The organism is Gemmatimonadaceae bacterium, from assembly GCA_019752115.1.
Classification (GTDB): Bacteria; Gemmatimonadota; Gemmatimonadetes; order Gemmatimonadales; family Gemmatimonadaceae; genus Gemmatimonas.
The window spans coordinates 1-57671 of sequence record JAIEMN010000020.1 but is presented as its reverse complement, the minus strand read 5'-3'; the positions used below and the strand labels follow the sequence as shown (position 1 = coordinate 57671).

Below are 57671 nucleotides of genomic sequence, written 5' to 3'. Positions count from 1 at the left end.
CAAGGTGGTGCTGCGCGCGGCCGGCGTGCAGACCGCCGACTGGATCATGGCCACGCCCGGCGTCGATCCCGATGCCGAGGCCGTGGGGGCCCAGCTCGGCTGGCCGCTCATCGTGAAGCCGTCCAAGCAGGGGAGCACGGTGGGGCTGTCGATCGTGCGCGCCCCCGCCGAGCTGGCGCCGGCGGTGCGCGAGGCGTTCCGCTACGACGACGAAGTGATGCTCGAGCGGTTCGTGCCGGGGCAGGAATTGACCGTCGGCATTCTGGGCGACGCCGTGCTGCCGACGATCGAGATCCAGCCGGTGAAGGAGCTCTACGATTACGAGTGCAAGTACACGCCGGGGATGGCCAAGGAGTTCGTGGCAACGCTCGATTCGCGAGTGCAAGCAAAGCTGAACGACCAGGCCCGGCGGGCGTTCGACGCCCTCAAGCTGGGCGGTTATGCGCGCATCGACTTCCGGCTGGATCCTCAGGGGGAGCCGTGGTGTCTGGAGGCCAACACGTTGCCGGGGATGACGCCTACCAGTCTTATCCCACAGGCGGCGGCGGCGGCCGGCGTCTTGTTTCCCGACCTGTGCGAGCGCATCGTGCACTTGGCGCTCGCGGCGCGAAAGCGCTGACGCGTTGCCTTCCTTCTTCGTACGTCTGCCTGCCTCGCTCGCATGTCCTACGTGACCTACGACGATTTTGACCCACCGCGCAGTCCGTCGGCTGTGTACTGGCTGATCGGCCTGTGCGTGGGTGTGTACTTCGTGCAGGAGACGCTCGTCGGCGCGGCGAACATGACGAACTGGCTCGGCTACGCGTCGGGCGATCTTGCGTCGCGTTCGCTGTGGACGGTGGTGACGTACATGTTCGCGCACGGCAGCCTGATGCATCTGCCGCTGAACATGTGGACGCTCTGGCTCTTCGGGCCGCGCGTCGAGCGCGCGTGGGGGGCGAGCACGTTCACCTGGTACTACCTCTGGTGTGGCGTGGGTGGCTGGGCCTTCCACTACATGTTCCAGCGCGGCGGCGGCACGCTGATTGGCGCGAGTGCGGCCATTCTCGGTGTGGCGGTGGCATACGCGAGCCGCTGGCCCGACGATGAAGTGCTCTTCTTCGGTGTGGTGCCGATGAAGGTGCGGTGGCTCGTGGTGTTCATGGCGCTGATCAACATCACGATGGCGGTGGTCGATGCCGGCTCGCTGGGTGGCACCGCGTACGCGGCGCACATCGGCGGTATGGTAGCCGGCTGGGTGTATCTGCGCGTGCCGGGCGCGGGGAGTCTCGATCGCTTCCGTCGCCGCATTGCGCCGGCGCCGGATTACGGCGATGAGCCGCCGCGCGCCGTGCCCAAGACGAGCCGTCCGCGGCCCGAGCGCGAGATCGACGATATCGTGGCGCAGAGCAAGGCGGCGGTGGCGCGGGTGCGCCCGCCGGCCCCCCGTCCGGCACCGGCGCAGCCGGCACCCGTGTCGCCGACGCAGCCCAGCACGGCGCTCGATGCGGTGCTCGACAAGATCAACGCCGAGGGGCTCGCGAGCCTCACCCCGGCGGAGAAGCTGCTGCTGGACGAGTGGAGCAGGAAGCTGCGGTCACTGAGCTGACCGCGCGCGCACCACGGGCCGCCTGATGGGCGGCCCGTTTACATTTCGGCCATGCCCAAGCCAGAACTGCTCGAGACGTTCCCGAATCCCTATGCGGATCGGGCTTACGAGATCTACATGGAGACGGACGAGTTCACGTCACTCTGTCCGCTTGGCGGCGTCGAAACCGACGCCGTGGAACTGAAGCTGCTCGAAGGCGGCGCGCCGGACTTCGCGACGATCAAGGTCACGTACACGCCGGCCGAGAAGTGTCTCGAGCTCAAGAGCCTCAAGCTCTACTTCTGGAGCTTCCGGAACGACGGGATTTTTTACGAGCGCGCCGTGAACCGCATTCTCGATGATCTCGTGGCGGCGTGTCAGCCGCGCGCGCTGACGGTCGTCGGCGATTTTGCGGTGCGTGGTGGGCTCAAGAGCATCATCACGGCGAGCTACACCGCCTAACTCTGGCTGAGGATCGGACGATGCGCGTCCTGCTTCTGTTGGCGTTGGCTGCCGCGCCGCTTGCTGCGCAGCAGCCGCAACACCTGACCGGCGGCAACGAAGGCAAGCGACCGATCGGGTGGCAGGTGCGTACGGATGCCGCGGGTGGTATGCATGACATGCACGGCGGTGGCGCCGACACGGTGGCGTTCACGCAGATGACGCCGGGCTTCCACGTGACGATGGGGCCGGCTGCAATTCTGTATCACCCCGACAGCACGGCGAAGGGCACGTTTGCCGTGGAAACGGGCATCTTCCTGTTCCCCACCAAGGGCCGCGATCAGGAGGGATATGGCCTGTTTGTCGGTGGCGCCGACCTGGCCGGGGCGGGGCAGCGCTACACCTACTTCCTGCTCCGGAACGACGGGAAGTTCCTCATCAAGCAGCGAGTGGGCGAGCAGACCACGACGCTGGTGGACTGGGCGCCGCTGGCCGCGATCAAGCCGCAGGCGGGCGCTGACGCGATGCGGAACGACCTCCGGATCGAGGCCGGGCCGGATTCGGTGCGGTTCCTGGTGAACGGCACGCCGGCGGCCAGCCTGCCGCGCGCGCGGGTGCGGCCGGACGGGGTGTTCGGCCTGCGCCTGAACCACGCGGTGAATGCGCACGTGGTGCACGTGAAGCGAAGCAACTAGGCGCGATGGCCGGCCCCCGGTTCCTTTCGGACGGGGGCTGGCTATATTGCAAGGCTCTGGTCGGCGGACGCGCTGGCTGGGGTATGGCTAGGTAGCTCAGTTGGTAGAGCAGCGGACTGAAAATCCGCGTGTCGGCGGTTCGATTCCGTCCCTAGCCACTGGACACACACGAAGCGGCGCCCTGACTCGGTCGGGGCGCCGTTTTGCGTTCGGGAGGATGTGAGCGCGCCACCGGCCGCCGCATTGCCGGGCACAGGGGGTCCGCAGACCGCGCCAATCGTTCGACGCGTGGCGTGCACTAGGCCATCGTCCGGGCACGCAGCGCGCGGTAGATGTCGGTCTCCCCCTCCCACGTCGTACGCGCGACCATGCGCACGACTTCGCGCCGATGTGGCCCACTTCATCCGGGACTTCGGCTCCGTGGATGTTCTAGAGTGCGGCGAGGGCCGGCGGTAGCATATGCCGGGTGGGCTTCACTCTCATGACAACTGGCAATGCTTGCGACACTACTTCCACTCCTCAGCGATGGCCTCCTCATCAGCCGAGCTGACGGCTATATCGAGCACGCCAACCCCGCGGCATGCGAACTACTCGGTCGTCCCGAGTCCGCTCTCCAGGGCGTGCACGAATCCGAGGTGTGGCGTCCGCGCGAGGACCACGATGTACTCGGGGAGCGACGCGTCGGTGCGGTCATCCACGGTCGGGCCACGATCACGCGGCCCGACGGCGCCGAGGGTGTCATCGAGTATCTCTCGACGGTGGTGGCGAAGGGGGAGTCGCAGCAGGCGTGCACGCTCCTGCGCCCCATTCGAGACCCGGCCCACCTCTCCGAGGAACTCGACCGTCAGGCGCGCCGGTTCCGCACGATGTTCAATGGACTGCGCGAGGCGGTGTGCTTCCTCACACCGATTCGCGGGGCCGACGGGGCGATCGTTTCCTTCGCCTTTCCTGAAGCGAACGACGCGATGCAGCGACAGATGGGCGTCGGCCCGCTCTCAGGTCGCTCAATGGAAGAGGTGCTGGGATCGTCGGTGTTCCATGCGCGCGTGGCGGACCGTGTCCAGCGGTACTCCGCCGTACTGCGCACCGGAGAGGCGTGGGAATACGAGGTCCGTACGAACGGGCGCGTCAACTCGATACGGGTGTTTCGCCACTCTGACGACACGATCGGCGTCACGTCGATCGACTTGACGGAACAACTGGAGACCGTGCGCGCGCTCACGATTGCCGAGCAGCGGGGCGATGACACGGCCGAGGAATTGCGCGCCGTCCTTGACGCGGTGCCAGCCGCGGTCTGGATTGCGCGCGACGTGCAGGCTAACCACATCGATTCGAACGCGTACGGTCAACGTCTGCTCCGCACGGCTGCGGGAGCCAACGTCTCCATCACGGCGCCGGTCGACGAGCGCCCGCGCCACTTCACGCAATGCGGGATGGCCGGCCCATCGCCGAAGACGATCTCCCGCTCCAGCAGTCCGCTCGCCTCGGCCGCTCTGTTCGCGATGCCGAACTCGATCTGCTCTTCGATGACGGCGAGGTCCGACATCTGCTCGGTGGCAGTGAGCCGCTGCGTGATGGCACCGGACGGGTTCGCGGGTCGGTGGGCGCCTTCATCGACATCACCGCGCGACGCCGGAACGAGCGAGCGCTGGCCGATGCGCTGGCGCGCTTCGACGCGTTCATGCAGGCGCTCCCGGCGATCGCCTTTGTGAAGGATGCCGAGGGGCGCATGATTTATCTGAACCCCTTCGCGGAGCAGGCGCTTGGCTGGACCCGCGACGCTTGGTGGAATCGCACGGCGCTCGACCTCTTCCCACCGGAGATGGCGGACAGCGTCGAGCAGGATGACGCGCGGGCACTGGCCTCAGACGCGCCGGTCGTCACGTTGCGCCGGACGGGAGACGAAGCCAGCGGGACGCTCCGCTGGTGGAACACCATCCGGTTCGCGATCCGGGAATCCACGGGGCGGCCGCTCTTGGCTGGCATCTCGATTGATGTGACCGAACAGCAGCGGGCGCAGGAGGCCCTAAGAGCCAGCGAGGCGCGCGCCCGTCAGGCGCAACAGGAGCTGGAGCAGGCGATCGAGGTGTCGCGTCGCACGGAGGAGAAGTTTCGGCAGTCGCAAAAGATGGAGGCGGTGGGCCGACTGGCCGGCGGCATCGCGCACGACTTCAACAATCTGCTCACGGTCATTCTCGGCAACGGCGAACTGCTCGCGGAGAAACTGCGCAGCGATCCGCTGAAGGTCGAGACGGAAGAGATTCTGGGAGCCGGTCGGCGCGCCAGTGACCTGACCCGACAGCTCCTCGCGTTCTCCCGGAAGCAGGCGCTGGAGCCTCGGGTGCTCAATCTGAACACCGTGATCTCCGGGATGGAGCCGCTGTTACGTCGCCTGCTCGGCGAGGACATCGAGCTGGCGTTCCTACTCTCGCAGCGGCTGTACCTTACCCGCGTCGATCCGAGCCAGATCGAACAGGTCCTGCTGAATCTGGTGGTGAATGCACGAGACGCGATGCCCACTGGCGGACGTCTGACCATCGAGACTTCCAATGTCACGCTCGACGACGAGTATGTGCGTACCCATCCGGAAGCGATAGCCGGACCGCACGCGATGCTCTCCGTTAGCGACACCGGTTCTGGCATGTCCCAGGAGGTGCAATCGCATCTCTTTGAACCGTTCTTCACCACCAAAGAGCAGGGAAAAGGCACCGGCCTTGGCCTTTCAACCGTCTACGGCATTGTCCGGCAGAGTGGTGGTGTGCTTTGGGTGTACAGTGAGCCCGGGCAAGGGTCGATCTTCAAAGTGTACATTCCTCAAGCGGGCGAGGTGGAGGACCCCGTACCGCCTCCCCGTCCGGACACGGCTACCCTCCGCGGCACGGAGACGATCCTGCTGGTCGAAGACGACGCCAAGGTCCGCCTGGTGCTCTCGGCCATACTGAAACGTGCGGGATATCACGTGATCGAGGCGGCCAACGGCGGCGAGGCGCTGCTGATTTGCGAGCAGCATGGTGGCACGATTCCGCTCATGCTGACCGACATCGTGATGCCCAAGATGAACGGGCGCCAGCTGGCGGAGCGGCTGCGGCGCATTCGCCCTGACCTGCGCGTGGTGTTCATGTCGGGGTATACGGAGAACGTGGTCGTCCACCACGGTGTGGTGGATTCAGGGATCGACTTCCTGCAGAAGCCGCTGACGGCGGAGGTGCTGCTGCCCAAGATTCGTGAGGTGCTGGACCGCCGAGTGTGACCAATCTGACACCAGTCTGGCGACCACGCGGGGCGTTCTCGCCCGAGGCGATGGTGCAAGTGATTGCTATTAAAGCGTTTGACGACAATCGCCCAGCGTCGGTGCGCGATTGATCTGGGCTTGATCGGTCGATTCTAGGATGCCTGCTCCCGCAATGGGTCGATTGCAGGATACGCCCGAGGCATCCTCTGAAACGCTCGCTCCTTCTCGCCGCCGCACTGGTCGCCGGTCCCGCGCTGCACGCACAGGACCCGTCCTGGTCGTCCACGCTTACGATCCAGGCGTATCCCAGCCCGTATCTGTCGGACTGGGAGCGCGTGCCATCGACGGCGGTGCTCAACGTGACGTACAGTGGCCAAGCGGCCACCGACTTCGTGGTCCGGGTGTCGGTAACCAGCGCCGAACGGGGCGCCGTGGGATCGGTGGAGAGTCCGGTCACGGCGGTGCCGGGCGGACCGGTCACGCTGCTCTTCAACGCGCGCGATGCGGCGCTCGATTGGACGACGACCTCGAAGAACGCCGCCTTCACCGATCAGGTGAGCCGGACCGGTCAGATCCCCGAAGGCCGGTACCGCGCCTGCGCAACGGTGCTGCGTGGCGCGACCCGCACCGTGGTGAGCGAGTCCTGTGCGGACTTCACGATCCTGCTCCCGGATCCGCCACAGCTCATCACGCCGGTGCGCGACGACATCGTGCGCACCCAGCAGCCGTTCTTTTCGTGGACCCCCGTGAATGCGCCCCCTGAGGTCGGGGTAGGCTATCGTCTCAAAGTCGTCGAAGTGATCGGCACGCAGGTCCCGGCGGTGGCGCTCTCGGCGAACATCCCGGTTGTGGATCAGGTGGTGACCGGCACGCCGTTCCTGCTCTATCCGCTCGAGGGGTTGCCGCTCGAGCCGAACAAGACCTACGCCTGGCAGGTGATCGCGACCGCCGCGGATGGGCAGCTGCTGTTCCGCGACAAGGTCGCGAGCGAGATCCACGTCTTCACCATGGCGAGCGATCTGTTGGGCCCCCTGGGCCCGACGGGCACGCTCGGCGATGAGGCCATCGTGCAGCCGGGCGTCGCGGTGCTGCGCGGATTGCGCGCGGCGCGCGTCCGCGCCGACCTCGCGTCGGGGGCGTATCTGGTCGATGGCCCGCTCTCGCTCGTGCTGCTTGGGCTGCCCACCCAGCCGGCGCTGCCGGTGCAGGCGAGTGGCCTGCGCGTGGGATTGCGTGGCGGTGACGCGTGGCTGGTGGGCGGTCAACTGCGCGTGTCGGCGCCGCGCGGGCTCCTGCCCGCGAGCGTGTCGGCGCTGGCGTCCATCCGGGAGCTGCTCGTCTCGGCGGCGACCGGGGTGACCGCCACCGTGCAGGTGGGAGCGCCGGGGCAGGGCGCCGTACCTCTCGACGGTGCGTATCAGCTCACCGCGCTCGGGTGGTACGGACGGCGTGAGGGGAGTAGCACGGCGAGCGATGGGTTTGCGCGCGTGGGTCGCGCGCAGCTGCAGCTTGCGTTGCGGCGCGCCCGGCTCGATTTGCCGTCGGGTGCGCTCGACGTGGGCGCCTCGGTGCGTTTGCTTGGTTCGGCGACCGGTGGCTGTGACGACGTGTGGGCGCGCGCCGACAACGGGGTGCTGCGCGCCGCGGTGAACTGCCGCGGGGCTGGCGCGGTGTCGCTGGCCAGTGGGGCGCCGACGGACTTTCTGGTGGAGACGATGAGTGGCGCCGTCACCGCCGATATCCTGGCCGATACCGTGGGGTATGGCGTCGCGGTCTCGGGGCACGTGCGTCTCTTCGGGGGCAACGGGGCGGCGTGCCATGTGGAGACGGTGCTGCGTCTCGCGCCCGATTCGGTGGAGCGGGTGGCGCAGGTTTCCCGCTGCGATCGCGCCACGGCGGTGCAGGAGGTCGCGCCGTGGCTTCGTCTGCGCTACGAGTTCCTGCGCCTCGACTCGGTGCGCGTGGCAACCGACGGCCAGCTTCGGTGGCGGCTGGGCTTTCAGGCCAGCCCGGAGCTCGTCGCCAATCCAGCGTTCCCGATGCCCGCGTTCGTGAACGCGTACGCGACGAACGACAGCATCGTCTTTCCGACGCTGCCGGACCTGTTGAGTCCTGATGCCCCGGGCGTGCTCGATCAGTTCCGCGTGATCTGGCGGCGCGGCGCGCATGCGGAGATTGCGCGCGCCTGGACGAGCTGGAAGGCCACCGATGCCACGCCCTATGCGTGGGAGCTCGAGGGCGATGCCTTCTTCGAGCCTGGTGTGACCGGCATCGTGCCCTGTCTCAGTCAGCGATTCCGCCTGTCACCGACCGGCCGCTTTCGCATTCGCGATGGGCAGGTGTCCTGGATCGCGGCCGAGGCGAAATGGAATGACGGCTGCGTCGTTCCGGTTGCGCCCGGGTTCAATTTTGCCGTATACCGGCTCGGTGGGCCCATTGCCATTGCGCTTGGCGCGACGGCGAAGGCGACGACGTTGCCGAGCGCGCGGGGCGTGCTCAGTGGTCCGACGTGGCCGCCGCCAGGGGCGACCACCTCGAGCAGCGGCGGCGGATCGCTGGCGGCGCTGGCCCCGGGCCTCATGCAGACGGTCGATGATGCGGCGGCCTGGTTGAAGCAGGCGGCGCTCACCATCCAGGGCGAGCACATCAACGGCGTGCTCGATGGTCTCGGTGTCTGCAACCTGGTGAAGAGCATCCCGATTGATGCACGCGGACAGTTGATGGGCTCGGCCTCGCTCGACAAGGCGTGTGACGTCACGCTGGGACTCGGCAAGCTGACGCCGTACACGGGTCGCTTCCTCTTTGGTCCTCCCGCCGGCGGCAGCACGGGTCAATCGGTGCGATGGATCGGCGGCGCGCGCATCAGCTTTGATTCCACACTCGCGGATCACGACGGGTACGGCAAATCGGTCTCGGCGACCCCGGTGATGACCGCGGCCGACAGTGCGAGGAAGGTGCGGTTGGCGCAGCAGGACGCGGCCAAAGACTCGGCGCAGAAGATCTTCCTGGCCACCGACTCGGCCACCCTCAAGGCGGCCGCGATCAACGCGTCGCGCGATTCGATCTCCACCATCGTGTCGTCGCTGAGTGAGCAAGCGGACTCGCTCAACGCGAAGGGGACCAGCGCCGACTCTGCCGCCGCTGCCCGACTCGATGCGCGTCGCACGGTATTGGAGGCCCAACTGGAATCGTCGAGTGCCGCGCACGACTCCGCCGATGCGGCGGCGCTCCAGTCGCTGATCCGGTTCAACACGTCATGGGCCGATAGTCTCTCGAAGGTGAATGCCACGGCGGACAGCCTCGCGAAACTCGCCGCGAAGACCGACTCCACGGCGAGCGGTGCGAACACGGCGACGAGCGCGGTGAGCAGCCTCACCAACGCCAGTCTCCCGGCACCGGGGAACTCCGACGCGGACAACCCTGACGTGGAGATCGACTGGAACACCGGACGGGTCATCCGCGGCAAGTGGACCATCAAGGGGCCATTTGTCGTTCAGCCGATCAAGGGGCTCGGGTTCCGACTCCGCAATGTGGTGCTCGACACGCTTGGGCTGCTCGTGGATGGCAGCTATCCGCTGCTGTATCTCAAGAGTACCGATAGCTCCATGACCCAGTGGAGCGGCGTGCGCCTGAATGTCGGCACGCGCCGTTTCGACGCCGGCGTGGTGACGTTCGCCCAGGGTTTTGGGCTCGAGACGGGTGCCAGCGATACGCTGAGTACGGCCGGCATTGCGAAGGACACTACCGACTTCGGCAAGACGCTGGAGGTGATCAAGCTCGCGGCCAATGTGGTGAGCACGGCGCTGTCGATCGGAGACTACCGGGTGCGACCTCCGACCGGCGCTGCGGCGATCGTGAATGGCCTCCGCGTGGATGTGAGCGGCAAGCCCTTCCTCGACAGTCGCGGCCTCGCGCTGCGCGGCGAAAGCCCGATCCTCGGTCAGCTGTTCGGCTCCACGAACACGACGGCGAAACTCGTCTACTCGAACGATTTCGCGTTGCGTGACTGGCAGACGGTATCCCAGGGCACCGCGACACTGCAGGTGAGCGGCACGCCGGTCGCCATCTGGAGCACGACCGGATGGCGACCGGCCGTGGCCGAGCTGGTGGCCTCGAAGATTCCGAAGCGATTGGCGCTTCCCAGCGAAGCCGTCGCGTATCTGCAGTTGCGTGATGAAACGACGGATGCGCTGCTCGTGAATGTCGTGGATGCCGGCACCAACTGGCGACTCGCGACCACCACCGGGCCGATTGCGCTGGTCGTGCCTGCGCTCGCGGGCACGGGTGGGGGCACTCCGCCGCAGGTGCGCGTGAGCTTCGACGTCCTGGTGGACAAGACGACTCTGGCGTTGCAAACGGGCGCGATTGTCGCGTCGGTGAAGGGCGTCGCAGGCTTCGACCTCGCGCAGGGCGGGATGCCGTTCGCCATCGAGGAGCTGCGCTACGACCGGCCGTCGCCCACCGCGGCGTACCGGCTCTCACTGGCGGCGGCACTCACCCTGCTGGGCGAAGCGTCGCCCACCGGGCGCGTGTCGCTCACCATCGACGGCAACGGACAGTTCGCCGGCGAGGTGACGCTGCCGGTGGCGCGCACGCTGCCCCTGGGCTCACCGCAGGTCCAGCTGCAGGTCGATCGGTTGGCCGGTACGTTCGGTGGCACGGTCAGCACCGGGCTCACCTTCCAGATCGATGCCGTGGGCGGGCTCACGCTCGCGCTCGACGGGCAGCAGCCGTGGACGCTGGGCGCCACGCTGCGCCTGACGCCGAACAATGCGCAGTTCGTGGATGTGCGCGCCAACACGGCGGGCCCGTTGCGGCTCGGCGCGCCCGGCGCGGCGTTCCTGCTGGGCAATCCGCGTCTGCCCTTGCTGACGTATGACGCCACGACCAAGCGGGTGCGCTTCGACCTGCTCTTCGATATGGGGGTCGAGATCGCGGCGCTCAATGGCTTCGCCATCCCCACGCTGCGCGATGTGCATGTGCGCGAGACGGGCATCGATATTCCGTCGTTCGAGATCGCCGAGATCTCCTCGCAGATGATGACCGATGGCGCCTTCGGTCAGCGCGCCGCTGGCCCCATCCAGGCGGCGGGTTTTGGGGTGCGTCCGCTGGCGTTGCGCGTGGGCGCCGTGCACTGGCAGTTCGGCACGGTGCCGACTGTCGACATTCGGCTGGATGCGGAACTGAGCCTCGCCGCGCCGGCCGCCGCGCCGCCGTATGATCTCGCCGCCTTCAAGGTACGCGTGCTCGATCTCGGGTGGCGCGAGAATGCGCTGCGCGGCTCGATCGAGCCGGTGCAGTTCACCGACGGGCTCTCCACGCCGTTCGGCGCGATCCGCTCGGCCTGGGGCTCGTTCGCGGTGGGCACGCAGAGTGAAGCACACATCTTTGTGGGCGCCGATGTGCGGCTCCCCGACGTCTTCGGCTGTGCCGCCGCGGCGCGCACCGTTGCCATTGCCGGACTGCCCGGCGCGACGCCGCCCAAGGATACCCTGGAGCTGCTGCCGAGCGGTGCGGTGCGCGGCCGCATCACCGGCTTCGCGCCCACGTGCACGGGCCTGCTCGGCCCGCTGGCCTTCCGCATGCTCGACTCGCGCGTGGACTTCACGGCAGGGCCGAATGTCGCGCCGAGTGTGGTGCTTGATGGCACCATGCGCGTAGCGGCCGCAACGGGCACGGCGAGCGATTCGGTTCGCGCGGACGGCCGGTTGGCGGTGAACCTCGTCACGGGTGAGATCATCGACGCCAGCGCGGAGATCACCTCACCGTTCGCCTGGCAACCGGATCCACGCAATCCGATCGTGAACTTCACCGTGCAGCGTGCGCAGCTCGACCGCACGGCGCTCACCTTCACGGGTGGCGGTGCGCTGCGCCTCGGCGGCGGCGGTGGTGCCGCGGTGACGTTCGACAATCTCGCGTACGCGTTCGTCGAGAAGCGGCTGGTCCGCGGCAAGGCCACGGTCACCTCCAACCTGGCGCTCGGGGCGGAGCTTGGCGCGGCGGGGCTCGCATGGGGCGCATTCCCCGCGAATACGCCGCGTGGCACGGGGCCGGGGTTCCGCCTGACGCTGCCCTCCGGGCTCGTCATCGATTCGGCCGGTGTGGCGATCAGCGGCACGGCCACCGCGAGCCTCGCCTTCGGCGATTCGAGCTTCGTCGATCTGGGGGTCGGTTTCGAGAACGGATTCCGCTTGGCGACCGACGGCCCGGTGCGCGTCACGACCGGTGCCGCGCGCTTCCGCCGGGGCGCGGGCGAGCTGATCGCCACGGTGGATTCCACCGGCTTCCGCCCGGGTGACCTGTTCGCGATCCTGCCGATCCCCGATCGCCTCAATCTGCCGTCGGCGGATGTGGCGTATCTGGTGCTCGGCGATGCGTCGCGACGCTTCGTGGAGCTCGCGACGACGGCTGACGGACGGACGCATCTGCGGACGCCGAGCGGGCGCACGGTGGATCTGGTGCTGCCATCGCTGGCCTATGGCGGTACGGCGCCCCGACTCCAGACGGCCTTCGACCTCGTCGTGGAGCCGCGAACCATGCAGGTGGTTGGCGGCGCGCTGCAGGTCAACGCGCCGGCTGGCCAGTCGCTGGTACCGCTGCAGGGGCTGCCGATCGACATCACCCGCGTTGGCTTTGCGCTCGGCAGCCAGGGATGGCAACTCACGGCGGGTGCGCGCGTGCGCCTGCCGGCTTCGATCTCGTCGGCGCCCATCACGTTCGAGAACATCGTCGTTGATCGCACGGGGCTGAGCGGCACCATCGAAGCGGGCACGCTCACCGACAGTTATCGCGCCGGACTCCCGACGGTAGCGCAGGCGCGTTTCGCGGGTGACTCGCTCGTGCTGGCGATCACCGGCGCGCGGCTTGATCTCACCGCGGGTCAGGCGCCGAGCGTGGCGATCGCCGGCACCATCACGAGCGCCGTGCTGAAGAACGCGCAGGGCGCACCCACGCCGCTCTTCCTGCGTGGCAGTGTCAACACGACCGGGTTCGCGGCCGGCGCGGATCTGTCGGCGTTCGGCGGCGGTGGCATTCCATTGGGCGTCGCCACGCTGCGGCCGTCCACGCCGAGCGCCGGCACGGCGATCCGCGTGCATGCCGATGCGCAACGGTTTGCCGTGGAGTTCGGCGCGTCGATCGAGCTCACGACGCTCGCGCCGGGGCTCACCGTGGCCGTGGACACGATCCATATCGGCTCCGACGGGCTGCGGGTGTCGCCGGTCTCGGTGACGAATGGCAATGCCATTCAATTCCAGCTCTTCGGCCTGCAGTTCGCGCTGCGCGATAGCCTGTCGGGGAGTACGCGCGTGTATCCCGCGCTCGCGGGTCGCTTCGATGGCGCCACGCTGCAGCTCGAGATGGCCGGTCAGGTCACGGCGTTCGAAAACACCAGTCGGTTCTATGGATTGCGCATCGGCAGCGACGGCACGCTCTCGCTCGCCGGCGCGAGCCTGATCAACCGCCCCATCGCCATCGTCCAGGACCGCTTCTTCCTCGATACGCTGCGCATCGATCAGGGGACATTGCGCGCGGCAGCCTCGGTGTCGTTGCCGGCGCCCTTCGATGAGAATGCGCTGCAGCGCGTGAGCTTCAGCGTTGCGCCCGACGGGCGCGTCTCGGGTGCGGGCACGCTCGTGCTGGTGCGTGAGAACGAGGGGCTCGCCACCGCGCAGCGAAAGGTGGACCTCGGCATTGCGACCTTTCACGTGCGTCACCTCGCGGCCACGATCGACTTCGAGCGGCCGCGCGAACGCACGTCGGTGGATCTCGTCTCCGACATTTACATCCAGAACAAGCAGGAGAATCTGATCCGACTCGGGTCCGTGAGCGGCGGCACGGTGCAGTCGGGGCTCCGCATCGCGCCGACCGGCGTGACCTGGAGTGGCCTGCAGATCGTGCAGCCCATCAGTGTCGAGTACGGCCCGGTGAAGCTCACCATGACGACCATCACCGCGGTGGTGGGCGCCCGCGGGTTGTCGGCGAGCTTCTCCGGCGGCCTCGGGCTCAACATCCAGAACTCGAGCGGGGGGCTCACGTTCCGCGATGTGCGCTTCACCGAGCGTGGCGAGTTCGATTTTGGCGCGGCCGGTTTCGATGGCGGCTTCATCAAGATCACCGAGGTCTTCCGCCTCGACGTGCGAAACCTTGGCTTCAGCTCGACGGAAACGACCATCGCCGTGCCGGGCACCAACACCCGCCCCACCGGCCGTGCGTTGACCACGCCGCCGATGCTCAACGTGCGCGTGGCGTCGTACCTGAGCTTTGGCGCGAGCGTCACGATTGCCAACACGTTCAGCGGTGGCGTGAAGCGGGTACTGGTCTATCAGCTGGCCGATGACAAGACGAACCACATCCTGGTGGACTCGCTGTACGCGAAGGTCTCGGATGTGTTCGAGATGCAGGCGTCGATGCGGTTCGATGAGTACACCGACGGGTTCGCGCTGCAGGTAGCCGGCTCGGCCAAGCTCATGGGCGAAACGGGCGTGAGCCTCATGGGCGTGGTCGGCAACCGCGGCGGGACGATGCGCGTCGGCATGTTCGTGGCGGCATCGGTGGACATCACGATCATTCCGGGGGCGGTGGCCCTGACCGGTGTGGGCGGCGGCTTCTTCATCAATCCGGAGCCCGACGATCTCACCCTGGTGCGTCAGGTCGCCGGGATCACGGGTGGGCCAGCGGCGCGCATGGGTCCCCCGCCGGCCAGCGACTTCGCCATCATGCTGTACGCGCGCATGGCGGCTTTCGGTGCCGGCGGCAAGTACATGGTGGCCGGCCAGGTGCTCGTCACGGTCACCGACAAGGCGTTCCGGCTGGACGGCAACATGGTGTTCCTCGGGCAGGCGAACGAGCTGCAGGGGGACATCGCCGTGCAGGTGGGGTGGTCCCCGGCGGCCTATCTGCTGGGTGATGTGGAGGTGCGCATCGCCTTCGACTCGACCGCGGTGGGCACGGGGCGTCTGCAGTTCGCCGTGGGCGGCAACGCCTTCGCCATCAAGGGCGGCGTCAAGCTCGATATGATCAAGGTGCTCACGGCCGACGCCAACGTCATCATCGTGCCGAGCGGCTTCGCGACAGACCTCACGGTCACGCTGGGTCGCACCTTCTGGGTCGTGAAGCTGGAAGCCCAGCTCAAGGGCACCATGTGGTTCCGGCCCGGCACCAATGATCTCGGCGCATATGTGGAGATCAAGGGGGTGGCGGAGATCCCGGGGCTCATTGGCATCTCGGCGTATCTCAAGGGGGCGCTGATCATTCTGCCCGAGGTGGCGGTGTACGCCGCGGGCGGCGGCCGGGCCTATGTGCTCGGCGAGTCGGTGCAGATCCAGTTCTGGGTGAGTATCTCGGGCAAGGGCTTTGGCGGCGGGCTTGGCGACAACCCTGAGATGAACGCGGCCATTGCCCGGGCGAGTGCCGTGGCCGATGAGCTCAAGGCCGAAGCGGACTCGATCATCCGTGCGGTGCAGAACCAGGTGAACAACATCACCGTGACGCCGGTGGTGGCGAGCGACGCGACGCTCGCACGCGTGTTCGACAATGCGAAGGGGTGGGCCAGCGGCAGCAACTGGCTCGCGTTCCTCGGGGTCGCGTTCAATGTGGGCAGCGAAGCCGTCTACGATGCCGGACTCGATCGCCCGGCGGTGCGTACGCCGTATCTCGGGACGTACTGGAACCTGCTCACGCAGAAATCAGCGCCGTCGGATACGGCCGCCATCGCGGCGATCCGGATCGACGCCGAGCGCAAGCTCGCCAACCTCGCGGCCCGGCGCGACGAGATGCTGGCGCGCATTGCCGCGCTGCGCGCGAGTATCGATTCGGTGCGCGCGGTGGTGATGCCCGATCTCCCGAATCCGGTGCGCAATTTCGCCGTGGGCGATCCGTCGATCGCCGGCGCGTCGACCACGCCCATCGCCGGTGCGCAGCGCAGCGCCGGCACGCTGAACGGCGTGCCCACGTTCGATGTGGACGACGCGGTGGCCGCACAGAATCGCGCGACGATGACCGACGTGCGGGCCAAGGTCACCGCGCGACAGGCTGAGGTGGCGCGAGCGCTTGGGCAGGCGCAGGCCTCGCTCGACAGTGTGCGCGCCGCACTCTCGGCCACCGAGAGCAGTTCGCTGATGGGCTATCTACGCCTCTGGGGCGATGCCGTCGAGGCGACCGAACGCCAGCAGGCGTCCACGGTGGACTATCAGATGCGGCGGTGGCGCTGGAGGCGCGATGGGTTGACGTTCGTGCGCGACAGTCGGGCGAGCTTCCGTGATCTCGTGGACCGCGTGAGCAACAGTGTCACCGCGCGGACGGATCTCACCAGCGGGGCCAAGACGCTCAAGTTCGAAGAGGTCGCGAACGCGCGCGCCACGGTGATCGCTGCGCTCGGCCAGGATCCGGCGTTTGCCACCACCTGGCAGAACACCAAGGCGTCGATCAAGACGCTCGGGCTCGATCAGCAGGTTGCCGCCATGCGGCAGCAGGCCGACACGCTGGCAATGCAGCTGTACAACCGGGCCGCGGATCTCGGGCTCGCCGCGCTCGATACCACGATGGTACGCGAGGTGGCGGCCACGGCCGCCACCGCCACGGCCGCCGTCCAGCGTGTCCGGGCGGCGCACGCCGAGATCTCCGATCGCACGGCGGTGGTGTCGGACGCGCAACTCGAACTGTATGGCGCGGTGTTCGACATCTACGACGCGATGTTGCGCGAACTCAATCCCACGGACTCGCTGGCCATCCGTGTGCGGGCTCGTCGGGATGCGATCGCCCCGTTGCTACTGGCGCCGCAGATCGGCACCGCGCAGGCCACCGTCGAGGATCGCGGCTACCTGAGCCGCGGACAGATCACCTGGACGGCCACGCACCCGGCCGGTGTGTCGGAGTACACCATCGTGGACGGCGATGCGCTGCGCCGTTCGCTGGGCAGCCTGGGCACGTATACGACCTGGCGGTTCAGCACGGATCTCGCGGGCGGCACACAGCCGTTCACCGCGCAGCTGGGCGCACGTGCCGCTGGTGGCACGCGCACGACGCGCGGCACGCCGCCCCTCACCTTCACCTTTGGACGCGGCACGGCGGCCGCGCCGGTGGCGACGAGCGGTACAGCGCTCGCGCCGGACGCCACGCCGCCGGGAGTGCCGGTGATCACCGCGCCGTCCAATCTGGCGACGGTTGCGACCGACGGCAGCAACGTGGTGTGGGCAACGCGCGGCCAGGCGGTGGCACTCGCGTGGCAGGCAACCGACGCCGAAAGCGGCATTCAGGAATATCGCTATCGCGTAGTGGAGCGCGATGCGCCGGGCACGACCAGCACGGTGAGCGTCTCGCCAACCGGTTACACGCCGCTGCGCACCCTGCAGCCGGTGGAGCTGGTGCCGTGGACGACGCTGGGCGGTCGCACCACGATGCTGCTCACTCCCCCCCCGCCGTCGGCGGGGAAGGTGGCGCAGGTGGAGATCCTGGCCGTGAACGGCGCGGGGCTGACGGGCTTTGCCGGCGCGCTGGTGCTGCGCGAAGATGCGACGGCACCGGCCGCACCCGCCGGCACAACGCTGCAGCTGGGCAGTGTGCGTTCCGTTTCGCTCGCGGGGCTGACCACGCCGATCGTCGTGCAGGCAGTGTGTTCGGCCACGCCGCTTGTTGCTGCGAAGACGCTGGCGCTCACGCCCATTACGGCACCGGACGCCACCACCACCGGCGCGTTTGTGGTCGCGAAGCCCGCGATCAGTGATCCGGAGAGCGGCATCAGTCGCTGGTATGCGCTCGTGTCGGATGTTGCCCCCACGGCGGTGGAGGGAGATGCCTGGGTGGCGCTCACCGATACGGCAGGGACGCAGTTCACCGTGACCGGTGTGCCCTACGAGCGGCCGGTGTATGTGTCGATCGCCGCGCGCAACGGCGCGGGAGCATTCAGCACGCCGGTGGTGACGGCGGTGCCGGCGCGACTCGCCGATCCCACGCCCGCACCCGCGCCGGGCTTCTGCCTCGAAGGGAGCGCGGGCAGCGCGGCGGTGCGCTTCACGCAGGTCTCCCGCGATACCGAGTCGGGGATCCGCGGCTACCAGCTGCGCCTCAAGGATGCTGCCGGCAACGTGCTCACCGGCTTCCCGGCGACCACGTCTGACGTGGACGTGCCGGCCAACGCCGAAGTGAACACGACCTATCGCGTGCCACGGCTCGTCTTCCCCGCGGCGGGGCAGCTGATGGTGGAGATGCGTGCCATCAACGGTGGCAACCGCGGTGACCTCAGCGCGAGCGGATTGCTGACGGTGGATCTCACGCCACCGCCCACGCCACTGATCACGCTGGTGGGCACACCGACGCTCGGCCGGACCGGCTACCAGTTCAAGCTCACTGTCTCCGCGCCGGCTGATCCTGAGTCTGGCTTCGCGGGGCTCGAGGTGCGCCTCGATGATGAGCCGCCTCTCGTGGACCTGAGGAACCCGAGCGTCACCCTGTTGCCCTGGACGGCGGTCACGGGCGCGGTGGCGGGCACGGGGACCTATACGATCGCCGTCCCCTCGCTCCCCACCTCTTCGCTGGTCCTGCGCGTGCGTTCAAAGAACGGCACGGGCGTGACGAGCCTCGTGGTTCGTGCCGTGGTGCCGCAATGACACACACTCGTCTTCTCTCGCGGGCAACCGTCGGGGTCGCGATGGGCCTCCTCGCGTCTGCACCGGCATCCGCGCAGCCGGGGCTGCCGCCGGCGGCTCCGTCGGCGGCGCGAAGCCCGCTCTTCCTCGTCGCGCGCGCCGACTCGGTCTACATCGTCATCGACTCCATCGCGCCGCGCGGCCACGGGTGGCGGGTGACGCGCGCCGATGGTCGCGTCGTGGCCGATGGGCTGGAGCCCGAGCGGTCGGCCGATCGGGTCACCGAACGCCTGGGGCCGGATCTGCCGCTGGCCCGTCGACTGACGCGGGCTGACGATGCCGTGACTCTGGTGCGTCGATTGCTCTCGGATCGCGCGGTGTCGTATACCGGACTGCTGTTGTCGCGGCACATTGCGGCGGTAACCGGGCGCCTCGCGGTCGATGGCGCGCCCGGGCGCGACGTGGGAACCAGCTATCGCGCGGAGCTCGTGCGTCGCGCCGACGGCGTCGTGCGCGCCAGCTTCTCGGCGACGCTGCGTCGTGCGCCAAGTGCGGCGTTGCCCGTCACGGCGCTCGAGGCGGTCCCTGCGCTCGAAGGGATGCAACTGCGTTGGCGCTATCCGCGTTATGCGGGCGACGCCACCGATGTGGTGGTCGGTTTTCTGATCGAACGCGCGGTCGTGGGCGGCGACACGACGTGGCGACCACTCATTGCCGACCCCGTCGTGCGCGATGATGCGCGCACACCGGGGTGGCTCGACTCGGATGTCACCGATGGCGCGTCGTACCGCTATCGCGTGGTGCCCGTGTTCATCGGTGGTCTCGCGGGTGAAGCGGGTCCCGTCGTGCAGGCCACCATGCGTGACCGTCTGCCGCCACTCGCGCCGCTCGATGTTGCCGCCGACGTGCAGGATGGGCGCGTGCGCATCGTGTGGGCGATGTCGCCCGATGCCGATGTGGATGGCTATCAGGTCGAGCGCCGCAAAGGCGGCAGCGACTCGACGTGGACGCGGCTCACCACGACGCGGGTCCCGGCGGCCGTCCCCGAGTTTGTCGATGCCACCGTGCGCGGTGGCAGCATCTACGCGTGGCGCGTGCGCGCCGTGGACCGCTCCGGGAACGCCGGTCCATGGGCCACGCCCGTGACCACGCGCGCCGAGGAGCGCACACCACCTGAGGCGCCGCGCAATCTGACGGCCACCCTCGGCGCCGGACGTCGGGCCACGTATCGCTGGGAGGCGCCACCGGCGCACGATGTCGCCGGCTATCACGTGTATCGCGCAGCGCCCGGCGGCACGTCCGTGCGTCTGACGGGGACGCCGGTGCCCGCGACGTCGTTCGTCGACAGCGCGGCCGCGGGCGCCGGTCTGCTCCCGGGCAAGACGTATCGCATCGAGATCGTGTCGGTCGACAGCAGCGCCAACACGTCGCCGCCGGCGTTCGTCATGCTCACCGTGCCTGATGACGAGCCGCCCGCGCCCCCGCGCCTCGTGCGCGCGCAGGGGCGCTTTGGCGGCAGCGTGACCGTGACGTGGACCGCCAGCCCGTCGCTCGATGTGGGCGCGTATGTCGTTGACGTGACCGAGCCGGGTGGCAAGGCCATGCGCACGATCGGACAGACCGGCGCGCGCGGGCCGCTGATGCTCGTGGATACGGCGGCGGCCGATGGTGTGCCGCTGCGCTACGCGGTGTTCGCGGTGGACAGCGCGGGCAATCGCTCGGCGCCCGCCACGGACTCGCTCACGAAGCGCGACGAGGAGCGCCCGTCCGCGCCGCGTGCGGTGGCGGCGGTGCGCTCGGGCAGCACCGTTCAGCTGCGCTGGGAGCGGGTCATGAGCCGCGATCTGGCCGGCTATCTCGTGTTCCGCGCCTCCTCGCTCTACGGGCGGCTCGAAGAGATCGGCCGGGTGGCACCGGGCGTCCACACGTTCACTGACGCCGCGGCACCCGCGTCGGCGTACTACACGGTGCGCGCCATCGATACGAGCGGTAACCAGTCGGTGCCGCAAGGGCTCGTGACGCCCGTGGCGGGGGCGCGATGAGGCGCGCTCGCCAACGCTCCGTGAGTGCACTGGTCGCCGCGTGTCTCGCAGCGGGATTCAGCGTACCCCACAGGGCGCCGCTCGGCGCGCAGTCGGTGGACGCCACTGTCGCCGGCCGTGCGCGCGCGGCACTGCGTGACCTCGAGCGCGTGGAGGGCGGCATCATCGCCCGGCGCGACAGCCTCGACAAGGAAGGACGCAGCGCACAGCGCCGGTTGCTCGACGTGGCGCGTGCGCTGCTCGACACGGCCATTCTGCAGGCACGCGACGGACGGACGACGCTCGGCGCATTGCAGCGGGAGTATCCCGGTGCCGCCCTGCTCCGCGAGTACGAAGCGCAGCGGCTGCTCGCCGATGGCGAGCCGCTGCGCGCGCTTGGACTCTTTGATGGGCTGCTGCGTGCGCAGCGCCGCAACGTGCCGCTCTTGCGCGGGCGTGCCCGGGCGCTCGACGCCTTGCGTCGCGAGCCCGACGCTACCGACGCCTGGCAGCGCCTGCTGGATGGCTACCCGACCGACGTCGAAGCCTTCGAGGCTCTGTGGCACCGGCATCAGCGGGCCAGCACCATGGGCGAGTTGCACAAGACCGTCATGCGGCTCCGGCTCCTGCATCCCGCGGACACGGTGCTGCTGGGGCGTGAGGTGCGAGTGCTGCAGCAGATGGGGCTGGCCGATTCGGCGGTGGCCGTCGTTCGGCGCTTCACCGGAGGTGGCGCATGAGCACACGCCAGCGCGTGCTGCGTATGGCTCTTCGCAGCGTGCTGACGACGCCCGCATGGTCGGGCGCACTGCACGCGCAGGGCACGGCGAAACCGGCACCGTCGCCCGCTGCCGGGGCGCCGGGTCGTCTGAGCGGCAGTCTGCTCATGTCGAACGAGCTGTATGGCGCCAGCGGCATCACGCCACGCCGCCCGGGGAGCACGTGGCGCATGCAGGCGGCGCCGAGTCTGCGGCTCTTTGGGGCCACGAGCGTCGGCGTGGACCTGCTGGTCTCCAACGAAGGGGCGGAGTTCCGGCAGCGCCTGCCTCAACTCGGACTCGAGCCGCACTTCGCGTGGGGGACCGTGCATCTGGGCGACTTCTCCAAGGACTACGGCGCGTACACGCTGCAGGGGTTGCGGCTGCGCGGCGCCGGCATTGACCTCACGCGCGGCGTGCTGCGCGCCTCCGTACAGGGCGGCGTGAGTCAGAATGCCATCCAGACCGCCGTGGGGGGCCCGGTTTATCAGCGCTCCGTGGTGGCGGGCACGATCGGGCTGGGCAGTGTGGGGCAGCGCTCACTCGATCTCACGGTTGTGCGAGCCCTCGACGCCCTGCGCCCCGATGATCGCCCCGGGATCGACACCCTCGGTCTGGATACGCTCCCGGCGGATCTGCGCCCGCAGGCGTTCACGCGCCCGCAGTCCAACCTCGTGGCCTCGCTTGGTGGCACGCTGGCCCTGCTGGGTCAGGCGCTGCAGCTCAAGGGTGAAGTGGCCGGTGCGCTGCTCACGCGTGATCGCACCAGTCCGCTCATCCAGCGCGATAGTGTCTCTGGCGGCGGCCTGCTTGGCAGCTCCATCGCCGAGGTGCGGCTGTCGTCCAATGCGGATCTCGCCTGGAACGCCGAGGCGCAGTATCGCGCGCCTCAGTTTGGCGTGCGCGCCGGTATGGAGCAGGTTGGCGCCGGCTATGGCAGTCTGGGGGTGGCCTATCTCATCAATGATCGCCGCGCGTGGTTTGCCGGCGGCGATGTGCGCCTGCTCGGCGACCATCTGCAACTGCAGGGGCGCGTGCAGCAGCAGGCGGACAACCTGCTGGGGCAGAAGCGGTTCACCACGATGCGCGACGTCTACACGGCGGGGGTCATGGTGCGCGCGCGCCGGGCGAGTCTCGCTTTGACGGGCGTGCACAATCTCGCGCAGAACGATGCCGCCAACGACACGCTGCTCGTGAACAATGCGGCGAGCGTGCTGACCGCACAGGCAAGCGTGCCAATCACCGTGGCGGGCAAGGAGCTCGTGTTCACCAGCGGCGGGAGTTGGCAGCAGAACGAAGACGCCAATCCCGTGCGGGCGATTCCGGCCATCACCGTGCGCACGTGGTCCGCCGGTGTGGTCGTGCCGGTCGGGATGTTCTCGCTGTCGCCGAGCGTGAATGGCGTGTCGAGCGATGGCGGAGGCACCGCCGCGCAGAACAACGTAACTGGTGGTTTCCGCGCGAGTGCCCGTCTTGGCAAGGGGAAGGGAACCTTCTCCGCCGGCTACAATCGCACCTTCGTCGCGGCGCGCGAGGTGAGTGGCGCCACCGCGCAGGTGATGCTGCCGATCTTCTGGGCCACGCGCCTCAACCTCAATGCGCGCCTGCAACGATACGGTGCGCTGGGCGTGCGCCGCGCGTTCCGTGAGTCGTTCCTTACCACGTCCGTGAGTCGAAGCTTCTGATGCGCCGTCTCCTTCGCTCCGCCACCGCGTGGCGCCGTCTCGTGTGCAGCGCCGCGGCGCTGATGCTGACGGCGTCCTGCAAGGATCTGCTCATTGACGGGGGCGCCCGTACGGGCTCGGGGACACCGAAGGCGCTGCGTCTCGATGCGCCGAGTGTGTCGCTGACCGCCGGCACGACGCGACGCGTAACCGCGCAGCTGCTAGACGGCGCGGGGCAGTCAATCGCCGTGCCGTCGGATCTCACACTGAGCTATCAATCGAGTGCGCCGGCGGTGTTCACCGTGAGCAGCACGGGTGAGGTGACCGGTGTGACGCCTGGCCAGGGGGTGCTGCGCGCGGCGGTCGGCGCGCTGCAGGTCGGCGTGCCGGTAACGGTGACGCCGGCGGGCACCCAACGGCTCGAGCGCGTTGCCGGTGATGCGCAGACCGGCCTGTTCGGGGCCACGCTGTCCACGCTCCTGCGCGTGCGCGCGGTGCGCGCGGATGGTGCACCACTGGCCAATGTCACCATCACGTTCACGACCCCTTCGGGCAGTGCCACACCGGCGAGCGCCCCCACCGACGTGAACGGGGAAGCGACCACCAGCTGGACGCTGGGCAACAGCGCCGGTGCGCAGACCTTGCTGGCGAGCGCGCCCAACTTCGGCAGCGTGACCTTCACGGCCACGGCCCTCGTGCGGCCCGTCGCGACGGTCACCGTCACGCCCGCCACGCTGGCGTTCACCGCCATCGGTCAGAGCGCGCCGCTGACGGCGGTGGCGCGTGACCTGTTGGGCGGCGTGGTGAACGTCGCGGCATTTGCGTGGACCAGCTCCAATCCCTCGGTCGCGATCGTGTCGCCCACCGGCCTCGTGACGGCGGTGGGCGACGGCACCGCGACCATTGCCGCCTCCACCGGTACGATCTCCGGTGGTGCACAGGTCACGGTGTCGTTGCCGGTGGCACAGCCGCGTCTCGCGTTCCAGCCGGAATCAATCGTGGTGACGATGCCCGTGCTGGGCGCGAAGGTGAGCGCGCAGACCGAGGTCGTGGATGCGGGCGGCGCGGCGCCGTCGACGCTGGGGACCATCTCGTGCAGCGCGATCACCGATATCGGCGGGACGGCCGGGTGGGCCACGCTCGAGAGCTGTGGTGGCGTGGTGCGCATCACGGCTACCGCCCCGGACCTTACCGGGCAGGGGCGCGCGTACACGCAACGTTCCTACGTGGACGTCTCCGGCTCCCTGGCCAGCAATTCGCCGAAACGCCTGATCCTGCGCCTGAACGCGACGGTTGCAGACATCCCGGTCATTCGTGTGCTGCCGGCCGGCACTCGCCGGTGGAATCACGTGCCGAGCGTGCGCGACTCGGGGCTGTACGCCGATACCCTGAGTATCAGCAACGGCGGGGGCGGCACGCTGTCGGGGCTGTCGGTTGCGGTGACATACGCCCCGGGCCAGCCCACCGGTTGGATCTCCACGGTCGTGCTGACGCGCACGGAGACGGGGTACGCGCTCGCCTACCGCGTCAACCGTGGCGCCCTGCCGACCGGGATGTACTCGGCCACCCTGCGCGTGACGTCCACGCAGGCGGGGGTGCTGCCGGCCGACGTGCCCATTCTGCTCGACGCGGGACCGTTCCCCACTATCGGGTTGTCGCCGGATACACTCGACGTGCGCACGACCACCAACGGCGCAGCGGTCCAGCGCGCGGTGGACATTCTGGAGGTGAATGGGCTCGGTGATGCGGCACTCGGGGCCATCACCTGTCGGGCGCCACGCTACACCGATGAGAGCGGGTGGCTGACAGTGGTCCGGTGCGCCGACTCGCTGGTGGTGCGCGTGGATCCCGGCACCAATTACGCCGGTACCACCACCGCGTCCGTGTGGGTGCTCGCGGCGAACGCCAGGGATTCCGTACGCCTGAGTGTCCAGCAGACGGTCACGCAGGGTGGTGGCGGCGGCACGCCAATCGCGGTACTCGGGCTGTCGCAGGATTCGATTTCAGTACGCAATTGGAGCGACGGCCCTTCGGTTCGCCGCGCCATCGACATCCGTGACGTGAACGGATTGAGCGATGCCGCGCTGGGCGCCTTGACGTGTCGGGTGCGTCTCGGCGAATCCAATACGCCGTGGGTCACCGTGGAGCGGTGCGCTGACTCGCTGGTAGTGAATGTGAGTCCGGCGAACTTCAACGGGACCGATCGGGCATCGGTCTGGGTGATCGCCGCGAATGCGGCGGACTCCGTGCGTCTGCGGGTCCAGCAGACGGCATTTCCGGCGGATCTGCTGCTCGAGCCCTCGACGCTCAACCTGTCGGCCACCTTCGGTGGAGCCGCGGTACGCGGCGCGGTGGCGCTGGGGGCGCAGGTGCCGATCGGCAGTCCCACGACGTACCCGCGCAGTGAACTCAATGCCGCCCGCTGCACGATCGTCAGCGTGCCGGCCGGCGCACCGGCGCTGTCGGTGGCCAAGTGCGGCAATGACTCCGTGGCCGTGCTCGCCACGCCGGACGCGGCCGCGGGAACGTACACGTATCTCATCGACATCGATGCCCCCACGGCAAAGGGCCCGCCGGGGGCGGTGCGCCTCACGGTGAACGTCACCGTGACGTCGTCGGGGCCGTCGGCGGTGGACGCGATGCAGGTGTCGGCGCTGTACACGCTGTGTGCCAAACGCCTCTCCGGCAATACGCTCGTCTGCTGGGGGGCGAACTCCAGCGGGCAGCTTGGCAATGGGACGCGCACCCGTGCGGCCTACCGTTCTCCGGTTCAGGTCCCCGCGGGCACAACGTTCACGATGGGTCCCGGGCAGGCGACGCACTGCGCGATTGCCTCGGGGACGCAGACCGGGTTCTGGTGCTGGGGTTCCAACGGATTTGGTCAGGTCGGCGACGGCACCTTTAACGACGCGCTGGTCCCGACGCGTGTGCTGTTGAATGCTGGCAGCTATCAGAAGATTGCGGCCGGCAACGGGGCCGCGTGCGCGATTGCCGACAACACGCTGTACTGTTGGGGGTTGAACAGCTACGGACAGGCCACGTCAACGGTGACCCCTTGGGTCAACTCGCCCGTGGCGGTGAGTCTGAGCGGCGTGACGGATGTCGCGCCGGGCTACAACCACACGTGCGCGTTGGCGTCCGGGCTCTACTGCTGGGGCATCGCCTGGTCGGTGGGCAATGGTGGGACCTCCACGGCCGCGGTGCGCACCCCGACCGCGATCGCCTTCCCCGACGCGGTACCCACGACGGGCCTCGTGACCGGGTTCGATGCGTCGTGCCTGCGCAACGCCGCCAACTCGGCGCTCTACTGCTGGGGGCCGAATGGTTACGGGGCAACGGGTACGGGGATCTCGGGCACGGTGTCACGCCCCACGCGCGTGACGTTCCCCACGAGTGGTTCCATCAGCTGGGTGGCGATGGGCGAGAATCACGCCTGCGCCATCGTGGGAGGCGACACGTACTGCTGGGGTTCGAACAGCTACGGGCAGCTGGGCGATGGGACGACGAACGATCGGACCACACCGGTGCGCCTGGCCTTCGATCCCGGCTTCTCGCAAATCTGGACGCAAGTGCACACCACCTGCGGTCTGGTGGCCGCGACCAGTCGTGTCATGTGCTGGGGGTACGGACTGACGGGGGAAATCGGCAACGGATTGGAGAACAACGCCCTGACGCCGACGTATGTGAAGGAGCCGCCCTGAGGGATGGCGGCTCCCGCGTGGTGTGGCGAATCATGGCCAACGACATCGCCCCAGGCCGTTCCGCGGGTAGCTTCCTCCGGGCATGACCGATTCCGACCGCAGCGCCTCGCGCTCCGCCACCCTCGCCGCCACCGTCGCCTGCATTTGCTTCGGTGCGTCGGTGGTCGTGACGCGCTTCGTTGTCCCGCAGACCACGCCGGTCATTCTCGCGTTCCTGCGGTACGTCATCGCGACGACGTGCGTGCTGGGCATGCTGGGGCGTCGCGCCTTTCCCGCGATGCCCGGGGCCGATCGCGCCCAGCTCGCCCTGCTGGGCGCGCTCTTCTTCGGAGTCTTTCCGTGGAGCTTCAGCGCGTCGCTGACGCATCTCCCCGCGGCCACGGTGGCGCTCATCGTGGCGACCAATCCGCTCGTGACGCTCGCGCTCAGCGCCGCGCGTGGCACCGAGCGACTGACGGCACGCATTGTCATTGGCCAGCTGCTGGCGCTGGGTGGCATCGCGCTCGCGCTGCCGTGGCACACGACGGCAGCGGTGGCTGGTGATGGACCGCGCTGGATTGGCTACGCCGAAGTGGGCACCACGGTCCTCTGCGGCGCGATCTACAACGTGTGGTCGCGCCCGCTGCTCCTCAAATACTCCTCGGCGGTGATCACCGGGCAGTCGATGCTCGCTGGCACGATCGCGCTGGCGCCGCTCGCGCTCTGGCAGGGACTTGGGGCGCACACGCGCACGATCACACCAAGTGGCTGGGCCGCGGTGCTGTTTCTCGGCACCCTCGGTGGCGCGGTGGGTTTTGGTCTGTGGGGACTCGCGCTGCGGCGCTCGACGCCCAGTCGGGTGGCGGTGTTTCTGGCCCTCAATCCCATCACGGCGATTGCGCTGGGGGTGGTGCTGCTCGGCGAGCCGGTCACCCTCACGCTCGCGGGTGCGCTGGTGTTGGTGATCACGGGCATTCAGCTGGCTACGCGACGGTAGATTCCTCGCATGACCAATCCGGCGGACTTTCTTCGTGCGCTGCGCGGACAGAGTTACGTGATGCTCCGCCCGTCCCCCATCGCCGGCGTCGGCGTGTTCGCCATTCGGGATATTCCCAAAGGGTGTCGCGACATGTTCTCCCCGCCAGGTGCCGACGACGAGTTCGTGGCGGTCCCGCGCGCGCTGATCGACGCCGAACCACCGCATGTGCGCGCGCTGGTCGAGAACTACTGCCTGTACGACGAGACGACCTACTGGGTGCCGCGCGACGGTTTCCGGCGGCTCGACTGCTCCCTGTTCCTGAACCACAGCGACACACCGAATGTGGTGTCGGTCGATGACGGCGCCTACTTCGAAGCCTTGCGCGATATCGCGATGGGCGAGGAACTTCTCGTGGACTACGGCGAGCTGGTCGACGACACGGACACGCCGTAGTTCCCTCTCTCCGCTCCTGCCCGAGCCGCTCATGCCCGCTCTCCGTTCCGCGCGCGCAGTGCGCCGCGCCCTCGTTCTTCCGGTTGCGGCGCTGGTCGCCGCGCTGGGCGCCGTGGCCACGCTCTCGGCGCAGCGCACGCCGCTCGCGCCGATGGATGTGTTCGCGATGGTGTACGCCGGTGATCCGCAGATCAGTCCGGATGGGCAGTGGATCGCGTTCGTGCGGCGCTGGAGCGACGTGCAGACCGACAGCCGCAAGAGCAACATCTGGCTCGTGAAGACCGACGGGTCGTCGTCGCGGGCGTTGACGACGGGCGCGTACGTGGAAACGGCGCCACGCTGGTCACCGGATGGCACGCGTCTCCTGTACGTCTCCAATCGGTCGGGGCGCCCGCAGCTGCATGCGATCACCATCGCCACGGGGACCGAGGTGCGCCTCACCGATGGCGCGACGCCGCCGAGTGGTGCGTCGTGGAGCGCTGATGGCGCCCAGATCGCGTATCTCGCGCTGGTGCCGTCGGCGCCGCTGGTGATCGGCACGCCGCTCACGCCGCCACCCGGCGCGACGTGGGCCGCACCCCCCAAGGTGACGGATCGCCTCACCTTCCGGTACGACGGCGTGGGTGAACTGCCGCGCGCGTTCATGCATGCCTTCGTGGTGTCGGTGCAGGGCGGTGCGCCGCGCCAGGTGACGCAGGGCGACTATGACCACGGCGGCACCAACTACGCGCCCGGGTCGCTCGCGTGGACACCGGATGGGCGTGAGCTCATTCTGCCGGCGCGGCGCGACACGAACCCCGAGCTGCACTCGCGCGAGACCGAGCTGTACGCGGTGACGGTCGCCACCGGCGCGATGCGGCGTCTCACCCGGCGCTATGGCCCGGATGCGTCGCCGGTGGTGTCGCCCGATGGTGCGATGATCGCGTGGACCGGCTTCGACGACACCGGGGCGAGCTTCACCAATACGCAGCTGTACGTGATGCGGCGCGACGGCAGCGGGCGCCGGTCGCTCACGGCCACGATCGATCGCAACGTGGATTCGCCGGTGTGGGCGGCGGATGGGCAGTCGCTCTACGTGCGCTGCGACGTCGAAGGGAACACGCGCGTGCTGCAGATTGCGCTGAACGGCACGGTGAAGGAGGTCGCCCGCGATCTGGGCGAAGGGCATTCGGCGTACGGGGCGAACAGCAGCTTCAGCGTCTCCAAGACCGGGGTGGTGGCGTACACACTGAGCACGCCCACCCGCCCGAGTGACGTGGGCGTGGCGGCGCCGGGACAGGCGCCGCGCACGGTGACCGCGCTCAATGCCGATCTGCTCGCCACGCGCACGCTCGGTGCCGTGGAAGAGTTCTGGTATCCGTCGTCGAAGGACCAGCTGCGCATTCAAGGGTGGCTCGTGAAGCCACCCAACTTTGATCCCGCCCGGAAGTATCCGCTCATCCTCGAAATTCACGGCGGGCCGTTCCTCAACTACGGCAGCCGCTTCGACGAAGAGAAGCAGATGATGGCGGCCCAGGGCTACCTCGTGCTGTATGTGAACCCGCGCGGCAGCACGAGCTACGGTGAAGCGTTTGCGATGAAGATCCACCACACCTATCCCGGCGATGATCGCTTCGATCTCGAGTCGGGTGTGAACGCGGTGATCGCGCGTGGCATCGTGGATACGACCAATCTGTTCGTGACCGGCGGGAGCGGCGGCGGCGTGCTGACGGCCTGGCTCATCGGGCATAGCACGCGCTACCGCGCCGCCGCCGCGCTCTATCCGGTGATCAACTGGGAATCGTTCAACCTGACGAGTGATATCGCGCCGAACACCTCGCGCACCTGGTTCCCGGGATTGCCGTGGGATCACATGGCGAACTACGATCAGCGATCACTCCTCTCGGTCGTGAAGCAGGTGAAAACGCCGACGCTCATCATGACCGGCGAAGAAGACGATCGGACGCCGATGAGCGAATCGATCCAGTACTACAAGGCGCTCAAGATGCTCGGCGTCGAATCGGCGCTCGTGCGGGTGCCCGAGGAACCGCATGGCATCCGGCGCCGCCCGAGTCACGAAGCGGCCAAGGTAACGACGACGCTGGGATGGTTTGCCCGCTATCGTGTCACGCCCTGAGCGGCGCCTGCATTCGCCGTGGCAATCGCTTAACATCCCGAAAGGCGTCTGCCGACGCGTGTGTCGCACCACCTTCTTCGAACTCCCGCTGCCATGTCCGAGGGTCACACCAGCGTGCTTGCCGGTCGTCGTCTGGCCCTGATCGGGGCGGGGACGATGGGGTCCGCCATCGCCGGGGGCCTTGCCGACGCCGGCGTGTTTCCGCAGGCCACGCTGTCCATCGTGGATGTGCATTGGGAAGCGGCGGAGCGCCTGGCCGCCCGCATTCCCGGCGCGACGGCTACGGACGCGGCCGCCGCGCTGGCGCAGGCCGATGTGGTGCTGATCTGCGTGAAGCCCAAGGATGTGCCGGAGGTGCTCGACACGCTCGCGCGGGTGCGGGCGGCAGCGCCGTGGCCGCTGGTGCTCTCCATTGCGGCCGGTGTGACGATCGGCAGCATGGAAGCGCGCCTGCCGGCCGGCACCCCGGTCATTCGCGCGATGCCGAACACCGCGTCACAGATCCGCAAAGGGTGCACCGTGCTGTCGCGCGGCACGCACGCCAGCGACGCCGATCTCACGACCGCCCGCGCCATCTTTGCCAGCGTGGGCACCTGCCTCACGCTCGAGGAGCGGCATCTCGACGCCGTGACCGCGGTCTCGGCGAGCGGTCCGGCTTTTCTCTACGTGGTGCTCGAAGCGCTCACCGATGGCGCCGTGAGTGTCGGGCTGCCTCGCGCCGCGGCGCTGGAGCTCGTGACGCGCATGACGCTCGGGGCCGCCGAGATGGTGCTCACCACCGGCAAGCATCCGGCGGCACTCAAGGACGACGTCACCACGCCCGGCGGCTGCACGATTGCCGGCCTGATGGTGCTCGAAGACGGTCGCGCGCGCTCGGTGCTCGCCCGGACGATCGAAACGACCACGAAGGTCGCCGCCGGACTGGGGAAGTAGGCCGCCCATGCGAGTGGCCATCGTGGGCGGTCCCGGGATCGGCAAGAGTACGCTCGTGCGTCAGCTGGGCGATCTGTATCGCAACGGCTCGTACGGCGAAGGGGAGCAGGGTGTGTGGGATCCGCAGGTGCTCGCCGACATCGAAGCCGGGCGGAATCCCGTGGGCGTCACCGAGTACTTCGCGCGGTTGTACGACGCGAACTACCGGCATGCGGCGTCACACGACAGCCCCGAGGCCGTGGTACTGATCGAGGGGGCGCAGATCACGCTCGAGGCCCATATCGCCGAGTATCCGGCCGAGGTCCACGAGGCGCTGCGCGACGTGGTGCGCCTGGGGGAGGCGTGGAGCCCGGATTGCACGATCGTGCTGACGTCGAGCACGCAGACGATCGAAAAGCACATCCGCTGGCGGCGCCGCCCCTTCGAGGAAGTGGAGCGGATGGTAGAGCGTTTCCGTCTCATCGACGCCGAGTTCCGGCGGTTGGCGCGTCACTATCCGGGCGCGGTGCTCGTGGATCGCGACGGCATGGAGTTCCATACGCGCGAAGGGTTGCTGGCGGTGATCGCCGCCGCGGGACTGCCGCCCTTTCCCGAGATTCCGTACCAGCAGCGGGATTAACCGCGCGCGCCGCGTTCGACGTGGGCGCTCAGCAGGGCGTTCACCTCGTCGACGTGCGTGAGCGGCCAGCCGTGCGACGCGTCAACCACCTCGCGATAGGTCGCGCCGGGGATCGCCGCCGCGAGCGCGCGCCCCAGTGCCGGTGGCGCGATGGGATCCCACGCGGCACTGGCGACGAGTACCGGCCGACCGCTCAACTCGCGCAGGCGGACGGTGAGATCACAGGCCCGCATCGCGGCCAGCTGCGCATTGGCGATGGCCGGCTGATCCGCGAGATCATGACCGAACAGCTCGGCGAGCCGGTCGGCGCGCGCCGCGAACTCGTCGATCCGACCCGGGGGCGCGATGAGCCCGAGGAAGGCGCGACGGCGACTCGCGCGCGAGCCGATGCGGGTGCGAGCGCCTAGCGACAGCATGCGCCACGTGAGCGGCGCCGCTGCGCGCCCATTCGCAAAGGTGCAGAGCAGCGCCAGGCTCGCCACGCGGTCGGGCGCGTCGAGCGCGAGCTGCATGGCGACCGGTCCGCCGAGCGAGTGCCCCACGACATGAGCGCGCGTGATCCCCTCGGCGTCGAGGATCACGCGCGCGTCTTCGGCCATCTGCGCCACCGTGATCGGCGCTGATGCCGGGACGCTCTGCGCCATGCCGCGATTATCCACGGTGATCGTGCGATACGTCTGCGCGAGAAACTCGGCCTGCGGTCGCCACGCCTCGCCCTGGGCGCCCACACACTGCAGCAGCAGCACGGTGTTCGTGTGCGTGTCGCCACGCACCACGTAGTGCAGCGGACAGCCGCGATGGGTTACCGTGGCGTGGCGCAGGTTGTGTGGCATGGCGGAGTCTTCTAGCGCCCCGCCGCCAGAAAGCGCTCCACTTCCGGCCACACGCGATCGGGTTGCTCGGCGTAGAGCATGTGCGCCGCGCCGGCCACCTTCACGAGTCGCGCATTGGGGAGCGATGTGGCCCACGCTTCCACCATGTCCATCGGGATCGCTTCGGCCTGGCCGTGCAGGATGAGCACCGGCACCGTCAGCGACCGCAGGGCGGGGCGCAGGTCCCAGTTGCCGTAGGAGTTCATGATGACGCGGTTGGCGGTGCGGAGGCCGAACTGAATGCCCTGCGGATCGGAGCTGCAGATATCGGCCTTGATGCGCGTGCTCACGTACGAGGGCTCGGCTACCCGCGGGACGAGATTCACCTTCCAGAGATCGCGGCAGGCGGCGCGGATGCTGTCGCCATTGGTGGCGGTCATGAGGCGCCGATTCGCGGCGCTCGTCTGCGCTTGCATGGCCGCGTCCATGTGGACGGCGACGTTCTTGCCAAACCGATCCCAGAAGTCGGCGCGATAAGGCGGCACCGGCCCCATGAGCACCAGGCGCGCCACGCGATCCGGATGGGCGAGCGCGTAGCTGGCCGCGAGCAGTGGGCCGTACGAATGCGCCACGAGCGTGGCTTTCGCGAGACCAAAGTGGGCGCGCACGGCGTCGAGGTCGGCGATCGCCACCGTGGCGGTGAGCTGCGTGGAATCCGTCGGCAACGTGGAGCGTCCGCCGCCGCGCTGATCGTAGAAGATCACGACATGCTTCGCAGTCAGTGGCCCGAAGTCGCCGCGGAAGCTTTCCTGATCCATCCCCGGGCCGCCGTGAATGGCGATGACCGTATCGCGTCCGCTCCCTTCGACGCGATAGAACAGCCGCGCGCCATCGGCGGTGCGCACATACCCTTCGCGGCTCGGCGCGGTCGCGCCACGGGGCGCGACGGGCTTCGTGAAGAGCGCCTTCGGAATCATCACATGTGCGCCCATCGTGCCGTCCACCAGCTGCGTGATGCGGACATCGCAGCCGGTGCTCACGAGCATGTACGCGTCTTCGCGCGAGAGATGGTAGACATCACCCAGCAGCGTGATGGCTTCCTTGACCGCGATCTTGGTGGCGATGGTGAGATTGCTGTCGGCCCCCATCGCGATCCAGTGCGTGGGCGTTTCCCCGCGCGGCCAGGTCTGCTTGAGATCCTTGCGCACCACGAGCTGAAATCGGCCGCGCAACGCGGTCTCGAGTGCGGTGATGTCCACTTCGCCGTCGCCTTGCGCCGCGTGGCCGTCACCCGCAAGCAGCAGCGCGCCCGGCACATTCACCGGGATGTAGAGCGTAGTGCCGGCGACCATTTCCTTGTTGTCGAGATTACCGGCATGGGTGCCCGGCGGCGCACTGTTGATGCGCCCCTTGGCCGGTGGTGGCGCCACGCCGATGCTGCCGAAGAACGGCCGCAGCGGAATCTCGATGCCGAGCGAATCGGAGAAGTGGCCGATCATGCGCTTGGTGTCGAGCGGCACGATGCGCGACTTCGACTGCCCCGGAAACTCCTCGGGAATGAAGCCGCTGCGCGGCCCGAAGGAGTTGCAGGCATACGGGATGGCGAGATCGATGCGCTGGATGCGCACTTCGAGCACGTCTCCCGGCTCGGCGCCCTCGACGTACACCGGACCGGTGAGCACATGGCCGCCCGGTCCGCGCTTGATCACCGAATCGCGCGCCGCCGCCTGAATGGCGCGGATGGCCGGCTCGATCGTGCCGCTGTCGAGTCCCGGTTGCAGGAGACGCGTGCCGCAGGTGCTGACGGTGCCGATCTCCACGATGTCGCCCGATCGCACGCGGAGCGCCGGGGCGGCCTGCGGATCGTAGCCGCCGTACACCACGGTGCGTGGCGAGGGCATCAGCACCGGGATGCCATCGCGGGGATTGGGGGCCGGCGTTGGTGTGGACGGCGCGGAAGACGTGGCCGTGGTGCAGGCTGCCAGCGAAAGCGCGAGGGCGAACGTGCATGCGCCCGTGTGGCACACGGTGGCGGCGCGGGGGAAGCGTGCTTGAGTCATGCGTTCACTTCCTTGGGGTGTGCTTCCACACCACCCGGGCGCCGGTGGTGGAATCGAGCCCCGCGACGAGCGTACTCGTTGCCGCGGGCGTGCTGACGGTGACCTCACGCGCCAGGTCGTGCTGATACCGCGCCGTGACGAGATCGGCTACGGCGGCGACATCCTTCACGCTGCTGTAGATCGTGAGGGCGCCGGTGGCCGGCAGCGTGAGCTGCGTCCACGTGGCGGTGCGATCCTCGAGGACGACCGGTGCGCCATCGGCGCCGGCGGCATAGCCCACATCACCACCGGTGACGAAGCTGCGCGCCTTGCTCGGGCGGGGCATCACCCACGCCTCGACGGTGTCGTTCACCACGATCGGCACCACCGAGAAGGGATGCGCCTTCCGGGTCCACACTGGCGTCACCAGCTTCGACACCTCGCGCGCCAGTTTGGCCCCGCGCGCGAGTCGTGCGGTATCCAGCGCGTCGGTGTACTTGGCGCGTGCGCCATCGAGGCGCACCACGCTGAGCCGACGTACGGTGCGATAGCTGCTGTCGATGTCGTAGACCCCGCCCACCGGCAGGCCGTCGCTGGTGCGCTCGCAATAGAGCGCCTTGGGCGCACTCGCGGCGGCGCCGAAGGTGCCGCCGGCACGCAGGCGCGCGACCGTCGCGACACACTGCATCCAGTACGTGATGGCGCGGGCGCGGGCGTCGGCTTTGGCGAACGCCTCGTGGAAGACGGGCGAGAGGCCGTCGGCGGCCGTAGCGGGGGCCACCGGCGCTTCGGGGGCGGGCGCGGGTGGCGGCGGCGCGGAGGCCGGCGCCTTGGCGCATGCGGCGAGAAGGGTGGCGGCGGTGATGCCGCTCAGCAGCGCGAGGCGCGGCGTGGTGATGTGGGATCCCATGCTCAACGCTAATGCGCGGCAGCGGCCGCCGCTTGGGGCGGCCACATCACGCTGGCGCGACGGCGCGGGTTATGGCGGCGGCGGCTTGCAGTAGAGTTTGCGCGCCTGATCCCCGGCACCGAGCATTGCGGTGAGTGCGCCCTGAATCTCGATGGCGCTCGCGCCGTCGCCGATGCCGGTCGTGACGGCCGTGGAAGCCAAGGCCAGCATGGCGTTCATCGGATCGAGATCGGTGCACGCCTTGGTGCGGCCGGCGGCGATGAGATAGGCACGCGCCTGCTGCAGGGCCGCCGCCGCGATCACGCCGCGGGAGTCCTCGGCGGAGCGGAGCGAATCGGCGAGCGTGAGCATCGCCAGCGCCGTGCGCTGCGATGCGGTGATCGCGTCGCCCCCACCGCCGCGCAGCAGCCCGACGCCACGCGCGAGCGCGTAGCTGCGGAGCCGCTCGCGGTCGCTGCCGCCGCGCGGGGCGCGCTGCAGGACCCGCACGGCGCTGTCGGCCAGCTGTTCCTGCAGATAGTCCTCGGCCAGCGCGAGATACGGCTGCAAGGTGGCCGAGTCGCTCACGACCGCGGCCTTGGTGTTCTCGATGGCCGTCTTGCGATCGCCGGATTTGCGCGCGGTGTTGGCGGCGAGCAAGCGGAAGTCGGGGACGTTGGGAAAACGTGCGAGCGCCCGCGGGAGCACCACCGGCTGCTCGGCGGTGATGACCGCGAGATACTGCAGATAGATGCGCGCATCGCCCGGATGCCGGCGAACGGCACGCGCGCTGACCTCGATCGCGGTGAGCGTATCGTTCGTCTGCCGGAGCGACTCGATGTAACGGGTGACGTAGTTGGAGTCGGCGCGGAAGGTGGGATCGTCGCGCTCGAGGGTGTCGCCCAGGGCGGCCGCAGCCGGCCACTGATTGAGCGCCGTATGGGCCCGGAACGCGAGGCGTCGGAACTCCGCACGCGGCCCGAAGCGCGCCTGCATGGCGCGAATCTGTCGCAGCGCCAGCGCCGGTTCCTGCAGGCGCAGCAACGCTTCGGTCGCGCTGCTGGCCAGCTGGGCGCTGTCGGGGTGCAGTGCGTAGACGCGCTGCCACGCCTGCACGGCAGGGGCCGTGCGCTTCAGCGCTTCGAGGGCCTGTGCCCGCGTGACGGCGGCGACGGTGTTCGTGCTGTCGATCCCGAGCGTGGTATCGGCGACCGCCAGCAAGGTGCCCGCCGCCCCACCGCCGTTGAGCAGCGCCGACAGCAGACAGGCCCGCGAGATGGTCGCCGCGGGGTAGGCCCGAATGGCGGCCTCCGCCTCGCGCACCGCCGTGGCGTGATCGCCGCGCAGCAGGGCGTTCTCACACCGCCGCAGCGGCGTCATCTGCGCGCGCGCCTTGAGGACCTCCTGCACGAGCTGATCGGCCAGCGTCGGCAGCGCGGGGCTGCGCAGCGTGGGGAGCGGCTGCTGCATCCCCCAGCTCCGCAGCCGTCCGATGCGTGGGAAGAGCACGAACTGCCCGTCTTTCCGGGTCAGCTGCCCGTGCACCGTTTCGTCGGCCCGCAGCTCGGTCGCCAGGATGCGCAGCTCGGCGTCGTTCAGGAGCGTGGTCTTCTTGAGATCGGAGCGCTGGAAGTAATTCGCGATCTTGTACCCTTCTAGCCCATGGGCCCCACTTTTTTCGAGGGGCTTCTCGAGGCGATCCCGGGTCAGCTCGACCAGCTCGCGCGCCTGCGCCTGAAGCCCACCGGCGGTGTCGCTCCGGAACTGGGCCACGAACACTTCCTGGCGGGTGAACTCCTGCGCGTGGGCCGCCGTCGCCGCGAGACACAGGGCGGCAAGGGGGGCCAGCAGTCGAGGCAGGTGAATGGCGCGCATAGCGCTGAAACGTATCGCGTGAGGGGAGCTGATCACATCCGAGCCATCCCGTAGGCCACGCGCTAATTTTCCACCATGGTCGAGATCTACAAGCAGTTCACCGTCGAAGCGGCCCACCGGCTTCCGAACGTGCCGGAGGGGCACAAGTGCGCGCGGCTGCACGGGCACTCGTTCGGCATTGAGATCCGCGTGAAGGGGCCACTCGATCCCACCCTGGGGTGGGTGGTGGATTTCGCCGACATCAAGCGCGTGTTCCAGCCGATCTATGATCAGCTCGACCACCACTATCTGAACGACATTCCCGGGCTCGAGAACCCCACCAGCGAGCGGCTGGCGGTGTGGATCTGGGAGCGGCTGCAGCCGCTGCTTCCGGGGCTCAGCGCGGTGATCGTGCGCGAGACGTGCACCTCGGGGTGTGAGTACCGCGGGTAAGACCGCGTGTTGTCACCCCATGAACGCCCAACGGGCCCGGCCGCATCGCTGCGACCGGGCCCGTTGTCTGTTCCGCGTACCGGGAAGGCTTACCGCAGGTTCGGGTTCGAACCGACCTCTTCCTGGCTGATCGGGATGCAGGTGCTGCGTCCCTGGAGCGCGTTGTTCTTCCCTTCCGCCAGCCAGCGGCGGAGGTCGAACAGGCGACGCCCTTCGAGCCAGAGGACGGCGCCACGCTCACGCATCAGGATCTGATACGCGGCATCGACCGTCGTGGCGGTGAGCGCCGGGAGCGACGAGACCGCGCGCTCCTGGTTGATCAACGTCATCGCCCCCGCGACATCGTTCGCCCGGAGCGCCGCTTCGGCACGGATCAGCAGCATCTCGGTGCCGCGCGCGAGCGCGACCGGATCGCCGAGCGTGTTGTACTTGCGCTGCCGGAAGAAGATCGTGGTGCCGTCCTGCCCACGCGTGAGCGCCGTGCCGGTACGCACCGTGTCGTACGGCACGCGCGCGTCACGGTCGGCGACCCACACGGTGTTCCACACCGTCACTTCGCGACGATTGATCGTCTGGGTGGCCAGATCGAGGTTTTCGCGCGAGGTGTTGGTGGAGAAGATCGCGTTGTGCCGGAACGTGGCCGGCACGAGCGCCGCATCGGCCACGGCCTGCGTCCACTTGCCCTGGTCGGCGAGCACCTGCGCGCGGCCGGCCAGCGCCGCGTTCACCAGCGCCGTGTTGTTCTGCGCCGTGGCGATGGCGAGCGCGCGGGTGAAGAGGCTCTCGGCACGGACGAAGTGCTCCGTGTTCGGAAGCTTCGGGCCGCCGTCGATCGTCGTTTCGCAGACGTTTTCGCCGAGGAAGCGGTTCGCGAAGCCCGCGTAGAGGTACGCGCGCGGCGTGTTGGTGTTCGTTTCGAACGCCGTCCCGAGCACGGTCTTCATGCGGACCAGGCCGTTCTCGGCGACCCAGCGCGCGGTGTGCATACGCGCCCAGTCGGCGTTCACGTCTTCGGCGCGCACGACGCCGATGAAGAACTGGCGTTCGGCCTGGAAGTTGCCCGAGTGCACCAGTTCGAGGCCCGCGAGCGAGCCACGCGTGAGATAGTTGCCGATCGCGTTCGACAGATCGCCACCCATGCCATTCACGAGCGCGGGGACGGCGGCGGCCGAGTTGAGCTGATTGTCCTGCAGGGGGCCGGGATTGGTGACGGTGAAGTCACACCCGGCGAGGAGCGCGGTGGCGGCGAGACCCACGAGGGCCGCGGCGCGCTTCGAGGTGGTCAAAGGCATGGACATCAGAAGCTCGTCCTCACGCTGAGGAGGAACGTGCGATAGGGCGGGAAGTTGTAGTAATCGCGACGCGAGAAGGTGCTGGTGGCCTGGTCGGCCACTTCCGGATCCGAGCCCTGATACTTCGTGCTGCGGAACAGGTTACGACCGGCGACCTGCACGGTCATCGGACGGCCATGCGGCACGTACTTGCGCGGCACGTCGTAGCTGACCGAGAGATTGCGGAGCTTGAAGAAGTCCGAGTTCTCGACCCAGAGCGCGAGGTCACGCTCGGCGGCGTTGATTGCGCACTTCGCGCGATCTTCCGCCTTGACCGTGGCGAGCAGCGACTGATCGCCGGCCGCGGCGGCGCGGAGCGCCTTCTGCGCCGTGTAGCACGGCTGCCAGATGTTGAGACCGGCGTTGGTGAAGCCGATGGCATTGAGCAGGTGGCCACCGAGCTGCCACTCACCCACCGCTTCGACGGTGAGGTTGTCGAAGAGCGTGACGGTGAGCGCGGGGTTGATCAGCTTCGTCGGGAACGTCGACCCGATGAACTGGTTTTCCTGCACCACCGGCGCTTCAAAGGCATCCGGGTTCATCACCTTGCGGCCCACGTAGGCCGGCAGCGGCAGTCCTTCCTGCACGTTGCTGCGCGACAGCGCCTGAATGGTGATGACGCGGCCGCCGAGGTCGACCGCCTTGCCCGACAGATTCGAGTACTGCAGGCGGGCATCCACGCGCGCCCACTTGGCCGGCTGGAAGTTCGTCGTCAGCTGGATTTCCGTACCGGCGTTGGCAATCACGCCCACGTTCTCCGGCTGGTTCGTCGAGAACCCCTGCGACGGCGGATACTGCACGTTGATGATCGCGTCGTTCGTGCGCGCGGTGAACGCGGTGAGCACGATGCCGAGGCGGCCGTTGAAGAGCCCGGCGTCGAAGCCGATTTCGCTTTCGCGCGTGCGCTCGGGACCGAGGTTCGGGTTGCCGAGCTGGCCCGGCGTGAAGGCCGACAGGCCGCCTTCGGCGGCGATCGGGTTCCAGGTCCGCGTGGCGTCGAACGCGCCCGGCGCCTTGCCGGATTCGCCGATGGCACCACGCAGCTTGAGCGTTTCGACGAACTTGAGCGGCCAGAACGCCTCGTCGGAGAGCACGTACGACACGCTCACCTTCGGGTACGTCTGCAGGCCGAAGCTCTTGCCGAAGGCGCTGTTGCCGTCGACGCGCGCGCCGGCGGTGACGAAGAGCCGGTCGCGCCAGCCCATCATCTGCTGGGCGAAGAAACCGGCGTTGATCACGCGCTGCTGGTTCACGTCGGTGATCTGACGCAGCGAAGCCGAGAGCAGCGTCGGGAGCCCTGGGCCCGCGAAGTTGTCGCCCTGCAGATCGGTGCTGTTCAGGCGGCTGTCGAAGAGCTGACCGCCGATCGACGTGCTCGAGCTGAAGTTCGTGCCGATCGCCTGCTTCCAGGTGCTCGCCAGGTCCACCGTGATGAGCTGGCGGTTCCAGAGCGTCTGGAAGTACTGGCCCGTCGGGGTGCGCGGATAGCCGAACGGATTGATCGTGCGCTGATCGTTGTTGTTGTAGTCGATACCCACCGACAGGCGGTTCGTCAGCTGCGACAGCGGCGTCCAGCTGGCCGTCCCACCGAAGATGAAGTGATCACCCTGGATGGTGTTGGCCTTCGAGAACATCGTGTCGTTGATGACGCACACGACCGTGGTGTTGGAGCAGCCGCTCCCCTTGAAGTTCGAGCCCGGGCCGCGCGACACGTTGAGGAGGAAGCCGTCGGCGCTGTTACCGTCGCTCACCATCGCGGTGCTGCGGCGCTGCCAGCTCGTGTTGGCCGAGAGGGTGAGCGTCTTGCTCGGCGTGAAGCCGAGGTTGGCGCGCAGGCCACCGGTCTTGTTGCTGCCGACGCGCAGCACGCCTTCTTCATTCTCGAGGTTGCCGGAGAGGCTGTAGGTCACGCCGCCGCTCGAGCCGCGCACGCCGAGATTGTAGCGGCCGATGTAGCCGTCCTGCAGCCACGACCCGCTCTTGGGGCAGGTCGGGTCTTCGAATGCCACGCCGTTCGCGTCCACCACGTTCGGGCCGCGGCACTGCTTGAGGAACATGCCGGTCGGATCCGACTTGGGGCCGAAATCGCCCATGCGGTTGAAGCCGGAGTTCACATCGAGATTCCACTGCGCCGCGCCATCACGGCCGCGCTTGGTGAAGATCTGGATCACACCACCCGACGCTTCCGTTCCGTACAGCGTCGTTGCGGCGGGGCCCTTCACCACTTCGATGCGATCGATGTCGGCCGCTGGGATGTCGCTCAGCGGCGACACGCTCTGACGCGACGACACACCGGTCGGCGAGTTGCCGTTGAAGATGCGGATGCCGTCGACGTAGATGATCGGACGGTTGCCCTGCGTGATCGAGTTCACGCCGCGCAGTCGGATCGTCGCGCCGGCACCCGGCGTGCCACCGTTCTGCAGCACCGTGACACCCGTGGACCGACCGGCCAGGATCTGCGCCGTGTTGCCGGCACCGGCGCGCTCGAAATCCGCGCTGCTCACCGTGGTGACGGCGTTGCCGACTTCCTTCTTGCGCTCTTCACCCGTGGCCGTGACCACGACACCGGCGAGGGACACGCTGCTCTTCACGAGCGTGAAGTCGACGGTGAGCGAGCCGTTCGCCGGCAGGGTGACGGTGCGCTGCTGCAGCTGATAGCCGATGCGACGCACGACGATCGTCTGCGTGCCGCTCGGGAGATTGGCGAGGGAGTACCGCCCGTCATCGCCGGTGCTCTTGCCGAGCGGGGTACCGGCGATCGTAACCTGAGCGGCCGCCACCGGCTGGCCATTGTCGGCATCCACGACCTTGCCGCTGATGGTGCCGGTGGACTGGGCGACGAGCGGCTGGGCCGTAAACGTCGCCAGCGGGAACGCGAGAAGCGCGGCCACGGAGGTCAGCCAACGGCTGGCCGTCCGCGAGGGCCGGTTCTCACGAACCCGCGCGCGTACGTGAGGAAGTGAAGACACGGGTATGCTGAGGGATGAGGGGGGCCGCGAGGGCGCGGCGAGGGGGGGCTGCCCGGAGTGCGCACGGGCAACGAGCGGGACCCAGCAGAACTACGCATGCAAGATGCCTGATCCCGGGGGAAAACTGAACGGGGACGCCCGCCGAATCGGCGTGCGTCCCCGTCGTCGTGCGCGGTGTGTGCGGCCCTACTTACACGACAGCAGCTCGGTCATGCGGGTGATCGCGCCGGCCTGCGCCGAGGTACGAGCCGTGCGGCGGGCGAGCTGCAGCGAGAGGCAGGCGCTCTTCGCGTCATCCAGCACCCCGTACGCCTCGGCGATGCGCAGATACGCGTTGGCGCTGTCGGTCGACGTCGTCAGCTGCGGGAGCAGACGGCGGAGCTCAGGGATGGCGGCCGAGGCGAGATCATTGCCGTTGTCGGCCTCCATCGCGCGACGCACCGTCTTTTCGAGATTGTCGAGGCTGCGGAGTGCCGCGGCGTTGCTCCCCGCCTCGGCCGGCAGCTCCGGCGCCGCCGGTGCACTTCCGCCTGGTGCGGGGCCCGCCGCGGGTGCCGTGCCCGGCTTCGTACCGGCCGCTGGCGTGGTGGTGGCCGGTGCGGTCGTCGCCGCACCGGGTTTCGCCGTGGCACCGGTACCGGCGGCGCCAGCACCGCCCCCCGGCGTCGTCGGCGTCGCGGGGGCTGGCCCGGCAGCGGGCGCTTCGCCGCCCGTGGCCGGGGCGGCACTGGCCACGGCCGTGCTATCGGCCGTCGGCGCCGCTGCGGCGCCGCGTCCCATGAACCACCAGGCGCCGCCGCCGCCCAGAATGATCACGGCCGCCGCGATGCCGATCAGGGCGCCATTGCCCCCCGACTTCTCCACCGCCTTGGCCGTGGACGGCGCCGGCGCGGCGATCGTCGGGGCACTCGCGGCCGCCGCGGCCGCGGCCTTGGCGGTCGCGGTGGCGCTCTTGGCGGGCTTCGCGCTCTGCTTGCCGCCGAGGGCCACCGCCACGGCGTCATCGAAGGCATCGGCAAACGCGCCGGCGCTGGGCGTACGCTGATCGGGATCGCGATCGAGCCCCTGATCGAACACTGCCTGCAGCTCCTTGGGCCACGGCAGATCCGGGCGCACCACGGCGAGCCCGCGCGGCTGCGATACCAGCCGCGCCGTCATCCCGCGGTCGGGCGCCTTGAGATCAAAGGGCAGGTCGAGCGTGAGACACTGATACGCCACGAGCGCGAGCGCGTACACATCGCTGCGATGATCGAGCTCCCCGGCGAGCAGCTGCTCCGGGCTCATGAACTCGGGCGTGCCCACCACCATACCGGTGCGGGTGAGCGCCTGACCATTGGCGCCGGCGCCCACGGCCTTGGCGATGCCAAAGTCCACGACCTTGCAGCGCACCTCGCCGGTGCCGTCCTCTTCGGCGACGAGAATGTTGTCGGGCTTGAGATCGCGATGCACGATCCCCAGGCGATGGGCGGCGTCGAGACCACCCGCGACCTGGCGCACGATGGCCGCGGTCTTTTCGAGCGACAGCGCCCCATCCTGATCCAGGACATCGCGAAGTGAACGGCCTTTCACGAACTCCATGGCCAGGTACACCGTGCCGTCAGCCGTCTCGCCGTAGTCGAAGACGCGCGCCACGCCTTCGTGTTCGATCTGGCTCGCGTTCGCGGCTTCCTGATTGAAGCGCGCCACACTGGCTGAGTCCGCCAGCATTTCGGGGCGCAGCACCTTGATGGCCGCCTGCTTCGGCAGGCGGACATGCTTGGCGAGATACACGGCGCCCATGCCGCCCTCGCCCAGCTTCTTCTGGACGAGATAGCGGTCGGCGATCACCTGGCCGACGAGGTCGCCCGCTTCGTTTTCCTTGGAACGAAGGGTCGACCCGTCCGCCGGGCAGAAAGCGCTCTCATCCGTAAACTCGGTGCCGCAGACGGGACAGATCTTTGCCATAGTTGCCGCCAGACCGCCGGAAAAGCGTTAATGTTTCTGCGTCCCACTTCGCGGAGAATATCGCATGTCAACCGTATCGTTCGCACGGGTGGCCCGTGCTGCAGTGCTGATGGCCTCAGTGGCCCTGCCGATGATGGCGCCCACCGCTCAGGCCCAGAAGCCCACCGTTGCGGTGATGTATTTCACGAATGGCGCAGTCGGCAACAATGCCGAGTACGCACCCCTCAGCAAGGGGCTCGCTGAAATGCTCATCACCGAACTCTCGAGCAACACCGGCATTCGCGTGGTCGAACGTGATCGCCTGCAGGCGCTGCTGGAAGAACAGAATCTCGGCGCGAGCAATCGCGTTGAACAGGGCACCGCCGCCAAGCTGGGCAAGACGCTCGGCGCGCTGCACATGCTCATGGGATCGTTCGTGATCGACCCGAAGGGCAGCATGCGCATGGACGTGCGTGCGATCAACACCGAGACGTCGGAATTGGAATATGCGACGTCGGTCACCGGAAAGGCCGATGCGATGCTCTCGCTGCTGGCTGATCTCGGCAAGGCAGTCAACGCCGGTCTCAAGCTCCCGGCGCGTACGGCGAGCGCGCCGAGCGAAGGCGCGATGGTTGGGGCGAAGGGCCCGAACCAGCTCAAGTCGATGATGCTGCTGAGCCGCGCGCTGGAAGAGCAGGATCGCAAGAACACCACGACGGCGGTGGCGCTCATGAAGGAATCGATCCAGGCGAACCCGGATAACAGCCGCGCCAAGTCGATCCTCGCGTCGCTCGAAAAGCCGCGTTAACGGTTCGTTGGTCGGCTCGTAGCACAGCCGCAAAGGGTCACGAAGCACAACAAAAAGGGCACGAAGAACATTCTCGTTCTTCGTGCCCTTTCTTGTTTGTCGTCGTGACCCTTTGCAGCTGTTACCTGGTACCGCCGATCGTGGCGAGAGGCCGGATCAGAGCGACGGCGGGCTCTGGAAGCGCGCCGTCACATCCACGCTGGTCTTTACGGTGATCGTGCACACCGGGTTCGTCCCGAAGCTGGCGCACGCGCCGCCCCAGCCCGCGAAGGGGAAGCCGACCGACGGATCGATGGTGAAGGTCATCGTCGAGTTGGGCACCACTTCGACCGAGCAGCGGCCGCTCGTCCCCGTGCTCGTGATCGTGCAGCGATTGTTCTCCGAGCCGAAGATCACCTGACCCGATCCACCCGCGCCCTCGGCGCGCTGCACGCGCACCACCGTGGGAATCGTGCGGAAGACGCCGCTCAGCGTGACGTCATCGGCCAGGAGCGAGCAGGACGACGTGCCGGAGCACGGACCACTCCACCCGCCGAACGCACTGCCCGAGGCGGGCGAGGGGCTGAACTGGACCGGCGTACCGGCGGTCACCGTCGTGGAGCACGACCGGTTCCCCTGACCATCCGCCAGCGTGCAGGTGAAGCCATCGGTGCCATTCACCGTGCCGGCGCCGCTGCCCGAGAGCACGAGCCACATGGTGGCCGGCCGCGTCGTGAACGCCGCGCTGATGCTACGCGGCTGATTCATGACGAGGTCGCAGCTCGTCAGTCCGGCGCACAGCGTCGTGAAGCCCGTGAAGCGGAGGTATTGCCCCGGGTTGCCCGTCACGCGCAGCGTGGAGCCGGGTGCCGCGAGAATCGTGCAGGTGACCGGCGATCCCGTGCTGGCGCACGCCTGGCCATTGCTCGTGGTCACCGATCCGCCGCTCGGCCCCGACAGCGTGATCGTGAGCGGCACGCCGAGCTGACGGAACGTGGCCGTGACTTCGCTGAGCTGCGCGAGCGTCACGGTGCACGCCGCCGAACCCGAGCAGGCGCCACTCCAGCCGATGAACTCACTGCCCGAGGCGGGCACCGGCGTGAGCGTGATGCTGTTGCCGATGAGCACCGACGTCGTGCACGCCCCTTCGGTGTTGCCCGCCAGCACCGAGCAGGCGATACCCGCCGGCTGCGAGCTCACGGTGCCGAAGCCGCTGCCGGCTCCGCGCACGATCAGCGCGGCGCTGCCCACAAAGCGCGGCGACGTGGCGCGCGCGCGGTCCATCGTGAGCGTGCACGTCGCGCCGCTCGCGCTGGCGCAGTCGCCCTGCCATCCCTGGAACGCGCTACCGCCGGTGGCGGCGGCGGTGAGCTGCACCGTGGCGCCCTCGGCGAACGCCGCCGCACACGGCCCCGACGCACTCGCGCCGAAGATGGTGCAGCTGATCGTGCCATCGCTCGCGACCACGGTGCCGCTCCCTGAGCTGGCACCGCTCACCGTGAGCGTCTGCCGCGCCCGGAAGCCCACCGACACGCGCCGGGCCGCCGTGGGGACCACCGTGCACGTAGCCCCCTGGATGGCGCTGCAATCACCCGTGAACGTCGCGAAGTCGGAACCCGACCCCGCACTCGCGGCGAGCTGCACATTCGCATCGGCCGGGAAGCGCACCGCGCAGACGCCCGTCGTCTGCGTGCCGGTGATGAGGCAATCGATCCCCGACGGCGACGACAGCACGCGCCCCTGACCCGACGCACCCGTCGAGGCCACGGTGACGAGCTGCGACGGCACCGTCACCACCGTAGCCGTGCCGACATCACGCCCGGCGACGCTCGCGGTGATCTGTGTACCACCCACCGCCACACCCGTGACGACACCGGCGCTGTTCACCGTGGCGATCGCGGGATTCGCGCTCGACCACGTGACCGTGCGACCGGTCAGCGTCTGCCCGTTGGCATCGATGACCTGCACGCTCAGCGCCGCCGACGCGCCCGCCTCGAGGCGGAGCGCCCCCTGCTGCGTGTTCGCGGGTGGCAGCACCACGCGCACGTCGCTCACCTGCGCGAGTGCGACCGGCTGGCTCACGGTGGACGTCTGCCCCGGCTTCACGCTGACGTTCGACAGCACCTGCTGGTCCACCCGCAGGCCGTTGAGCAGAAACTCGAGCGTGAGCTGCACGTTGCACTCGTCGGCCGCGGGGGCGGCGCCACCAGTGCCGGCTCGCGCGCCGTCCGCGAGGCACGTGGCGACATCCACCGCGACCGGCACCGCCTGCGTGCTCTGATCGAGGGTGAACTGCTGCGCACCGCCGAGCGGCACCACCGTGCCGTTCTGACGCACGTACCCCACCGTGATGCGCACGGCCGCGGGACCCGCGGAGGCGTCGGTGCGGGGCACGAGTGCGCGCACGGCGAGTGCCGCCGGACGTGCATCGGTGACGGCACTGGGCCCGTCGGTCGCGCACGCGGCGAACAGCGCCAGCGCGGCGAGGGGCAGTGAAGTGCGACGCAGTGCGCCGAGGGAGAACAGCGAAGGTTGCATGGCTCAGAATCGCGTCAGCAGGACGAGTCCCGCTGAGGCGCCGCTGAAGGGAATGGACGAGGCGTTGAGCGCGCGAGGCTGCGCGAACCCGCTTCGACCACGAACGTACGGCTGAATGGAGTAACGGCCGGCCTGCACCACCAGGCCGAGGGTGGCGCCGGCGCTCGTACTGCGCGCCGTGGCGAGCCCCTGATTGATCGCGAGGCCACTGTGGTGCCGCGCGTCGGTGGTCACGAGCAGATCCAGCGTGCGCGACATCGGGAAGCGCGTGCGGATGCCCAGATCGAGATAATTGCCGTTGGAGCCATCGACGGCGCGGCCATCGCGCTCGAAGCGCTCGCGGAACCGGTTCGAGGTCCAGAGCACGAACTCGCGTGCGCGCGCCACGGCGAGGTGGAGCTGCAGATCGGTGGTGATGACCGGACCGAGGCGGACCGAGGACACGGCCGGCGTACTCACGCTCTTGTCGGTGAGCACGTCTTCCTGGAAGAGATCGGCGGCGGCACTAGCCACGAAGCGATGCTTGCCGAGCAAGCGATCATAGCCCACCGACATGCGCGCCACGTTGCCCGGGCGGAAGTCGGCGCTCGGCGCACCCGCCACCAGCGCGGCCACCGGCTGATACGTGCCACGGAACTCGTACGACACGCCGAGCGCCAGCGCGCCACCGCCGAGTTGACGAGCGCCCACGATGCCCAGCGTGCCGCTCGGCCCCGTACCGACGGGCGGACTGCCCAGCCCCAGCGCCGGCGCACTCGCCGTCTGCAGCACGAGGAAGTCGGTGCCGTCGAGCTTGGTGGCCCCGGTCGGCAGATTCGCGCCGATGGTGAGCACGAGCGCGTCGTTGAGCAGACGCCCCGTGACACGCGTGCGCACATCGCTCATCCCCGAGAGGGTGGCGCTGCGTGCGTTGGTGCCGGCCAGCGAGCGATAGTCGAGCGTGAGATTCGAATACAGCGTCTGCACATCGAGCGTCCACTGCGGGGTGAACGCCATGGACAGCGATACGGGAATGCCGACCTGCGTCACCTGCCGCGTGCGCACCGAGTCGGCGCCGAAGACGCCGGGCTGCGTGAAGCCGCCCTTGCCGAACGACGCGACATCGAGCGTGGCGCCAATGGCGGCCACGCTCGAGGCAATGAGCCGATCCTGCGCCGTCAGCACCGTGGCTGGCGACGCGATACCAGCCAGCAGGCCGGCCAGTTGCAGCGAACGACGCATCACGGGCGCGAGATCGTGATGACGATGGTGGCCTGCGTCCCCGGGAAGGCCGGGTCCGCCGACGTGGAGACGGCGCGACTCACGTTGGTGACGAGATCGAGCGGGCGATTGAGACGATCGACGGTCGTGGAGATGGCCGCATCGAGTGCGCGCACACCCGGTACGCCGACGGGCGCCGCGGTACCCGTCGCGCCGACCGAGCGCGCATCGAGCTCGCGGGTGCGCGCGCCGGAGAAGCTCGGATCGAGTCGATACGCATCACGGAACGCCTGCGCGGCGCCGCGATAATCACCGTCGTAGGTCTTCTGCACGCCGCGCCCGTAGGCGAGCAGCGCGCTCAGGTTGCGCGTCGGCTGCTGCTGCAGCGCGGCCTGCTCCTTGGGGGTGAGCGTCACGCCCATCTGCTCGAAGAGGCGCAGCACGAGCGCCTTTTCCGCGGCAAAGATCTCCACCAGCGGCGCCTGCGCATCAACCGCCGTCGTGACCGCGCCGGTGCTGACTTCTCCGATGCGCGCGCCGAGACGGATGTTGCGTCCATCGCCCATGGCATCGACCGAGCCGAAGATCAGCCGTTCGGCACTCACGAGTCGCCCGACGCGCGGCGCCGACGCCGAGTCGACGCGGCCACTCGCGCTGAGATCGAGTTCGCGCAGCACTTCGCCGAGGCGCGCGCGCTCCACGATGTTCACGCGGGCACTGCGCGAGAGGTCGGTCGCCACGAGATCGGCGAGCGCATACGCGAGCGGCACGAGCGTGGTGTCGCGCCCGGTGGTGGCGAACGGCGGTACGCCAACGGCGCCGCGTCGAATCGTGCCCCGCGCTTCACTGCCAAGCTGACGCGCCGCGGCGGCGTCGACCGGAGCCGGAGCGGCAGCCGTCGAGGCCGTGCCGCGGGCACAGGCGCTGAGCAGCGAGAGCGCCGCAGTGACCGTCAGCAGCGACGTCGCGAGGACGGGCCGTGACGCGTGCCGGGAGAATTGAGACATGGGGGCGATTTGACTGGAGCGTGACAAGAGCTACAAAAGCAGACCTCAGGTCCACATGAGAATGTGCCTTCTATAGTCTAGAGGGTCAAGCAAAATAAAGTGCACCGAACTCAGCCATTGGGTGCATTGTCGGGATGTGTGAACCGCATGTCATTTCAACACCGGCAAATCGCTTGCTCGCCCACACGTCAGGCTGTCGATGGGCATGTGGCTTGCCCACGTGGTCTGTGAGCCTCATACCGGAGAACCCATGGGAGTCCCCCCGTTACCCGCGATGCCGCGTGGTTCGGCCACCGTCCGCCGCACGGCGCTGGCGCTGCTGCTGACCGCCTGTGCCACCAATCCGGTGACCGGACGGCGCGAGCTGTCGCTCGTGTCGGAGTCGCAGGAGGTGCAGATGGGGCGCGAGGCTTCCCAGAACGACCTCAAGCGGGTCGGCGAAGTGCCGAGCCCCGAGGCCCTGGCCACCGTGCGGCGGATCGGGCAGGCGATGGCGGCCAAGTCCGAGCGGCCGAGTCTGCCGTGGGAGTTCCACGTCCTCGACGACGCGGCGGTGAATGCCTTTGCCTATCCCGGCGGCTTCATCTTCGTCACGCGCGGCCTGCTGACGCACATCAACAGCGAAGCGGAGCTCGCCGAGGTGGTGGGCCATGAGATCGGCCACGTCACCGCCAAGCACACCGTGGCGGCGATGAGCCAGCAGCAACTGGCACAGATCGGGCTCGTGGGCGCGAGCATCGTCTCCCCCACCGTGGCGAAGTACGGGGATCTGTTGGGGACCGGCGCGTCGCTCCTGTTCCTCAAGTTCGGTCGGGACGACGAGCTGCAGGCCGACGCGCTCGGGTTTCAGTACTCGCTCGCCCAAGGGTTCGATGTGCGCGAATCACCCAAGGTGTTCACGATGCTCGGCCGCCTCTCGTCGGGTGGCGGGCGCGTCCCCGAGTGGCAGAGTACGCACCCCGATCCCGGGAATCGCGTGCAACGCGCCGAGCAGCGACTCGCGCACACCACGCCGGCGCAGCTCGCGAACACGAAGGTAAACCGCGAGCCCTTTCTGCGTCTGCTGAACGGCATGATGTACGGGGAGAATCCGCGGAACGGCTTCTTCCGCGGGACGCGCTTTCTGCACCCGGATCTGCGCTTCGAGATCACCTTCCCCACCGGATGGAAGACGGCGAATCAGCCCGATGCCGTGATCGCGGTGAGTGCCGACAATGGCGCGCAGCTGCAACTGGTGCCGGGGCAGGGGACACCGGCGCAGGCGATACAGTCGTTCGTGAGTCAGCAGGGGATCACGGTGCGCCAGAGCGGCCAGGTGTCCATCAACGGCCTGCCGGCGGTGCAGGCGGCGTTCGATGCCCAAACGCCGCAGGGCCCCCTCAACGGGCTGGCCACGGCGCTCTCGTACAACGGCACCACGTATCTCATGCTCGGTCTCGTGGTGCCCCAAGTAGCGGCGCAGCACGGTCCGCTGCTGGACGCGGCCATGCGCTCCTTCAAGCCGCTCACCGATGCGACGGCGCTCGCGGTGCAGCCCATGCGGGTGAGCCTCGTGACGCTCGATCAGGCGATGACGGGGGCGCAGTACGTGCAGCGGTATCCGAGCGCCATTTCGGCCGACGAGGTGCTGCTGATCAACGGCATCGAGGCCACCACGGCGTTGCCGCGCGGCATGGTGTTGAAGCGCGTGAACCCGTAGTAGCTTCTCGGCATGACCGACGACCGCGCAACGCGAATCCTCGAAGATCTGCAGGACGCCGTGCAGCGGATGCACGTGCTCGCGCGTGAGCCGCGCGTCGTGGTGGCGACCGGCACGCGAGAGGGCGGGGCGCGACCGATGGCGTGGCAAGTGCTCTTCGAGCGGAGTCTCGGGCCCGGCGCGCCGGCGCTGGTGTATCGCGGGGCGGCGGCGACGCGCCTGCCGGCGGTGCTGATGGATGGGTATGACGCCGAGCCCACGCTCGAGGGCGGATGGGCCCAGCCGCGGCTGGGCGATGCGATGCGGACGGGCCCGGTGATTCAGGCCTTTCGCGCCGATCGCCTGCCCGACGACGTGGCGCGGGCGCTGGTCGGCGTGCTGGTCTTCGAGGAGGACGGCCTGTCACTCCCCGGCGTCCGAGCGCTGACGCAGGAATTGCGCGTCGGCTGATCCGCTCAGGGTGCCGCGCTGAGCCGCGGGCGGCACCGATCGTGCACCGATGTTGGGTCCACGGTTGTGCTCTCCCTTACCGGACGCTGTGCATGCCCATCGCTCTCCGTGAGTCCTTCGGCGCGTTCGCCGGTGGCGTCGAACATGCGTATGCGCTGGCCACGCTGGCCTGGGCCACTACCGCCGGCGCGACGGCCGAGGTACGGCTCGACGACGTGCGCCGCCGCCCGGATCTCGATCCGGAATCCCGATTGGTGGCGCTGCTGCAGACACTGCTGCGTGATGCCGGCTACACGTTGGAAGAGCTCCAGCGGGAAGGCTTTGCCGACACCGTCCTCGAGACGGCGCGCGCGCTCCGACGTCTGATCGTCTGACGCGCGCGCGCGCGGTGCTTGCTTGACCGCTCAGGGCGCGGGGGTACCTTCCGCGCCATGTCACTGCTGGGACTCTTTGATCGCGCCCTGCGGGGGCGCGCGGACGCGTCGGCGCTGTCGTTCGAGGCGGCCGATGGCCGCCTGACGCACGCCACCTTCGGCGACCTCGAGACACGGAGCAATCGGCTCGCGGCGGAGCTGCGCGCGCGCGGCATCGGTCGCGGCGATCGTGTGGCGTTCTATCTCACGAATCGCCCGGAGATCCTCGATCTCTGGCTCGCGGGCGTGAAGACCGGGGCGATCGTGGTGCCGATCAACGTGCTGTATCGGGAGCGCGAGATCGCGCACATCGTGCGGGATGCCGATCCGGTGGCGGTGATTACCACGGCCGCGCAGGCGCCGCTGCTGCCGGACGGGACGGCGTGGTGGGATGTCGAGGCGCTCCACGCTGCGGCCGAGGGGCGCGCGGGCACCGCCGCGGATCGCCGCGATGCGGTGGTCACCGGCGCCGATACCCCGATGGCGCTGGTGTATACCTCGGGCACGACCGGCGCGTCGAAGGGCGCGGTGCTCACGCATGGCAACTTTGCGGCGAACGGCCTCGCGCTGGTGCAGCAGTGGGAGTTCACCGCGGCCGATCGCTATCTCGCCACCCTGCCGCTCTTTCACGTCCATGGGCTGGGCAATGGCGTGCACGCGTGGCTGCTCAGTGGCTGTCACCTGTATCTGGTGGAGCGCTTCGAGCACGAGAAGGCGCCGCAGTGGTTCGCCGACTACAAGCCCACCGTGTTCTTTGGCGTGCCCACGATGTACGTACGGCTGCTGGAGCTGCCCGCTGAGCAGCAGCGGGCGATCGGCGAGGGGGTGCGGCTCTTCGTGTCGGGGAGTGCCCCGCTGCCGGCGCCGGTGCTGGAGCAGTTCCGCGACCGCTTCGGGCACGTGATTCTCGAGCGCTACGGCATGACCGAAACCCTCATGAACGTGAGCAACCCGTATCATGGGGAGCGGCGCGCGGGCACGGTGGGGCTGCCGTTGCCGCTCACGCGCGTGCGCATCGTGAACGATGCCGGTGACGACGTGCCCGATGGCACGAGCGGTGAACTGCTGGTGCAGGGGCCGAATGTGTGCGCCGGCTACTGGCGTCGCCCCGAGGCCACGGCCGCCGCGTGGCAGGATGGATGGTTCCGCACCGGCGATGTGGGGGTGCGTGCGGCCGACGGGTATATCACGCTCGAAGGGCGTCGCAGTGACCTGATCATTTCGGGGGGCTTCAACATCTATCCGCGCGAGATCGAAGAACTGCTCGCCGAGCTGCCCGGGATTCGCGAGGCGGCGGTGGTTGGCGTGAAGGACGCGCGTCGCGGCGAAGTGCCGGTGGCGTACGTCGTGTGCGGCGACGACGTCGATCTGGGAGCGCTCGAGGGCCAGGTGCGGGCGCAGCTGGCGAGCTTCAAGGTGCCGCGCGGCTTTGTACGTGTGGACGCGCTGCCGCGGACCGCGCTGGGCAAGGTGCAACGGCACCTGCTGCCGCCCTACACTCCCACCTGAGGCCCCGCGCATGAGGCCGGCTGAACTGTCGCTGATCGCCCTGCTCATCGTGATCGGCGCGAGCCTTACCTCGCGCCTCAACGTGGGCGTGCTGGCGGTGGCGCTGGCGTGGCCCATCGCGGTGTTCGGCGCCGGGTGGAAGGTGGAGCAGGTGATGACGGCGTTTCCGAGCTCGCTCTTCCTCACGCTCGTGGGCGTGACGCTGCTCTTCGGCGTGGCGCAGGGGAATGGCACGATGGACGCCATCACGCACGCCGGCGTGCGCGCGCTGCACGGGCGATCGGGGCTGCTGCCGCTGCTGCTCTTTGTGCTGGCGTGTGCGATCTCCACGATGGGCCCCGGCGCGATCGCCACCGTGGCGCTGCTGGCGCCGATCGCGATGGGGCTCGCGCACGAAGCGGAGGTCCCGCCGCTGCTCACCGCGCTCATGATCGGCAATGGCGCGAATGCGGGGAATCTCTCGCCGATCAGCGCGATCGGCGTGCTGGTGGCGGGGCTGATGGAGAAGGCGGGGCTCGGTGGGCACCCGTGGGCGGTGTGGGGGGCCAACTTCGCCGCGCATGCGCTCGCCGCGATGATCGCCTGGGCGCTCTTCGGTGGCCCGCGTTTGCTCACGGCGCATCGCCACGCGCATGAACCGCGACCGGTGCACTTCACCCGTACGCACGGCCTCACGGTGGCCGTCGGGGTGCTGTGGATGCTCGGCGTGGTGTTCTACAAGCTCAATCCCGGCCTGCTCGCCTTTGGTGCCGCGTCGGTGCTGGTGCTCGCCGGCTTCGGCGACGACAACGGCATGATCAAGCAGGTGCCCTGGGCCGTGCTCGTCATGGTGTGCGGCGTGTCCGTCCTGGTGGGTGTGCTCGAGAAGACGGGTGGCATGGATCTCTTCAGCACGCTGCTTGCCAAGCTCGCCACGCCCGGCACGGTGAATGGGGCGATCGCCGGCGTCACCGGCCTGCTGTCGACGTACAGCTCGACGTCGGGGGTGGTGTATCCGGCCTTCCTGCCGGCGGTACCCGGGCTCGTGGCCAAGCTTGGTGGCGGGAATCCGCTCGAGATCGCGCTCAGCATCAACGTCGGCGCGGCGGTGGTGGATGTGTCGCCGCTCTCGACGATCGGCTCGCTGTGCATCGCGGCGGTGCCGGCGGGGACGGATACCAAGCGCCTGTTCCGTCAGCTGCTGTTGTGGGGCTTTTCGATGACGGTGCTGGGGGCGCTGTTCTGTCAGTTCTTGATTCGATTCTTCGCGGCGGGATGACGCGGTAAACGCAGTGGGGTGGAAGGGATCGCACCGCGTTGTCGTGGGTTAGCTTCCGCGCATGGCCGTCCCGCCGCCGGATTCCTTGCCCGCTCGCCACGACAGGCGTGATGCGCGCCTGTCCCGCTGGCGGTTGCAGCGCCCGGTGCGGGCGTGGGCGGCGGCGCGGGTCCTCGATCATGGCGTGCACGATCCGGCGTTCCGCACGCTGATTCAGCAGATCGACGACGCGCCGCTGCATGTGGCGCCGCCGGTGCGCCTGCTCTCCGATGGCGCCGAGGCGTTTGCGCGCATGCATGAGGCGATGGCGGCCGCGCGCGAGGAGATTCTGCTGGAGACGTACATCCTGCGCGACGATCGCCTCGGTGCGGCGGTGCAGGTGGCGCTCGCGTCGGCAGCGCAGCGTGGCGTGCGCGTCTGTGTGCTCGCCGATGCGGTGGGCTCAATCGCGACCGCCGATCGCTTCTGGAGCCTGCTCGAAAAGAGCGGCGTGCAGGTGCGCCACTTTCACCGGGTCTGGCACCATCCCTTCGAAGCGCTGCGTCGCGATCATCGCAAGCTGCTGGTGATCGATCGCACCATCGCGTTCACCGGCGGGATGAACATCGGCGAGGAGTACGGCTCGAGCATTCGCCAGCATCACGACGCGTGGCGCGACACGTTCGTGGAAGTGCATGGGTCGGTGGCGCGCGAACTGGCGGCGGTCTTCGCCGAAGGCTGGGATCGCGCGCGGGGCCCGGCGCTCCCCGGTCTCGCGTATGTGAGCTGGAGCGAAGGGATCGTGCGCCCGCCGGGGGCTCGACCATTCGGCGCCCGCGCGCTGCAGACGATCGTGAAGCGCACGCTGGCCAAGCGCCGGCGCGGGCGACGGGTCCGTCGCGTGCCCGATGCGACGCTCGCGCCCGCTGACGGTGAGACGATGGCGTTCGTGATCGACTCGCGCCCCGGCCGGGGGGAACGCGAAACGCTGTCGGTGCTCGCGGCGCTGGTTGGGGCCGCCCGCGAACGGCTCTGGATCACGACGCCGTATTTCGCACCCCCGACCCAGGCGCTCCGGCTGCTGGTGCTGGCGGCGCAGCGCGGGGTGGATGTGCGGTTGCTGCTCCCCAGCGAACGGACGGACGTGCCCCTGGTGCGCCATGCGGCGCATGGGGCCTATGCGATGCTGCTCCGGGCTGGCGTACAGATCTTCGAGTACCAGCGGGCCACGCTGCACGCCAAGACGCTGGTGGTGGACGGCTATGCGTCGCTGATCGGGTCGTCGAATCTCGACTTCCGGTCGCTGTGGCTCAACGCGGAGTGCAACGTGTTGCTGCTGGATAGTGCCTGCGGCGCCGCCATGGAGCGCACTTTTCTGGATGACTTATCTGATAGTGTCGCGATAACGTCGCAAAAATGGTCTGAAAGAACGCTGGGTCACCGGATCCTGGATCGGGTCGCGCGTGGGCTCCGCTGGGCCTTGTAATAGATGGTCCTACCAGTATTGGACCGCGATCTCCGGACGGTGGAATTCGGAGTTGTGCATGTGAATTGAAGGGATTCCCACATGGACGTGCGGGATTCCCTGACGGTTCGGTCGCGTCTCCCCGATAGAGGGGTCATCCCCAAAGTGCGACCCTCTAATTCGTGTGGCGTGATGCCCCACTTCGGGTCCGTCGTGCAGGCCCTGTCCCGCTCGCCTGATTGACCCGGCATCACGACCGGAGGGTTTCGCAGGATGTCCGCCATCGCCAACATGTCTTTGCCGGCCACGAGTGCCGCCCCAGCGATCGGCGGCGGTCCGATTCTCATTGCATGCGACGGCGCGGTCGCATCCAGCGAGGCCCTCCTCACGGCGGGGCGCCTGGCGGCACACGCGTTGGGGGGGGCGCCGGAGATCATCGGCGTCTGTGAGCCGATGCCGGGGATCGCGGCGGGCATAGATGTGCTGCCGGTACCGGCCGAGATCGACGAGTCCCGCCGCAAGGCGCTGTACGACGATCTCCAGCGCTCGCTCTCCATTGCCGCCGCCGGCGATCTGTCGTGGCCGATCCATATCGCGATGGGATCGCCCCCGCGCACCCTTGCGTACGAGGCCGAACAGCGCGGGGCCGCGATGCTCGTGATGGGCATTGGTCGGCACAATCCGCTCGATCGCCTCTTTGGCACCGAGACCACGCTGGCCACGCTCCGGGAGTCGCACGTCCCGGTGCTCGCCGTGCCGCCGCACTTCAGCACGCCGTCGCATGCGGTGGTGGGGCTCGACTTCAGTTCGGCGAGTGTCATGGCCGCGCATCTCGCGCTGCGTCTGCTCTCACCGGGGGGCAAGCTGAGTCTCGTGCATGTGCGTCCGCGCTTCGAGCACCCGTCGGCGGATTGGCAGGCGTGGGACGCGGAGTACGGCCGCACGTTACCCCCGCTCTTCGATCAGCTCGTGCATCAGCTCGAGGTGCCCGCCGGGATCACCGTGGAGACGGTCGCCGTGCGCGGCGATCCGGCGCCGGCGCTGCTCGCCTTCGCGCAGCAGTCGAACGCCGAGCTGGTCGCCGTGGGGACGCAGCGCCACAGCTTCCTGGAGCGCCTGGTGGTGGGGAGCGTTGCGACGCGCGTGCTGCGGACGGCGCGGTGCGGGGTGTTGGCGGTGCCTACTCCGTAACTGCGAACGGCGTATACGTACCACGTATACGTGGTTCGTATACGTGGTTTGGAGTTGCCCCGAAAAAGTGGACGCGTGTCGGATCGATACTACGCGGCCATCGGCTGTTGCGCTTCGTACTCGGCGGGGCTGACGTAGCCGAGCGTGGAGTGCCGCCGTCGGC

The 57671-nt window shown here is 68.7% G+C and carries 35 protein-coding genes and 1 tRNA gene (1 of these 36 running past the window's edge); 26 read left to right on the top strand and 10 right to left on the bottom strand.

Features of this window, described 5'->3' with window-relative positions; translation table 11 throughout:
- The 17 genes from K2R93_10015 to K2R93_09935 all read left to right on the top strand — a co-directional run.
- On the top strand, positions 1-619 hold the 3' portion of the coding sequence (locus K2R93_10015) for a D-alanine--D-alanine ligase (GenBank protein MBY0490162.1). It extends 428 nt beyond the left edge of the window; only the last 619 of its 1047 coding nucleotides appear in the window; its start codon lies beyond the left edge, outside the window; it ends in the stop codon at positions 617-619.
- Positions 620-661: 42 nt separating this feature from the next.
- Positions 662-1588 (top strand): rhomboid family intramembrane serine protease, encoded by a 927-nt coding sequence (locus K2R93_10010; GenBank protein ID MBY0490161.1) that lies wholly within the window; start codon positions 662-664, stop codon positions 1586-1588.
- 51 nt (positions 1589-1639) lie between these two features.
- Positions 1640-2029, top strand: a complete 390-nt coding sequence (gene queF, locus K2R93_10005) for a preQ(1) synthase (GenBank protein MBY0490160.1) — start codon at positions 1640-1642, stop codon at positions 2027-2029.
- A 20-nt stretch (positions 2030-2049) separates the two neighbouring features.
- A complete protein-coding gene (locus K2R93_10000) occupies positions 2050-2703 on the top strand; it encodes a hypothetical protein (GenBank protein ID MBY0490159.1) in 654 nt (217 codons plus the stop codon).
- Positions 2704-2788: 85 nt separating this feature from the next.
- Positions 2789-2861, top strand: a tRNA-Phe gene (locus K2R93_09995).
- A 336-nt stretch (positions 2862-3197) separates the two neighbouring features.
- The gene (locus tag K2R93_09990) at positions 3198-4415 is read left to right on the top strand and encodes a PAS domain-containing protein (GenBank protein ID MBY0490158.1); all 1218 of its coding nucleotides are present in this window, start codon (positions 3198-3200) and stop codon (positions 4413-4415) included.
- Positions 4304-5953: a response regulator gene (locus K2R93_09985; GenBank protein MBY0490157.1), complete on the top strand. Its 1650-nt coding sequence runs from the start codon at positions 4304-4306 to the stop codon at positions 5951-5953. Before K2R93_09990 ends, K2R93_09985 begins: the two co-directional genes overlap by 112 nt.
- A 317-nt stretch (positions 5954-6270) precedes the next feature.
- Positions 6271-18540: a hypothetical protein gene (locus K2R93_09980; GenBank protein MBY0490156.1), complete on the top strand. Its 12270-nt coding sequence runs from the start codon at positions 6271-6273 to the stop codon at positions 18538-18540.
- Positions 18537-20561 (top strand): hypothetical protein, encoded by a 2025-nt coding sequence (locus K2R93_09975; GenBank protein MBY0490155.1) that lies wholly within the window; start codon positions 18537-18539, stop codon positions 20559-20561. The genes K2R93_09980 and K2R93_09975 overlap by 4 nt, the downstream gene beginning before the upstream one ends.
- Positions 20562-20656: 95 nt before the next feature.
- A complete protein-coding gene (locus K2R93_09970) occupies positions 20657-21280 on the top strand; it encodes a hypothetical protein (protein ID MBY0490154.1) in 624 nt (207 codons plus the stop codon).
- Positions 21277-22983 (top strand): hypothetical protein, encoded by a 1707-nt coding sequence (locus K2R93_09965; GenBank protein MBY0490153.1) that lies wholly within the window; start codon positions 21277-21279, stop codon positions 22981-22983. The genes K2R93_09970 and K2R93_09965 overlap by 4 nt, the downstream gene beginning before the upstream one ends.
- Positions 22983-26663, top strand: a complete 3681-nt coding sequence (locus tag K2R93_09960) for an Ig-like domain-containing protein (GenBank protein ID MBY0490152.1) — start codon at positions 22983-22985, stop codon at positions 26661-26663. Before K2R93_09965 ends, K2R93_09960 begins: the two co-directional genes overlap by 1 nt.
- Before the next feature lie 82 nt (positions 26664-26745).
- Entirely contained in the window at positions 26746-27639 is an 894-nt protein-coding gene (locus K2R93_09955) for a DMT family transporter (GenBank protein MBY0490151.1), read from the top strand.
- 9 nt (positions 27640-27648) lie between these two features.
- The gene (locus K2R93_09950) at positions 27649-28074 is read left to right on the top strand and encodes an SET domain-containing protein (GenBank protein MBY0490150.1); all 426 of its coding nucleotides are present in this window, start codon (positions 27649-27651) and stop codon (positions 28072-28074) included.
- A 31-nt stretch (positions 28075-28105) separates the two neighbouring features.
- The gene (locus K2R93_09945; protein MBY0490149.1) at positions 28106-30190 is read left to right on the top strand and encodes a S9 family peptidase; all 2085 of its coding nucleotides are present in this window, start codon (positions 28106-28108) and stop codon (positions 30188-30190) included.
- Positions 30191-30283: 93 nt separating this feature from the next.
- Positions 30284-31123: a pyrroline-5-carboxylate reductase gene (gene proC / locus K2R93_09940; protein ID MBY0490148.1), complete on the top strand. Its 840-nt coding sequence runs from the start codon at positions 30284-30286 to the stop codon at positions 31121-31123.
- 7 nt (positions 31124-31130) lie between these two features.
- Complete coding sequence (locus tag K2R93_09935) at positions 31131-31742, top strand: hypothetical protein (protein MBY0490147.1); 612 nt, start codon at positions 31131-31133, stop codon at positions 31740-31742.
- Here K2R93_09935 and K2R93_09930 read toward each other — a convergent pair.
- From K2R93_09930 to K2R93_09915, 4 genes are all read right to left on the bottom strand, one after another.
- Positions 31739-32575 (bottom strand): alpha/beta hydrolase, encoded by an 837-nt coding sequence (locus K2R93_09930; GenBank protein ID MBY0490146.1) that lies wholly within the window; start codon positions 32573-32575, stop codon positions 31739-31741. The two genes, K2R93_09935 and K2R93_09930, sit on opposite strands and share 4 nt — an antisense overlap.
- An 11-nt stretch (positions 32576-32586) precedes the next feature.
- Positions 32587-34614, bottom strand: a complete 2028-nt coding sequence (locus tag K2R93_09925; protein MBY0490145.1) for an alpha/beta fold hydrolase — start codon at positions 34612-34614, stop codon at positions 32587-32589.
- 4 nt (positions 34615-34618) lie between these two features.
- A complete protein-coding gene (locus K2R93_09920; GenBank protein MBY0490144.1) occupies positions 34619-35503 on the bottom strand; it encodes a hypothetical protein in 885 nt (294 codons plus the stop codon).
- 69 nt (positions 35504-35572) lie between these two features.
- Positions 35573-37357 (bottom strand): hypothetical protein, encoded by a 1785-nt coding sequence (locus K2R93_09915; GenBank protein ID MBY0490143.1) that lies wholly within the window; start codon positions 37355-37357, stop codon positions 35573-35575.
- A gap of 75 nt (positions 37358-37432) precedes the next feature.
- On the opposite strand from K2R93_09915, the gene queD reads away from it, so the two are divergent.
- Complete coding sequence (queD, locus tag K2R93_09910; protein MBY0490142.1) at positions 37433-37789, top strand: 6-carboxytetrahydropterin synthase QueD; 357 nt, start codon at positions 37433-37435, stop codon at positions 37787-37789.
- A gap of 89 nt (positions 37790-37878) precedes the next feature.
- Here queD and K2R93_09905 read toward each other — a convergent pair whose 3' ends face one another.
- The 3 genes from K2R93_09905 to K2R93_09895 form a co-directional block, all read right to left on the bottom strand.
- On the bottom strand, positions 37879-39087 hold the full coding sequence (locus K2R93_09905) for a RagB/SusD family nutrient uptake outer membrane protein (GenBank protein ID MBY0490141.1): 1209 nt from the start codon (positions 39085-39087) through the stop codon (positions 37879-37881).
- Complete coding sequence (locus K2R93_09900) at positions 39087-42011, bottom strand: TonB-dependent receptor (GenBank protein MBY0490140.1); 2925 nt, start codon at positions 42009-42011, stop codon at positions 39087-39089. The genes K2R93_09905 and K2R93_09900 overlap by 1 nt, the downstream gene beginning before the upstream one ends.
- A 264-nt stretch (positions 42012-42275) precedes the next feature.
- Complete coding sequence (locus K2R93_09895; GenBank protein ID MBY0490139.1) at positions 42276-44033, bottom strand: protein kinase; 1758 nt, start codon at positions 44031-44033, stop codon at positions 42276-42278.
- Positions 44034-44097: 64 nt separating this feature from the next.
- Here K2R93_09895 and K2R93_09890 point away from each other — a divergent pair, with 64 nt between their 5' ends.
- Positions 44098-44820 carry a CsgG/HfaB family protein gene (locus K2R93_09890; protein ID MBY0490138.1) on the top strand — a complete coding sequence of 241 codons (723 nt, stop codon included), beginning with the start codon at positions 44098-44100 and terminating at the stop codon, positions 44818-44820.
- A gap of 156 nt (positions 44821-44976) precedes the next feature.
- Here K2R93_09890 and K2R93_09885 read toward each other — a convergent pair whose 3' ends face one another.
- Genes K2R93_09885 through K2R93_09875 form a run of 3 tightly spaced genes read right to left on the bottom strand, consistent with a single transcriptional unit; the run spans position 44977 to position 49544 of the window.
- Positions 44977-47337: an Ig-like domain-containing protein gene (locus tag K2R93_09885; GenBank protein MBY0490137.1), complete on the bottom strand. Its 2361-nt coding sequence runs from the start codon at positions 47335-47337 to the stop codon at positions 44977-44979.
- A 3-nt stretch (positions 47338-47340) separates the two neighbouring features.
- Complete coding sequence (locus K2R93_09880; GenBank protein ID MBY0490136.1) at positions 47341-48561, bottom strand: hypothetical protein; 1221 nt, start codon at positions 48559-48561, stop codon at positions 47341-47343.
- Positions 48558-49544 carry a CsgG/HfaB family protein gene (locus K2R93_09875; protein MBY0490135.1) on the bottom strand — a complete coding sequence of 329 codons (987 nt, stop codon included), beginning with the start codon at positions 49542-49544 and terminating at the stop codon, positions 48558-48560. Before K2R93_09875 ends, K2R93_09880 begins: the two co-directional genes overlap by 4 nt.
- Positions 49545-49818: 274 nt before the next feature.
- Between K2R93_09875 and K2R93_09870 the strand changes: the two genes are divergently transcribed.
- From K2R93_09870 to K2R93_09840, 7 genes are all read left to right on the top strand, one after another.
- Positions 49819-51243: a M48 family metalloprotease gene (locus K2R93_09870; protein MBY0490134.1), complete on the top strand. Its 1425-nt coding sequence runs from the start codon at positions 49819-49821 to the stop codon at positions 51241-51243.
- A gap of 12 nt (positions 51244-51255) precedes the next feature.
- Positions 51256-51693 (top strand): hypothetical protein, encoded by a 438-nt coding sequence (locus tag K2R93_09865; protein MBY0490133.1) that lies wholly within the window; start codon positions 51256-51258, stop codon positions 51691-51693.
- Between the two features lie 92 nt (positions 51694-51785).
- Positions 51786-52067: a hypothetical protein gene (locus K2R93_09860; protein ID MBY0490132.1), complete on the top strand. Its 282-nt coding sequence runs from the start codon at positions 51786-51788 to the stop codon at positions 52065-52067.
- Between the two features lie 57 nt (positions 52068-52124).
- Positions 52125-53615, top strand: a complete 1491-nt coding sequence (locus K2R93_09855) for an AMP-binding protein (protein ID MBY0490131.1) — start codon at positions 52125-52127, stop codon at positions 53613-53615.
- A 10-nt stretch (positions 53616-53625) separates the two neighbouring features.
- Positions 53626-54873 carry a hypothetical protein gene (locus K2R93_09850; protein MBY0490130.1) on the top strand — a complete coding sequence of 416 codons (1248 nt, stop codon included), beginning with the start codon at positions 53626-53628 and terminating at the stop codon, positions 54871-54873.
- A gap of 61 nt (positions 54874-54934) precedes the next feature.
- A complete protein-coding gene (locus tag K2R93_09845) occupies positions 54935-56338 on the top strand; it encodes a hypothetical protein (GenBank protein ID MBY0490129.1) in 1404 nt (467 codons plus the stop codon).
- Between the two features lie 252 nt (positions 56339-56590).
- Positions 56591-57508, top strand: coding sequence for a universal stress protein (locus tag K2R93_09840; protein MBY0490128.1), 918 nt, complete (start codon positions 56591-56593; stop codon positions 57506-57508).
- The last annotated feature ends 163 nt before the right edge of the window (positions 57509-57671 follow it).

Bases quoted from the DNA above. Each gene is read 5' to 3' on its own strand.
- K2R93_10010 (MBY0490161.1), top strand. From the start codon at position 662: ATGTCCTACGTGACCTACGACGATTTTGACCCACCGCGCAGTCCGTCG.
- queF (MBY0490160.1), top strand. From the start codon at position 1,640: ATGCCCAAGCCAGAACTGCTCGAGACGTTCCCGAATCCCTATGCGGAT.
- K2R93_10000 (MBY0490159.1), top strand. From the start codon at position 2,050: ATGCGCGTCCTGCTTCTGTTGGCGTTGGCTGCCGCGCCGCTTGCTGCG.
- K2R93_09990 (MBY0490158.1), top strand. From the start codon at position 3,198: ATGCTTGCGACACTACTTCCACTCCTCAGCGATGGCCTCCTCATCAGC.
- K2R93_09975 (MBY0490155.1), top strand. From the start codon at position 18,537: ATGACACACACTCGTCTTCTCTCGCGGGCAACCGTCGGGGTCGCGATG.
- K2R93_09965 (MBY0490153.1), top strand. From the start codon at position 21,277: ATGAGCACACGCCAGCGCGTGCTGCGTATGGCTCTTCGCAGCGTGCTG.
- K2R93_09960 (MBY0490152.1), top strand. From the start codon at position 22,983: ATGCGCCGTCTCCTTCGCTCCGCCACCGCGTGGCGCCGTCTCGTGTGC.
- K2R93_09955 (MBY0490151.1), top strand. From the start codon at position 26,746: ATGACCGATTCCGACCGCAGCGCCTCGCGCTCCGCCACCCTCGCCGCC.
- K2R93_09950 (MBY0490150.1), top strand. From the start codon at position 27,649: ATGACCAATCCGGCGGACTTTCTTCGTGCGCTGCGCGGACAGAGTTAC.
- K2R93_09945 (MBY0490149.1), top strand. From the start codon at position 28,106: ATGCCCGCTCTCCGTTCCGCGCGCGCAGTGCGCCGCGCCCTCGTTCTT.
- proC (MBY0490148.1), top strand. From the start codon at position 30,284: ATGTCCGAGGGTCACACCAGCGTGCTTGCCGGTCGTCGTCTGGCCCTG.
- K2R93_09935 (MBY0490147.1), top strand. From the start codon at position 31,131: ATGCGAGTGGCCATCGTGGGCGGTCCCGGGATCGGCAAGAGTACGCTC.
- K2R93_09930 (MBY0490146.1), bottom strand. From the start codon at position 32,575: ATGCCACACAACCTGCGCCACGCCACGGTAACCCATCGCGGCTGTCCG.
- K2R93_09925 (MBY0490145.1), bottom strand. From the start codon at position 34,614: ATGACTCAAGCACGCTTCCCCCGCGCCGCCACCGTGTGCCACACGGGC.
- K2R93_09920 (MBY0490144.1), bottom strand. From the start codon at position 35,503: ATGGGATCCCACATCACCACGCCGCGCCTCGCGCTGCTGAGCGGCATC.
- K2R93_09915 (MBY0490143.1), bottom strand. From the start codon at position 37,357: ATGCGCGCCATTCACCTGCCTCGACTGCTGGCCCCCCTTGCCGCCCTG.
- queD (MBY0490142.1), top strand. From the start codon at position 37,433: ATGGTCGAGATCTACAAGCAGTTCACCGTCGAAGCGGCCCACCGGCTT.
- K2R93_09905 (MBY0490141.1), bottom strand. From the start codon at position 39,087: ATGTCCATGCCTTTGACCACCTCGAAGCGCGCCGCGGCCCTCGTGGGT.
- K2R93_09895 (MBY0490139.1), bottom strand. From the start codon at position 44,033: ATGGCAAAGATCTGTCCCGTCTGCGGCACCGAGTTTACGGATGAGAGC.
- K2R93_09890 (MBY0490138.1), top strand. From the start codon at position 44,098: ATGTCAACCGTATCGTTCGCACGGGTGGCCCGTGCTGCAGTGCTGATG.
- K2R93_09885 (MBY0490137.1), bottom strand. From the start codon at position 47,337: ATGCAACCTTCGCTGTTCTCCCTCGGCGCACTGCGTCGCACTTCACTG.
- K2R93_09875 (MBY0490135.1), bottom strand. From the start codon at position 49,544: ATGTCTCAATTCTCCCGGCACGCGTCACGGCCCGTCCTCGCGACGTCG.
- K2R93_09870 (MBY0490134.1), top strand. From the start codon at position 49,819: ATGCCGCGTGGTTCGGCCACCGTCCGCCGCACGGCGCTGGCGCTGCTG.
- K2R93_09865 (MBY0490133.1), top strand. From the start codon at position 51,256: ATGACCGACGACCGCGCAACGCGAATCCTCGAAGATCTGCAGGACGCC.
- K2R93_09860 (MBY0490132.1), top strand. From the start codon at position 51,786: ATGCCCATCGCTCTCCGTGAGTCCTTCGGCGCGTTCGCCGGTGGCGTC.
- K2R93_09855 (MBY0490131.1), top strand. From the start codon at position 52,125: ATGTCACTGCTGGGACTCTTTGATCGCGCCCTGCGGGGGCGCGCGGAC.
- K2R93_09850 (MBY0490130.1), top strand. From the start codon at position 53,626: ATGAGGCCGGCTGAACTGTCGCTGATCGCCCTGCTCATCGTGATCGGC.
- K2R93_09845 (MBY0490129.1), top strand. From the start codon at position 54,935: ATGGCCGTCCCGCCGCCGGATTCCTTGCCCGCTCGCCACGACAGGCGT.
- K2R93_09840 (MBY0490128.1), top strand. From the start codon at position 56,591: ATGTCCGCCATCGCCAACATGTCTTTGCCGGCCACGAGTGCCGCCCCA.